This window comes from Eubacterium segne (assembly GCF_014287775.1).
GTDB lineage: Bacteria > Bacillota > Clostridia > Lachnospirales > Lachnospiraceae > Eubacterium_G > Eubacterium_G segne.
Window position 1 is genome coordinate 288,358 of record NZ_JACOOZ010000003.1, and the last position, 52,090, is coordinate 340,447.

General features: G+C 34.4%; 55 protein-coding genes (1 of these 55 cut by a window edge). 4 read left to right on the forward strand and 51 right to left on the reverse strand.

The annotated features are described in order from the left end of the window. The 8 genes from H8S00_RS06020 to H8S00_RS06055 all read right to left on the reverse strand — a co-directional run. Window positions 1-2,502 carry the 5' portion of a cation-translocating P-type ATPase gene (locus H8S00_RS06020; protein WP_118588487.1) on the reverse strand. It extends 120 nt beyond the left edge of the window, so only the first 2,502 of its 2,622 coding nucleotides appear in the window; the start codon lies at window positions 2,500-2,502; its stop codon lies off the left edge, out of view. A gap of 248 nt (window positions 2,503-2,750) precedes the next feature. Next, entirely contained in the window at window positions 2,751-3,647 is an 897-nt protein-coding gene (locus H8S00_RS06025; protein WP_158576770.1) for an aldose 1-epimerase family protein, read from the reverse strand. Between the two features lie 199 nt (window positions 3,648-3,846). Beyond that, complete coding sequence (locus H8S00_RS06030; protein ID WP_118588485.1) at window positions 3,847-5,136, reverse strand: aspartate aminotransferase type Ic; 1,290 nt, start codon at window positions 5,134-5,136, stop codon at window positions 3,847-3,849. Window positions 5,137-5,162: 26 nt separating this feature from the next. Beyond that, window positions 5,163-5,693, reverse strand: a complete 531-nt coding sequence (gene pgsA / locus H8S00_RS06035) for a CDP-diacylglycerol--glycerol-3-phosphate 3-phosphatidyltransferase (protein ID WP_021953218.1) — start codon at window positions 5,691-5,693, stop codon at window positions 5,163-5,165. 15 nt (window positions 5,694-5,708) lie between these two features. Then, complete coding sequence (rimO, locus tag H8S00_RS06040; RefSeq protein WP_118588484.1) at window positions 5,709-7,037, reverse strand: 30S ribosomal protein S12 methylthiotransferase RimO; 1,329 nt, start codon at window positions 7,035-7,037, stop codon at window positions 5,709-5,711. Window positions 7,038-7,093: 56 nt separating this feature from the next. Then, the gene (gene rpoZ, locus H8S00_RS06045) at window positions 7,094-7,339 is read right to left on the reverse strand and encodes a DNA-directed RNA polymerase subunit omega (RefSeq protein ID WP_021953220.1); all 246 of its coding nucleotides are present in this window, start codon (window positions 7,337-7,339) and stop codon (window positions 7,094-7,096) included. 1 nt (window position 7,340) lies between these two features. Then, entirely contained in the window at window positions 7,341-7,967 is a 627-nt protein-coding gene (gene gmk / locus H8S00_RS06050) for a guanylate kinase (RefSeq protein WP_021953221.1), read from the reverse strand. Between the two features lie 11 nt (window positions 7,968-7,978). Beyond that, window positions 7,979-8,857 carry a YicC/YloC family endoribonuclease gene (locus H8S00_RS06055; protein ID WP_021953222.1) on the reverse strand — a complete coding sequence of 293 codons (879 nt, stop codon included), beginning with the start codon at window positions 8,855-8,857 and terminating at the stop codon, window positions 7,979-7,981. 159 nt (window positions 8,858-9,016) lie between these two features. Here H8S00_RS06055 and H8S00_RS06060 point away from each other — a divergent pair, with 159 nt between their 5' ends. Then, on the forward strand, window positions 9,017-10,759 hold the full coding sequence (locus H8S00_RS06060) for an Rqc2 family fibronectin-binding protein (RefSeq protein ID WP_118588483.1): 1,743 nt from the start codon (window positions 9,017-9,019) through the stop codon (window positions 10,757-10,759). Window positions 10,760-10,850: 91 nt separating this feature from the next. Here the strand turns inward: H8S00_RS06060 and glgA are convergent, their stop codons facing one another. The 21 genes from glgA to H8S00_RS06165 form a co-directional block, all read right to left on the reverse strand. After that, the gene (glgA, locus tag H8S00_RS06065; protein WP_021953224.1) at window positions 10,851-12,293 is read right to left on the reverse strand and encodes a glycogen synthase GlgA; all 1,443 of its coding nucleotides are present in this window, start codon (window positions 12,291-12,293) and stop codon (window positions 10,851-10,853) included. Window positions 12,294-12,363: 70 nt separating this feature from the next. Beyond that, complete coding sequence (gene spo0A / locus H8S00_RS06070; RefSeq protein ID WP_243052971.1) at window positions 12,364-13,227, reverse strand: sporulation transcription factor Spo0A; 864 nt, start codon at window positions 13,225-13,227, stop codon at window positions 12,364-12,366. Window positions 13,228-13,446: 219 nt separating this feature from the next. Next, window positions 13,447-14,208, reverse strand: coding sequence for an FHA domain-containing protein (locus tag H8S00_RS06075; protein ID WP_118588481.1), 762 nt, complete (start codon window positions 14,206-14,208; stop codon window positions 13,447-13,449). 178 nt (window positions 14,209-14,386) lie between these two features. Continuing rightward, window positions 14,387-15,526 (reverse strand): Fic family protein, encoded by a 1,140-nt coding sequence (locus H8S00_RS06080; protein ID WP_118588480.1) that lies wholly within the window; start codon window positions 15,524-15,526, stop codon window positions 14,387-14,389. 183 nt (window positions 15,527-15,709) lie between these two features. Continuing rightward, a complete protein-coding gene (spoIVB, locus tag H8S00_RS06085) occupies window positions 15,710-16,930 on the reverse strand; it encodes a SpoIVB peptidase (protein WP_158576769.1) in 1,221 nt (406 codons plus the stop codon). Between the two features lie 150 nt (window positions 16,931-17,080). Continuing rightward, complete coding sequence (gene recN, locus H8S00_RS06090; protein ID WP_118588478.1) at window positions 17,081-18,769, reverse strand: DNA repair protein RecN; 1,689 nt, start codon at window positions 18,767-18,769, stop codon at window positions 17,081-17,083. Between the two features lie 37 nt (window positions 18,770-18,806). Beyond that, a complete protein-coding gene (locus tag H8S00_RS06095; protein WP_021953230.1) occupies window positions 18,807-19,253 on the reverse strand; it encodes an arginine repressor in 447 nt (148 codons plus the stop codon). A gap of 12 nt (window positions 19,254-19,265) precedes the next feature. Beyond that, complete coding sequence (locus tag H8S00_RS06100) at window positions 19,266-20,120, reverse strand: NAD(+)/NADH kinase (RefSeq protein ID WP_021953231.1); 855 nt, start codon at window positions 20,118-20,120, stop codon at window positions 19,266-19,268. A gap of 11 nt (window positions 20,121-20,131) precedes the next feature. Then, complete coding sequence (locus H8S00_RS06105; RefSeq protein ID WP_118588476.1) at window positions 20,132-20,941, reverse strand: TlyA family RNA methyltransferase; 810 nt, start codon at window positions 20,939-20,941, stop codon at window positions 20,132-20,134. Beyond that, complete coding sequence (gene dxs / locus H8S00_RS06110) at window positions 20,938-22,800, reverse strand: 1-deoxy-D-xylulose-5-phosphate synthase (protein WP_118588475.1); 1,863 nt, start codon at window positions 22,798-22,800, stop codon at window positions 20,938-20,940. Before dxs ends, H8S00_RS06105 begins: the two co-directional genes overlap by 4 nt. A 19-nt stretch (window positions 22,801-22,819) precedes the next feature. Next, entirely contained in the window at window positions 22,820-23,710 is an 891-nt protein-coding gene (locus tag H8S00_RS06115) for a polyprenyl synthetase family protein (protein WP_021953234.1), read from the reverse strand. Beyond that, window positions 23,703-23,906, reverse strand: coding sequence for an exodeoxyribonuclease VII small subunit (xseB, locus tag H8S00_RS06120; RefSeq protein ID WP_021953235.1), 204 nt, complete (start codon window positions 23,904-23,906; stop codon window positions 23,703-23,705). Before xseB ends, H8S00_RS06115 begins: the two co-directional genes overlap by 8 nt. A 2-nt stretch (window positions 23,907-23,908) precedes the next feature. Beyond that, the gene (gene xseA, locus H8S00_RS06125) at window positions 23,909-25,117 is read right to left on the reverse strand and encodes an exodeoxyribonuclease VII large subunit (protein ID WP_021953236.1); all 1,209 of its coding nucleotides are present in this window, start codon (window positions 25,115-25,117) and stop codon (window positions 23,909-23,911) included. Window positions 25,118-25,133: 16 nt separating this feature from the next. After that, window positions 25,134-25,559, reverse strand: a complete 426-nt coding sequence (gene nusB / locus H8S00_RS06130) for a transcription antitermination factor NusB (RefSeq protein ID WP_118588474.1) — start codon at window positions 25,557-25,559, stop codon at window positions 25,134-25,136. Window positions 25,560-25,649: 90 nt separating this feature from the next. Further along, window positions 25,650-26,021: an Asp23/Gls24 family envelope stress response protein gene (locus tag H8S00_RS06135; protein WP_021953238.1), complete on the reverse strand. Its 372-nt coding sequence runs from the start codon at window positions 26,019-26,021 to the stop codon at window positions 25,650-25,652. Window positions 26,022-26,115: 94 nt separating this feature from the next. Beyond that, on the reverse strand, window positions 26,116-28,383 hold the full coding sequence (locus H8S00_RS06140) for an ABC transporter permease (RefSeq protein WP_118588473.1): 2,268 nt from the start codon (window positions 28,381-28,383) through the stop codon (window positions 26,116-26,118). Window positions 28,384-28,396: 13 nt separating this feature from the next. Beyond that, complete coding sequence (locus H8S00_RS06145; RefSeq protein ID WP_118588472.1) at window positions 28,397-29,095, reverse strand: ABC transporter ATP-binding protein; 699 nt, start codon at window positions 29,093-29,095, stop codon at window positions 28,397-28,399. A gap of 95 nt (window positions 29,096-29,190) precedes the next feature. Then, window positions 29,191-29,337, reverse strand: coding sequence for a FeoB-associated Cys-rich membrane protein (locus tag H8S00_RS06150; RefSeq protein WP_021953241.1), 147 nt, complete (start codon window positions 29,335-29,337; stop codon window positions 29,191-29,193). A gap of 104 nt (window positions 29,338-29,441) precedes the next feature. Then, window positions 29,442-31,823, reverse strand: coding sequence for a ferrous iron transporter B (gene feoB / locus H8S00_RS06155; protein ID WP_118588471.1), 2,382 nt, complete (start codon window positions 31,821-31,823; stop codon window positions 29,442-29,444). Window positions 31,824-31,910: 87 nt separating this feature from the next. Further along, window positions 31,911-32,132 carry a FeoA family protein gene (locus H8S00_RS06160; RefSeq protein WP_021953243.1) on the reverse strand — a complete coding sequence of 74 codons (222 nt, stop codon included), beginning with the start codon at window positions 32,130-32,132 and terminating at the stop codon, window positions 31,911-31,913. Window positions 32,133-32,154: 22 nt separating this feature from the next. After that, window positions 32,155-32,367, reverse strand: coding sequence for a FeoA family protein (locus H8S00_RS06165; RefSeq protein ID WP_021953244.1), 213 nt, complete (start codon window positions 32,365-32,367; stop codon window positions 32,155-32,157). A gap of 229 nt (window positions 32,368-32,596) precedes the next feature. On the opposite strand from H8S00_RS06165, the gene H8S00_RS06170 reads away from it, so the two are divergent. Beyond that, a complete protein-coding gene (locus H8S00_RS06170) occupies window positions 32,597-32,968 on the forward strand; it encodes a metal-dependent transcriptional regulator (protein WP_118588470.1) in 372 nt (123 codons plus the stop codon). Window positions 32,969-33,011: 43 nt separating this feature from the next. On the opposite strand, the gene H8S00_RS06175 is transcribed toward H8S00_RS06170, so the two are convergent. From H8S00_RS06175 to H8S00_RS06210, 8 genes are read right to left on the reverse strand one after another with little or no spacing between them, the layout of a single operon-like run. Next, window positions 33,012-33,656, reverse strand: coding sequence for a SpoIIIAH-like family protein (locus H8S00_RS06175; RefSeq protein WP_021953246.1), 645 nt, complete (start codon window positions 33,654-33,656; stop codon window positions 33,012-33,014). A 16-nt stretch (window positions 33,657-33,672) separates the two neighbouring features. Further along, window positions 33,673-34,224 carry a SpoIIIAG-related protein gene (locus H8S00_RS06180; RefSeq protein WP_147365726.1) on the reverse strand — a complete coding sequence of 184 codons (552 nt, stop codon included), beginning with the start codon at window positions 34,222-34,224 and terminating at the stop codon, window positions 33,673-33,675. Beyond that, window positions 34,190-34,513 carry a stage III sporulation protein AF gene (locus H8S00_RS06185; RefSeq protein ID WP_118588468.1) on the reverse strand — a complete coding sequence of 108 codons (324 nt, stop codon included), beginning with the start codon at window positions 34,511-34,513 and terminating at the stop codon, window positions 34,190-34,192. The genes H8S00_RS06180 and H8S00_RS06185 overlap by 35 nt, the downstream gene beginning before the upstream one ends. A 1-nt stretch (window position 34,514) precedes the next feature. Then, complete coding sequence (locus H8S00_RS06190; RefSeq protein ID WP_158576768.1) at window positions 34,515-35,654, reverse strand: stage III sporulation protein AE; 1,140 nt, start codon at window positions 35,652-35,654, stop codon at window positions 34,515-34,517. A gap of 18 nt (window positions 35,655-35,672) precedes the next feature. After that, the gene (locus H8S00_RS06195) at window positions 35,673-36,053 is read right to left on the reverse strand and encodes a stage III sporulation AC/AD family protein (protein WP_118588466.1); all 381 of its coding nucleotides are present in this window, start codon (window positions 36,051-36,053) and stop codon (window positions 35,673-35,675) included. Window positions 36,054-36,064: 11 nt separating this feature from the next. Continuing rightward, on the reverse strand, window positions 36,065-36,259 hold the full coding sequence (gene spoIIIAC, locus H8S00_RS06200; RefSeq protein ID WP_021953251.1) for a stage III sporulation protein AC: 195 nt from the start codon (window positions 36,257-36,259) through the stop codon (window positions 36,065-36,067). A 21-nt stretch (window positions 36,260-36,280) separates the two neighbouring features. After that, window positions 36,281-36,793 (reverse strand): stage III sporulation protein AB, encoded by a 513-nt coding sequence (locus tag H8S00_RS06205; protein ID WP_118588465.1) that lies wholly within the window; start codon window positions 36,791-36,793, stop codon window positions 36,281-36,283. Beyond that, window positions 36,784-37,644 carry an ATPase, T2SS/T4P/T4SS family gene (locus H8S00_RS06210; RefSeq protein WP_366459505.1) on the reverse strand — a complete coding sequence of 287 codons (861 nt, stop codon included), beginning with the start codon at window positions 37,642-37,644 and terminating at the stop codon, window positions 36,784-36,786. Before H8S00_RS06210 ends, H8S00_RS06205 begins: the two co-directional genes overlap by 10 nt. A gap of 96 nt (window positions 37,645-37,740) precedes the next feature. Here H8S00_RS06210 and H8S00_RS06215 point away from each other — a divergent pair, with 96 nt between their 5' ends. After that, window positions 37,741-39,063: a polysaccharide deacetylase family protein gene (locus H8S00_RS06215; protein ID WP_118588463.1), complete on the forward strand. Its 1,323-nt coding sequence runs from the start codon at window positions 37,741-37,743 to the stop codon at window positions 39,061-39,063. Between the two features lie 63 nt (window positions 39,064-39,126). On the opposite strand, the gene H8S00_RS06220 is transcribed toward H8S00_RS06215, so the two are convergent. The 8 genes from H8S00_RS06220 to H8S00_RS06255 all read right to left on the reverse strand — a co-directional run bounded on the left by H8S00_RS06220 (window position 39,127) and on the right by H8S00_RS06255 (window position 45,545). Continuing rightward, window positions 39,127-39,879 carry an amino acid ABC transporter ATP-binding protein gene (locus tag H8S00_RS06220; RefSeq protein ID WP_021953255.1) on the reverse strand — a complete coding sequence of 251 codons (753 nt, stop codon included), beginning with the start codon at window positions 39,877-39,879 and terminating at the stop codon, window positions 39,127-39,129. Then, on the reverse strand, window positions 39,866-40,636 hold the full coding sequence (locus H8S00_RS06225; RefSeq protein WP_243052967.1) for an amino acid ABC transporter permease: 771 nt from the start codon (window positions 40,634-40,636) through the stop codon (window positions 39,866-39,868). The genes H8S00_RS06220 and H8S00_RS06225 overlap by 14 nt, the downstream gene beginning before the upstream one ends. A gap of 56 nt (window positions 40,637-40,692) precedes the next feature. Further along, window positions 40,693-41,478, reverse strand: coding sequence for a transporter substrate-binding domain-containing protein (locus tag H8S00_RS06230; RefSeq protein WP_021953257.1), 786 nt, complete (start codon window positions 41,476-41,478; stop codon window positions 40,693-40,695). Window positions 41,479-41,599: 121 nt separating this feature from the next. Then, complete coding sequence (locus H8S00_RS06235) at window positions 41,600-42,577, reverse strand: helix-turn-helix transcriptional regulator (RefSeq protein ID WP_118588462.1); 978 nt, start codon at window positions 42,575-42,577, stop codon at window positions 41,600-41,602. A 130-nt stretch (window positions 42,578-42,707) separates the two neighbouring features. Then, window positions 42,708-43,187, reverse strand: a complete 480-nt coding sequence (gene rlmH / locus H8S00_RS06240; RefSeq protein ID WP_021953259.1) for a 23S rRNA (pseudouridine(1915)-N(3))-methyltransferase RlmH — start codon at window positions 43,185-43,187, stop codon at window positions 42,708-42,710. An 11-nt stretch (window positions 43,188-43,198) separates the two neighbouring features. After that, window positions 43,199-43,984, reverse strand: a complete 786-nt coding sequence (locus H8S00_RS06245) for an amino acid ABC transporter ATP-binding protein (RefSeq protein WP_021953260.1) — start codon at window positions 43,982-43,984, stop codon at window positions 43,199-43,201. Window positions 43,985-43,998: 14 nt separating this feature from the next. Then, window positions 43,999-44,652: an amino acid ABC transporter permease gene (locus H8S00_RS06250; protein WP_021953261.1), complete on the reverse strand. Its 654-nt coding sequence runs from the start codon at window positions 44,650-44,652 to the stop codon at window positions 43,999-44,001. An 89-nt stretch (window positions 44,653-44,741) separates the two neighbouring features. Next, on the reverse strand, window positions 44,742-45,545 hold the full coding sequence (locus tag H8S00_RS06255; RefSeq protein WP_118588461.1) for a transporter substrate-binding domain-containing protein: 804 nt from the start codon (window positions 45,543-45,545) through the stop codon (window positions 44,742-44,744). A gap of 180 nt (window positions 45,546-45,725) precedes the next feature. Between H8S00_RS06255 and H8S00_RS06260 the strand changes: the two genes are divergently transcribed. Then, window positions 45,726-46,316, forward strand: coding sequence for a hypothetical protein (locus H8S00_RS06260; protein WP_118588460.1), 591 nt, complete (start codon window positions 45,726-45,728; stop codon window positions 46,314-46,316). 59 nt (window positions 46,317-46,375) lie between these two features. On the opposite strand, the gene H8S00_RS06265 is transcribed toward H8S00_RS06260, so the two are convergent. The 6 genes from H8S00_RS06265 to H8S00_RS06290 form a co-directional block, all read right to left on the reverse strand. Beyond that, window positions 46,376-47,113 carry an HAD family hydrolase gene (locus tag H8S00_RS06265; RefSeq protein WP_118588459.1) on the reverse strand — a complete coding sequence of 246 codons (738 nt, stop codon included), beginning with the start codon at window positions 47,111-47,113 and terminating at the stop codon, window positions 46,376-46,378. Between the two features lie 17 nt (window positions 47,114-47,130). Next, entirely contained in the window at window positions 47,131-47,859 is a 729-nt protein-coding gene (locus H8S00_RS06270) for a YebC/PmpR family DNA-binding transcriptional regulator (RefSeq protein WP_021953265.1), read from the reverse strand. A gap of 110 nt (window positions 47,860-47,969) precedes the next feature. Continuing rightward, the gene (locus tag H8S00_RS06275; RefSeq protein ID WP_118588458.1) at window positions 47,970-48,317 is read right to left on the reverse strand and encodes a type II toxin-antitoxin system PemK/MazF family toxin; all 348 of its coding nucleotides are present in this window, start codon (window positions 48,315-48,317) and stop codon (window positions 47,970-47,972) included. 97 nt (window positions 48,318-48,414) lie between these two features. Next, window positions 48,415-49,599, reverse strand: a complete 1,185-nt coding sequence (gene alr / locus H8S00_RS06280) for an alanine racemase (RefSeq protein ID WP_021953267.1) — start codon at window positions 49,597-49,599, stop codon at window positions 48,415-48,417. Between the two features lie 14 nt (window positions 49,600-49,613). After that, window positions 49,614-51,098: an NAD(P)H-hydrate dehydratase gene (locus H8S00_RS06285; RefSeq protein WP_186840277.1), complete on the reverse strand. Its 1,485-nt coding sequence runs from the start codon at window positions 51,096-51,098 to the stop codon at window positions 49,614-49,616. A 10-nt stretch (window positions 51,099-51,108) separates the two neighbouring features. Then, window positions 51,109-51,747, reverse strand: a complete 639-nt coding sequence (locus tag H8S00_RS06290; protein WP_021953269.1) for a redox-sensing transcriptional repressor Rex — start codon at window positions 51,745-51,747, stop codon at window positions 51,109-51,111. Between the last annotated feature and the right edge of the window lie 343 nt (window positions 51,748-52,090).

The window sequence follows — 52,090 nt, forward strand, 5'->3', positions numbered from 1 at the left end:
CAAGCCACTAAGAGGTGTTATAACAATAACTCCACCAATAAAGATAAGTCCTGCCACAAATGCCATTACGCTAAACTTATTTGACAATAATTTTATCTTTGATATTGGTTTATCATTTCTGCAATTAAAGCAGTGGAACAATCTTGCTATGGTTAATGTTAAAAATGCCATTGTTGTGGCAAATCCACTACTTACATTTAAACCTATATAATAAGAAATCACTGTTGCAATTGCAACTAAACCACCTTGAATCAGGATTTTTTGTATAAAATCTTTTGTTAAAAGCCCCTCTTTATGATTTCTAGGAGGCATTCTAAGCAATGATTTATCTGACGGTTCCATTCCAATGGCAATTGCCGGAAGGGAATCTGTCAGCAAGTTCATAAACAAAAGGTGTACCGGCGTAAATGGTGCCGGAAGCCCTAATAAAACTGTATAAAGAACAGTAAGGATTCCTGCCATGTTACCGGATAAAAGAAATATAATGGCATTTTTAATGTTTCTAAATACATTTCTTCCATTAGAAACTGCCTTAATAATAGTTGCAAAATTATCATCTGCCAAAATCATGGTTGCAGCATCTTTAGAAACCTCTGTCCCTGTTATTCCCATGGCTATGCCTACATCCGCCTTTTTAAGTGCCGGTGCGTCATTTACCCCATCACCGGTCATAGCTGTAATATGTCCTCTGTTTTGCCATGCCTTAACTATTCTTATTTTATTTTCCGGAGAAACTCTGGCATACACCGAAATATTTTCAACGTTTTCATTAAGCCACTCATCATCTTTTTTATCCAGCATAAGACCTGTAATAGCCATATCCCCTTCCCGGTATATTCCTGCTTCCTTAGCAATGGCTACAGCTGTCGTTTTGTGGTCTCCTGTAATCATGACTGTTTTTATGCCTGCACTTTTAGCATCCATAACCGCAGGAATCGTTTCCTCCCTGAGAGGATCTGCCATAGCAACTAATCCAATAAATGTATAGTCACATTCCTCCTCTAATCCTAACTTATGGTTAGTTTCCTTGTATGCAAAAGCAAGAACCCTTAGTCCATTTTCTGAAAACTTTTCGTATGCCTTAACAATTTGCTCCTTCTCGTTAATTGTCATATCAACCACTTTATTTTCATGTTTTACCCGGATACATTTTTCTATAAGTAAGTCCGGTGCCCCTTTAGTAAGAATGGTCTCCCTTCCATGCAGCTTACATTTGACACTCATCATTTTTCTGTCTGAATCAAAAGGAATTTCCCCCATTCTGTTAATCCATTTTCTAATGAAATCTGTATCCAGCTTCTTCTGCTGATTTAAATTAACGTTATCTGCCATTTCCATTAATGAGTACTCAGTAGGATCACCAATGTATTTCCCATTAGACAAAATAGCATCATTGGCAATAACAGCATCATATATAAGATATCTGTGTACATCCTTAGTTAAATCAATTTCTTCCGGCTTTATATTCCTTCCAGCTGTGAAAATTTCTTTTACAGTCATTTTGTTTTTAGTAAGGGTTCCTGTTTTATCTGAACATACAACAGAAACACATCCAAGGCTTTCCACTGCTTTTAAATCCTTTATTATGGCATTTTCCCTTGCCATTTTACTTGTTCCAATTGCCTGAACAATGGTAACTATAGACCCTAATGCCTCAGGTATTGCAGCCACAGCCAGTGCCACCGCAAACATCAGTGCATCCAGCGGATTAGTTCCACGGTACAAATATAATGCAAACACAATGGCACTTATAATCATAATGGCAATGGCAAGGCCTTTACTAAATTTATCAAGATTTTGCTGTAATGGTGTTTTATTGTCCCCTACGGCATTTATCATTCCTGCTATTTTTCCTAGTTCCGTATCCATTCCCACAGCAGTAACTACCATTTCTCCACGTCCATAAACTACTAAGCTTCCGGTATATACCATATTTTTTCTGTCAGCCAATGCCACTTCTTCGTTAATAATTCTATTGTTCTTTTCTACCTCTGAGGCTTCCCCTGTAAGAGAACTTTCATTAACCTTTAATGAATAACTTTCCAAAATCCTGCCATCTGCCCCAATGACGTCTCCGGCTTCCACCAAAATCACATCTCCCACAACGATTTCCGAAGATTTAATTTCAAGTTTTTGTCCGTCTCTTTTCACCTTAACCATTGGGGATGATAGCTCCTTAAGGCTTTCCAATGATTTCTCGGCTTTTACATATTGTACAGTACCTAATATAGCATTCATAATAAGAACAACTATTATAACAATTGTACTTTCAACGCTTCCTGAAACAGCTGAAATAATAGCTGCAACTACCAATATGGCTACTAACAAATCAGCAAATTGTTCCACAAAAATTCTAAATATGCTTTTCTTATGTGCCTCCTCTAAAATGTTTTCTCCATATTTTTCTTTTCTGCTTTCCACATCTTTACCAGCCAGTCCCTGTTGAGAAACTCCTAATTCCTTTAGAACTTCTTCTTTTCCCATTCTCCAAAACTCTTTCATATAGACCTCCTCAAATACTTAATAAGTATTTTTATGCGAAAAAAGAACGAGACCTTTATCGCACAAAAATAACGGCGATAAAAGTCTCGTTCTTTTAGAATGTTCTAACTGCACTTCCCGGTTTTAAAAAAACGTGATGACGACAAGTGCACCAACTTACGTTGTGAACTACTCCCTAATATCTTCTAATAGACTAACACATATATTAACCTTATGCAAGTATAACACAATTTTATTTTTTTCAGATATTATTTATGAAACTCTATTCCATAAGATATATTTTTTTCATTATTAGCTGATAATTTGCACTCTCCAGCCTTGTCCTTTAATTCTCCGGTAAAGCCATCGTTATCTGTTCTGCCATACCACGGCTCAATACAAACAAAATCAGCCTCTCCCTTTGACCATATACCTACATATGGAAAACCTGCACAATAAAGTGAAATAAATGGTGTTCTGTCAGGTTTTAATATCCTCACCGTATGTAACTGACTGTTTTCAAAAATCAGTGCATCCTTATCAAACATATTTCTTGCAATATGACATGCATTTTTGTTTAATACAAGAGGATGTGATTCATCCGGATATGCTAAACCATTGCTTTGATTTATAAGAATGTAATGGGCAAATGCCTTTTCAGGAAATTCCAGATAATAATCCTCTCTGCTACATCTGTTATCTCTTGGAATGGCAAATCCCGGGTGTCCTCCAATAGAATAATACATATCATCGGTGCCATTATTCTTAACTTCCCATTCCACCTCTACCATTCTTGGATTGTCTGCTGAAAATCTGTGAGTAACTGTTAATTCAAAATCAAATGGATAGATTTTAAGACTTTCTTCATCAGCCTTTAAACAATGGGAAATACTGTTTTCTGTTTCAGCTACAAGTTCAAATTTCCTATCCCTTGCAAATCCATGCTGTGTTTTCATCTCGTATTCTTTTCCATTATATCTATAAACTCCATTATTTACCTTTCCTACAAAAGGAAATAAAATTGGTGCATGTCTGTTCCATACGTCAGGATTTGCACACCATATACGCTCCTCATTATTTTCCTTGTCATACACACTTACAAGTTCTGCCCCTTTATCTTCTATAGTTACTTTTAAATAGTCATTTTCAATTATGTGTTCTGCCATTTTAAAACCTCTCTTCATAGTATTTACGTTATAATCTGTTCATATTATACAATAATATAATAAAAATTTTAACCCAAATTTAATTATTTATTTGCATTTGTTATAGGGAAATTTATTTTTATGCATTTTCTAAAGAAAACAAAAAGCCATATCTGCACTAAAATACAGTTATGGCTCTTCTATATATTTTATAATTAATTTATGCTTCAAGCATTTTTTCAATTGTGGCAATCTTTGTACAAACTATAAGGATCTTGCTTGCCTTAACTAAATCTTCAGGTGTTGCATAGGATGGTGCAATTCTTATATTGCTGTCCTTTGGATCCTTTCCATATGGGTACGTTGCTCCTGCTCCTGTAAGAATCATACCTGCATCCTTACACATTGAAACAACCTTCTTTGCACAGCCTTCCATTACATCTAATGAAATAAAGTAACCGCCCTGTGGTTTTGTCCATGCGGCAATTTCCGCATCCTTTAATTCCTTGTCAAGCATTGATAATACAGCATCAAACTTTGGTCTTAAAAGAGCTGCGTGTTTCATCATGTGTGCTTTTACACCATCAAAATCCTTAAAAAACTTAACATGTCTTAACTGATTAATTTTGTCATATCCAATAGTCTGAATGCCCATCTGTTTCTTAATAAAAGCAATATTTGCCTTTGATGTAGCCATTGCTGCCACACCTGAACCCGGGAATGAAACCTTTGATGTTGAAGCAAACTCATATACCATATCAGGATTTCCTGCTTTTTCACATTCTTCCAATATATTTAATATTTTTTCCTGTTTGCTTTCATCTTCATATAAATGATGAATTGCATAAGCATTATCCCAGAATATTCTAAAATCCTTTGCTGCCGGCTTAAGGGCCGCAAAACGTCTTACAACTTCATCTGAATAAGCCACTCCTGTTGGGTTTGCGTACTTCGGTACACACCAGATACCTTTTATTGCCTCATCCTCTGATACAAGCTTTTCTACCATATCCATATCAGGACCATCTTCATTCATTGGCACATTAATCATTTCCACGCCAAAAAATTCTGTTATGGAAAAATGTCTGTCATATCCCGGAACAGGACATAACCACTTTACCTTATCTAATTTACACCAAGGTGTTTCACCTAACACACCATGTGTAAATGAACGTGACACGGTATCATACATAATGTTCAAACTTGCATTACCGAAAACTATAACATTTTCCGGTGAAACTTCCATAATATCTGCCATCATCTGTTTTGCTTCAGGTATTCCGTCTAAAAGTCCATAGTTTCTGCAATCAAAACCTACTGTTGTCTTATAGTCTGAATTTCCGTCAAGAACATTCATCATTCCCATGGAAAGATTTAACTGGTCTTCTCCCGGCTTTCCTCTTGACATATCAAGACTAATATCTGATTCAAGAATCTTTGCATATTCTTCCTTTAATTTTACAAGTTCCTCATTTAACTGCTCTTTTGATAAAGTATTGTACCCTGCCATTATTCCTTCTCCTCGCATAAAATAAATTAATTCTTCAGTACATCTATATTTTTAACCACATAATCAATCATTGATATAATTGTAAGTGCAAGGGAAATCCATATAAGAATTTCTCCTATAACATCAAATACTGCATATGGTAAATTTAATATAAGTACTATAATCATCAACATTTGAAATGTTGTTTTAAACTTTCCCCACCAACCGGCTGCAAGGACGATTCCCTGATCAGCAGCCAATGTTCTAAATCCACTGATAAACAATTCCCTGCTAATAATAATTATAACTATCCATGCAGGAATTTTATCCGGTGTAAGACAGATAAGCGCTGAACATACCAATAGCTTATCCGCTAATGGATCCATAAATTTTCCAAAATTAGTAACCAAATTATATTTTCTTGCGATTTTTCCATCAAGAAAATCCGTAAGACTTGCCAATATAAATATTGCCACTGCAATATAATTATTATATGTAATCCCATCTGCAAGTAAAAATATTACAAACACAGGAATACACAAAATTCTAAACACTGTCAATTTATTCGGTAAATTCATATAGCCTCCTAAACTTTACAAAACCAATTCTCCAATCAGGTCATAGTCATTTGTTCCGGTAACCTTTACCTTTACAAAATCTCCTGTCATCAGTTCTTCGTCTGTTACAATAAAAATATTACTGTCAACTCCCGGTATATCCATATATGTTCTTCCCATATATGCATGTTCACCGGATATATGTCCCTCTGTAAGCGCAACAAACTCTCTTCCCACAAGCTTTTCAGACTTTTCAAATACAATTTCCTGTTGTAATTCCATAATTTCATTACGACGGGAGATTTTTACTTCTTCATCTATCTGGTCTTCCATATTAGCCGCCGGAGTATTTTCCTCTGCTGAATATGTAAAAACCCCAAGTCTGTCAAATTCCATTTCATCAACAAATTCCATGGTTATCTGATGGTCTTCCCAGGTTTCTCCCGGAAATCCTGTAATTAGAGTAGTTCTAAGAACAATGTCCGGAATCTTACTTCTAAGCTTTGCAATAATGTCTCTTAACTGTTTATTGTCTGTTCTTCTTCCCATTCTCTTTAAAACATTATCACTGGCATGCTGAATAGGAATATCCAGATAATGGCATATCTTACTTTCTGATGCCATTACATCTATTAACTCATCATATATTTCTTCCGGATAGCAATATAATACTCTGATCCAGTACACTCCCGGAATTTTTGCCAGTTCTTTTAAAAGAACATGTAATGATTTTTTGCCATATAAATCAACACCATACATGGTTGTTTCCTGAGCCACCAAAATAAGTTCTTTTACACCGCTTTCAGCCAGCTCCTTAGCCTCTTTTAAAACGTCTTCCATCTTAACGCTTCGGTAATTTCCCCTTATTTTAGGAATAATACAGTATGTGCAATGTTTGTCACAACCTTCTGCTATTTTTAAATATGCATAACTTCCTGATGTGGATAAATTTCTCGGTGCATTTTCCCCTGCATGAATATCAATATTCTTAAGACAAAAAACCTTTTCCTTTTCCTTAAAGAAATCATTAAGTGCATCTGCAATGCTGTCTATTGCCGTTGTTCCTATGCATATGTCAATTTCAGGGATTTCTTCCTTAATTTCATAATAATAACGCTGTGCCAGACACCCTGCTAACACTAGTGCCTTGCAATTTCCTTCTTCCTTGTATCTTGCCATTTCAAAAATGGTATTAATGCTTTCTTCCTTTGCATCATTAATAAAGCAACAGCTGTTAATTACTATAATATCAGCTTCTCTTTCATCATCAGTAAACTGATAACCTGCTTTTTCAAGTATTCCCGACATATGCTCAGAATCCACAAGATTCTTATCACATCCTAATGATATAAACAGTACTTTCAAACAAAAAACTCCTTATTTTAAAATAAAGCCTAAGAAAAAGTGTCGTAACCGACACTTTATTCCTCTTCTTCGTCTTCGCCTAAAATTCTGATTTTAGAATTATATAATTCATCTACAGCTATTGATAATGGTTTCTTACCTTCTGCATTGTCAATAAGTGGTGTATCACCTGCTATTAACTGTCTTGCTCTTTTAGATGTAGCCATTACAATTGAATATCTGCTCTGTACTACCGGCTGCTCACCGTCTTCAACCTCACTGTTTGCAACTGCCATTAAATCTGAATATGATGGATGTAACATATTATTCTCCTCTCTTAAAACCTAAAATATCTTTTTTAATCTGTTCAACGAAATCCTTATCTGCTAAATCAGGATTGTCATCATTTCTTATGCCATCTATGTTTTTGGCACATGTTTCAACTTTATCATTAACGACAAAATAGTCGTATTTATCTAAATTATCTGTTTCCTCTGCTGCCTTTGCCAATCTGTCATTTATAACTTCTATGCTTTCTGTATTTCTTCCCACCAGCCTTTTCTTAAGTTCCTTAGCACTTGGTGGAAGAATGTATACCATAACTGCTTCCGGCTTTTTCTCCTTAACCTGCAGGGCACCCTGAGTTTCTATTTCCAGAATAACATCTTTTCCCTGATTAATGTTATCCTCAACAAACTGCCTTGGTGTACCATAATAATGGTCTACATATCCTGCATATTCAAGTAGTGCATCTTCATTTACCATTTTTTCAAACTTGTCGTTAGTAATGAAGTGATAATGAACACCATTTATCTCATTTTCTCTCGGCTGTCTGGTTGTTACTGAAACTGAAAACTCATAATTGTCATAATTATTTTTCAAATATTCCATAACAGTTCCTTTTCCAACTCCCGAAAATCCTGAAACAATAATTAATTTTCCTTTTTTCATGGATGTCACCTCTACTCTATATTCTGAATCTGCTCTCTAACTTTTTCAATTTCTGTTTTAAGTTCAATAGCCATATCTGATATTTCTGCATCAGTTGTTTTTGATAAAGTGGTATTTGCCTCGCGGTTCATTTCCTGGGCAATAAAGTCCAGCCTTCTGCCAACAGCTCCTCCCTGAATCAGGGTATCTTTCATGGTTTTTATATGACTGTCCAATCTTACTAATTCCTCATCAACACAAATCTTGTCTGCAAATATGGTAACTTCCTGAGCAATTCGTGCCTCGTCGATGCTTGCCTCATCTAATAATTCATTAATACGTGTAGTTATTTTTTCCTTATATTCTTCTACAATAACAGGAGACTTTTCAGTAATTTTTTCAACTAATACAATCATGTCATCTAATTTTGAAATCAAATCTTTCTTCAGATGTTCACCTTCCACTCTTCTGGTTTCAACTAACTTTTCAGTTGCCTGATCAATAGCTGAAATAACAAGTGACTGTATTACTTCTTCATCATCCTGACCGCTTTCTACCGTAATAACATCAGGGCTTTTAACTATAAAGCTGGTTTTAATGTCATTATCAATGCCTAAATCCTCACTGATTTGTGCAAAGCAGTCGTAATACTCCCTGGCTAATTCCTTATTGTATCTTATGCTTTCGCTTCCCTCACCGAGGTTTTCATATGTTACAAAAACGTCAATTTTTCCACGCTGCACGTATTTCTTCATTTCGTTACGCACCGCGCTTTCTAAGAAATTAAGCTTTCTTGGTAATTTTATTCCTAATTCTAAATATCTGTGGTTGACAGATTTCATTTCTACCGTAACTTTTCTGTCGCCTTCGGTAACTTCCGACCTGCCAAATCCTGTCATACTTTTTAGCATGTTGCCTCCTAATGAACTATTTGCCCATAATTCACTCTATTATAATTCATAGAAGCCTTACCGTCAAGGTTTGAGTTTCCTTGACTTAACCCTTATTTAATATTAAAATTTAATTTGTTACATTTTAAACAAAATTTTTAACTAATTAAGGAGACCTATATGGCTTTTGATGGAATAACCGTATCTGCTCTTGTTTCGGAATTTAATTCCCGTTTAGCAGAAGGTAGAATATATAAAATTGCCCAGACTGAATCTGATGAGCTTATGATTACATATAAGGCAGGAAAAACCCAGCATAAAATGCTTATTAGTGCTAATGCAAGTCTTCCCCTTGCTTATTTTACTGAAAATAACAAGCAGGCGCCTTTAACTGCGCCTAATTTTTGTATGCTTTTAAGAAAACATATTAATAGCGGAAGGATTTTAAGTATAACCCAGCCGGGACTTGAACGTATTATTGACTTTGAAATTCAGCATTTAGATGAATTAGGGGATGTAAAGGTAAAACATCTTATTGTTGAGCTTATGGGAAAACATAGTAACATAATTTTTACTGACGATAACAATACAATTATTGACAGTATTAAGCATGTAACTTCCGTTATGAGCTCTGTAAGGCAGGTTTTGCCGGGGAAACCTTATTTTATTCCTGAAACCATGGATAAGGCTAATCCTCTTGAAATCACAAGAGAAGATTTCTTTAATATTGTTTTTTCAAAGCCTATGGCATTGTCTAAGGCAATATATACCAGTTTTACCGGAATCAGTCCTACTATTGCCGAAAGCCTGTGTTTTGAAAACAAATTAGATTCTTCAATGCCTGCCAACACTATTGTTCACGGTGACCAGAATCTTATATGGATGAGTTTCTATTCTATGATTAATAAAATTAAAAAGCAGGAATTTTCCCCTGTAATTTACGAAAAGGATGGCAAACCGGAAGAGTTTAGTGCTATCCCTCTTTCAACTTATCCTGACTGCGTTGCAACAAATTATGAAAGTATAAGTGAACTTTTAGAAACCTACTATGCTAAGAAAAATCTTTACACAAGAATGCGGCAAAAGTCAGTTGACCTACGAAAAATAGTAACTAACGCCCTTGAAAGGGAAAACAAAAAATATAATCTTCAGTTGCACCAGTTAAAGGATACTGAAAAAAAAGACAAATATAAGGTTTATGGAGAGCTTCTTACCACATATGGCTATTCAATTACTCCCGGAACTAAAGTTTTTGAAACCACGGATTTTTATACCGGAAAGCCTGTTAAAATTACTCTTGACACTACTATGTCACCAATTGACAATGCCAAGAAGTTTTTTGAAAAATACACTAAATTAAAGAGAACTTATGAAGCCCTTAGTGAAATAATAAAGGAGACCAAAGCCTCCATAACCTATTTAGAATCCATTGACGTTTCCCTTGATATTGCTGACAGCGAAGAGGATTTAAAGGCAATTTCTAAGGAATTAAGGCAAACCGGTTATATTAAACATAGCTCTAAGGATAAAAACAAAAAAGACAGGGATAAAAGCAAGCCCCTTCATTTTATATCCTCTGACGGATTTGATATGTATGTGGGAAAAAACAACATCCAAAACGAAGAGCTCACTTTTAAGATTGCCACGGGAAATGACTGGTGGTTTCACAGCAAAACCTTCCCCGGCTCTCATGTTATAGTCAAATGCAATAACAAAGAGCTTCCTGATAATACTTTTGAGGAAGCTGCAAGACTTGCAGCCTTTTACTCAAAGGGTTCTAATCAGGATAAGGTTGAGATAGATTACATTCAGAAAAAACACATAAAGAAGGTTGCCGGTGCCATGCCCGGTTTTGTAATTTATCATACTAATTTTTCCATGACTATTGCCCCTGATATTTCAGGCATTAAAGAAGTCAAATAAATTTATTTGTAATTTAAAAGACAGGTATCTGATTTCATTAAAGAAATTTCTACCTGTCTTTTTATACTTTTTACGATTTTAATGTCAGCTATTATCCTAACAAATCATTATATAACTGCTGGTATTTTTCAGCTGATGCCTTCCATGAGAAATCAGCCTTCATAGCCCTTTCAACCATCTTGTTCCAATCACGTTTTTTATCATAAAATACATGTTCTGCGTATCTTACCGTACCCATCATCTCATGAGCATTATAATTGCTAAATGAGAATCCTGTACCTGTATTTTCGTATTCATTGTAAGGCTGTACCGTATCTTTTAATCCACCGGTTTCGCGGACTATCGGAAGTGTACCATATCTTAAACTCATAAGCTGACTAAGTCCACACGGTTCAAAGAGAGATGGCATAAGAAATGCATCACATGCGGCGTAAATCTTATGAGATAACTCCTCTGAATAGAAAATATTGGCAGATACGTCTTTTCCATATTTCCAGTCAAAATGTCTGAACATATTTTCGTATCTTTCTTCCCCTGTTCCTAAAATTACAAACTGAACTGCATCCTGACACAACTCATCCATAACGCATGCTATAAGATCAAGTCCCTTCTGATCCGTAAGTCTGCTTACAAGTCCTATCATCATTTTCTTTGGATTAACCTCTAATCCCAATTCCTTCTGCAGTGCTGTTTTATTTTTAACCTTTTCTTTTCTAAAATTCTCTACTGAGAAATTTTTGGCAATAAGGTTGTCTGTAGCCGGGTCATATTCCTTGTAATCAATTCCGTTTACAATTCCTCTTAAGCAGTTTGACCTTGCCCTCATAAGTCCATCTAAGCCTTCCCCATAAAACGGTGTTTTTATTTCCTGAGCATATGTATCACTAACTGTTGTTACCATATCAGCATAAACAATTCCACCCTTTAAGTAATTTCCATTATCATAATCCTTTAACTTATCAGATGTGAAATAATAATCTGATAGTCCTGCAATATCCTTTATGGTATCTATATCCCATACACCCTGGAATTTAAGGTTATGTATTGTCATAATCGACTTAATTCCACGATAGAAATCGCCATATGCGAAACTGTCATGTAAATATACAGGAATAAGTCCTGTCTGCCAGTCATGACAATGTATAACGTCAGGTCTGAAATCAATTACCGGAAGTGCTGACAACACAGCCCTTGAGAAAAATGCAAATTTTTCAAGGTCATATCTCACATCACTGTATGGCTTGTCTCCTGCAAAATAATATTCATTGTCAATGAAGTAATATTTAACCCCCTCATATTCCATTTCCATTATTCCAACATACTGTCTTCTCCAGCAAAGGTCCATATAAAAATGATTTAAATAAGTCATTTTATCCTTCCACTTCTGGTTCATACACATATATTTAGGAATAATAACTCTAACATCGTATTCTTTTTTGTCAAAACATTTTGGTAGTGAACCTACAACATCTGCAAGACCACCGGTCTTAATAAAAGGTGCACATTCTGATGCAACGAATAAAATTTTCTTCATAGTTTTACCTCCGGTTCATATTTTTCTTAAGTATATAATACTAAAAATGTCTGATAAATAAAAGGTATTTTTATCTGCATTTGTATTCTAACCTGATTTTGTCTGCAATTAATGCAATAAATTCTGAATTGGTAGGCTTACCCTTTTCCGCATTAATGGTGTAGCCAAACAATTCATCAATGGTGTCCATTCTTCCCCTGTTCCACGCAACTTCAATAGCATGTCTTATAGCTCTTTCCACTCTGCTTGATGTGGTCTGAAACTTCTTTGCAATGGTTGGATAAAGAATCTTTGTAATGGAATTAAGCATTTCCGGGTCATTAACCGACATAATAATTGCCTCTCTTAAATACTGATAGCCCTTAATATGAGCCGGAACTCCCACATCATGTATGATGTTTGTAACGTCCCCTTCAATATTTCTTTCCATAAACTGCTTTTTATCCTCATATGGAGCAATAAGCTTTTTATTTTCAGGTATTTTTCTGTTATATGAGCTTACGCTTTTTATTCTGTCAACAATCATATCCATTTCAAAGGGCTTTAACATATAGTAACCTGCCCCCATGCCAAAGGCATCCTGAATTACTGTCTCATTGCTTATGGCTGATGCAATTATGAAAAAAGGCAATTTAATCATACTGCCATCATTATGTATTTTGTTCATCAGTGACAGTCCGTCCATCTTTGGCATAATCAAATCAAGTATAACAACATCAGGGTTATTCTTCTTTATCATATCATATGCTTCTTCCCCATTAGTTGCCTTGCCAACTACCTCAATTTCACTGTCATCTGATAATTTATCACAAATATTGCTTATTATCTTCTCATTATCATCTACTATGGCTACGTTAATTTTCTCATTTTTTCTGCCATAATTTGTATTAATCACTCTATTTATACTGCTATTTCCCGTATTACTGATCATCATCTATCCTCCTGTTTGTCAAAATACAGTACTGTTTGAATTCTTTTGACAAAGAAGATTATAGATTGTATTTTGTTCCAGTTCAACTTAAAGAAATCGCATAAAAACCCATAATTCGACAAAGGGGTTTACATATAATTTTTTATGTAACATAAAAAGATTAAATACATCAATAAATCGCCAATTTAAAGTCGATTTTTTTACTGAAATGTCGATAAAAAATTAATTAATATAAACAATCATTTTTTCCTTATCTGACAATTCAATAACGTAACCATCTCTTAATTCGTAATACACTTTTGGCTTTAACAAAGTACCATTAACCCTTGTTCCATTAGTGGATGCATAGTCAGCCACCCTGTATTTTCCGTCTTTATATGAAATAACCACGTGTATTTTTGATATATAAGTCTCCGGTATTACAATATTGGCATTTTCTCTTCCAATGGTAAAAGGACTTTTGTTTATAACGTATTTTTTATTATTGTAAATAACCATTGCCTCCGGCTGCTGTGCCACCGGACGTCTTACAGGTTCTTCCTCTTTTTTATAATGTCTTGTAATGGTTTTTTTGCTTAAATCCTTTTTCTTTTTTAATTCTAAATGCGCCTCAGTAAAAGGATTTAACACCATTCCATCCAATCCCTCACAATCATTCATAAATGTATAGGCATCCATTGCTGCCATTCTTATAAGTGAAAATGTATTCATATAGTCCTCCGGTATCTGTTCATAAGAAGTAAATACCGGAAGAAGTCTTGCACGATTTCCATCTTTAACAATGTCAGGAGTCATTGATACCCCTTCCATTACCTCATCATATATTTCACAACCATCAAAGCCTGCCCTTACTGCCATAATTATTTCGGCATTTTGAAGCATATTCACAATATCCTTCCTTTTTACTTTCTTTTCAGGCTTCTTGTTGTATTTTTTTATCATGTCCTCTATTTCATAAGCCAGTTGAATATTATTTCTTCCCATAAATAATTCCTTTCTGCTATTTATTTTTCTATGGTATCACAGGTTAAACAAACTCTTTTATTGATTATACTACATTTTTTGCAAGTTTGGGTATTTTTCTATGCATAGGACAAAACCGTCAAACAATTTATATTTAAATGCCTTCCAATCAACAAATATCATTATCTTTTCCTACTTCTTACGTATCCTTCCTCAATATTCCTAAATACTCCTCATAGACAAACACTCTATTTCTCGCAGCATTGGTGGTCTCCTGCAAAATACCAAGTTCGACGAGCTTCTTTACTGCCGTAGCTACTGTATTATAACTAATACCTAATTTCTTAGCAGTTCTCTTAATATCAATAATCGGATATTGCTCGATATAATCAAACACAGCCCTTAAATTATCTTTACTTCTAGTGGTTTTCGGAAGCTTTTCTATGTTAGTTTCATGCAATACAGAAAGCTGACGAATTGTTTCTAAAGAATCAGATGCTGCTTTACTCACTGATTCCAAAAAGAATCTTATCCATTGTTCAAAGTTTCCACTTCTTCTAACTTCACTAATTCGGTCATAATATTCTACCTGGTTTTTTTTCAAAAAATATGATATATAAATGACTGGTTTTGCAAGCAATCCCTGTTCCATCAGATAAAGAAGTATTAAAAGTCTTCCGATTCTTCCATTGCCGTCCAAAAATGGATGTATTGTCTCAAACTGATAGTGAATCAATGCTACCCGAATCAATGAATCATAATCCGTATTCTCATTAACATATTTTTCTAAATCATCCATGGCTTCTTGCATATCATCTACATTTGGAGGAATATATCTTGCATCTTTTAATGAGCAGTTGGCTGGCCCAATCCAGTTTTGAGAATGTCTAAACTCTCCCGGCGTCTTATCCTGTCCACGAACATTTTCCATTAATACTTCATGTATTTCTCTTATTAATCTGCAACATAAAGGTAATTCTTCCAGACGCTTTAATGCATACTGTGTTGCTTTCACATAATTAATGACATCTGAAACATCCAGATTTGCATTTGTTTCCACTTCCGGATCTAGCACATCATCAAGAGTGCACTGTGTTCCTTCTATTTGTGAGGAAATTAATGCTTCTTTTCTAACATACATTAATATAAACAAATCCGCATTTGAAATTAACTGTGATGCAGTATCTAGTTTTACAAGTTGTTTATTGGCATCTACTAAAAGTCTTACCATTTCCTCATCCATTTTAATTTTTGGCATTGGCGGTAATGGATTTGGTTTAAAAGATTGATAAGTAGCCTCTCCTGTTAAATTGTCAACATACGTTCCTGCTCGACTCATAAAATTTCACCTCTTTTTGAAATAATTATACTGATTATACCTCTTTTATTTCAAAAAATCACCGTGTTTTTGAAATAGATCTATTATTTTTTGTGCCTTATTTCAAAAAATCTTTTTTTGCAACTGCTATAACTGCTTTTGCTCTCATGTATTCCCCATAACCTATTAGAAAGACTTTTGTGGTTAATTGTAATCCAACATATTTTCTATAAATATTCCGTACCCTTTAGTTGGATCATTAACAAAAACATGGGTTACAGCCCCAATAATGTGCCCATTTTGAATAATGGGAGAGCCGCTCATTCCCTGAACTATCCCATTGGTCTTTTTTAAAAGTTCTTGGTCAGTAACTTTAATAACCATATTTTTTTCCTTATTGTTTACATTTATTTCCTCAATTTCTATATCATAATATTCAACATTTCCATTAGTAATAAACTGTATTTTTGCATCTCCTTTTTCTATTTCATCGTGGAATGCCACTTCCATTTTTTTCAGATTATATTTTGAAACTATGTCACTGTTGATTGTTCCTGACAAGCCGCAAAATCTGTTATCCTCTATATTTCCCAATACATTATTTTCATTGTAAAGTATTGTTCCGCAAAGTCCTCCCGGTTTGCCTTTTTCACCTTTTTTTACTCCCCATATATTGGCATTATATATGGTTCCATTATGGGATGATAACAGTTTGCCCGTGTCTATGTCACTGATTCCATGACCTAATGCCCTGTACTTTCCGTCATCTGTTACATATGTTATGGTTCCAATTCCCTGAGAATCGTCTCTTACCCATATTCCCAGCATATATTCACCGTCACTGTTTCTTTCAGGTTTAATTTTCACAGTTCTTATTCCCGTTTCATTTCTTACTGTAAGTAACACTTCTTTATTGCCGTTTTCATTTATCAAATATGATAACTGTGCCTTATTACTTACACTTATGTCATTAAATTTTACAATGTACTCCCCTTCATTTACTTTGTTTTTTGCAGGAGATATTTTATCCCCTGTTCCTGTATCAATGTCACCGGTTCCGATTATCATTACCCCCTGGGTTTTCAAATATAATCCTACAGGAAGTCCCACAGGATAGGCATATTCTTTATCCACTACCTTTACATTGGTATTTTTTAAATCAAAAATACCGAACAGCTTATATTTGCCCTTATAATTTCCCTTTTCACCGGAATATATATCATTTTCCCCTGATAATTTCACAGTATTTTCCCCTGTAACATCCAGCGAAACAGGCATTGAAAACTGATATTTTGTAACTTTGTTTGTTCCCACAAATATTGTATCCGGCAGGTTATTTTTTACATATAATGCTCCTGAAACAAGTATTACAATAAGTGCCGCCAATATTGATGCAATAATGCATTTTTTATATATTTTCATCATATTCATCCCTCCTGATATTATTCCCTTATTTTTCTATCATAATCACCTATGTGTTCCATCCCCTTTTTCTTAAAAATACCAAAAAAAGAAGGAAAACATAATCTTTAACCGATTAATGTTCTCCTTCTTAATATTCCAAAAAACTCAACTTTAAACCAAGTTACTTTTTGTTCTGTCTGCCATATCTTTCATTTCAATTGCGTGGGCAATTGCGGCATCTGTCATAGTTCCGTCACCATTAATTCTGACAATTTCTTTTATTGATTCTTCTCTAGTTAATTTCACAATATTTGTAGCTGTGGAATTATCTTCCATGTCTTTTTTTATAAGATAATGACTATCTGCCATTGCTGCTATCTGAGACAAATGTGATATACATATAACCTGATGATTTGCGCTTATTTTTGCAAGTTTTTCAGCCACCATGCTGGCTGTTTTGCCACTTATACCTGTGTCAATTTCATCAAAAATCAAAGTTTCAATTTCATCCTCTCCTGCAAGAAGAGATTTAATTGCAAGCATTATTCTTGATAATTCACCGCCGGATGCCACCTTAGCAAGAGGTCTTACAGGCTCACCGGGATTAGTGGATATCATAAATTCCACATTATCAAATCCTTTATCTGTTATCTTATCCTTTTTTGTAATATTTATCTTAAAATCAACAGATAAGAAATTCAAATCCTTAAGTGCATCAGTTATGCTATTTTGTAACTCTTTTGCAGCTGTTTTTCTGATCTTTGAGGCTCTTTCCGACAGCACCTGAAGCTTCTCCCGGCTTTCTGTTATTAATCCTTTAATTTGGTCAATTTTTTCACTATAATTATTTAATTCATCAAGATATGACTGTTTCTTATCCTGATACTGCAAAATATCATCTATGGTCTTCCCATATTTTAATTTTAAATGGTTTATGGTATCAAGCCGCTCACTTATTCTGCTTACTTCCCTTGGGTCATATTCTAATTCACCGGTATAATCAGAAATCTCTGCCGACAAATCCCTACAAACGGAATCTATATCAAACAAAGTCTCCTTAAATCCGTTTATTTTTTCGTCAAAATTACTTATGGAGCTTATTTCCTGTGTTGCCTTAGATATTAACTCACCTGCTGACTGCATACTGTCATAACCTATAAGTCCATACACAGATGACAGGGTTTCCACTATATTTTCGCTATTGGACAACTTCTTATACTGCTCTTCAAGCTCCTCATCCTCACCGGGAATAAGATTGGCATTTTCTATTTCATTTACTTCATACATAGAAAACTCAATCTCCCTCATCCTTTGTGCCTCATCTATATTATAGGATGACAGCCGGGACTTAAGTTCAGTATAATTACCATATTCAGCAGATAATCCCTTTAAAATATCCGCCATTTCCTTTTTAGCATATTTATCAAGAATATTTAAATGATTAGAAACATATAATAATGACTGGTGTTCATGCTGACCGTGAATGTCAACTAACATTCCCATTACTTTTTTTAAAACATTAACATTAACTGTCTCACCATTTATTTTTGACACGCTTCTGCTTTCTGATATTTTTCTTGAAACAGTAATAATATTTCCCTCTTCCATAAAAATATCCATCTGCTTAAGCTTAGAAGCACAAACTTCATCTACCTGAAATGTCAGTTCCACTAAGGCAAACTGTGCTCCTGTACGGATAATATCCTTAGATACTTTATTTCCCAGGGCAATATTAACAGAGCCTAAAAGTAATGACTTTCCGGCTCCCGTTTCACCTGTAAGCACAATCAGACCTTTGCTAAAATCTACATCAGCTTCTTTAATTAATGCAAGATTCTTTACATGTAAATTAATTAACATATTTTCTCCTTCTGTGCTCATCTCCCGTTTTTAATATTTAAATAGCCTCTTCTATACGTGCTTTTACTACCGGTGCATCTTCCTTTGTTTTAATGATACACATAATTGTGTCATCTCCTGCTATACAGCCAACAACATTTTCAATACTCATGGCATCTACAGCTGCACCAACTGCCATTGCCATACCTGAAACAGTCTTTATAACAAGAATGTTCTCAGCTATTTCCATTTTTAAAATGCCGTCACTTAATACTCTTAAATACTTTCCGTAAATGCCACCTAATGCACTTACTGCAATGGAGTATTTCTGTCCACCATCCGGTGAAACTGATTTGGTAAGGTTAAGCTCTCTAATATCTCTTGATATTGTAGCCTGTGTTACCGTAAATCCTTCCTTTTCCAATAATGCTGCTAACTCATCCTGAGTTTCAACATTTCTTTCAGTTATTAATTCAATTATTTTACGTTGTCTCTTTGTCTTCACTTTTACCTTTTCCTATCTTAATTTATCTTTTACTGCCTGTAGGAAACTGCTTTCATCAAGTTTTGCAATTTCCGTAGTTTCATCAGCAACACTGATTCTTATTATATCACCGGATACTATATTGTAAATGCCGTCACCGTCAAAAGCAACAGTTCTTCTTTCTTCATTTGGTGTTCTGCTTTCACCTATTACAACCTCAATTTCATCATTTTTTGAAAAAATGATGCTTCTGTTAGTTAAAGTATGAGGGCAAATAGGGGTCAGCATAATCAAATGAGAATCCGGTCTTGCCAAAGGTCCTCCTGCTGAAAGATTATAAGCCGTAGACCCTGTTGGAGTGGACAATATAATACCGTCCGCCTCAAAATTGCCAAGAAGCTGTCCATTTACGAATACTTCATATCTTGTGATTGCCATATCAGCTGCTCTATGTATAACGATGTCATTTAAAACCGTAGATTCATATATGACATTATTATCCCTTATTATTTCACCCTTTAACATCATCCTGGATTCCACATTAAATCTGTCATCCATTAATCTGTCAATGGCTGATTCTACATTTTCCGGAGAGATTTCCGCTAAAAAACCAAGAGTTCCTTTATTCACTCCCACAAATACCACATCAAGCTTCATCAAATCCTTTGCAGTATGTAAAAGAGTTCCGTCTCCACCTATACTTATAACACACTCTGTGTCTTTTGGAAACTCATTTGCATCAAGAACCCTGAAATCTCCCGTTGTAATGTCCACATTATCTGCTAAATAGCATTTACCACCTTTTAGCTTAATGTATTCAGAAGTTTTTTTCGCTAAATTCAATTCTTTATCTTTATAGCTGTTTGATACAATGCAAAAATTCTTCAAATTAAACACCTCTATTTATCAAGTTCCATATGTGAACACTCCACTACTTCACTTGGATTTACATTATTTTCCTGAAAATCTTCCCCTTCTTTTAATTTTTGTAAGTACAGTAAATATTCAATATTTCCCTCCGGTCCCTTTACCGGCGAAAAATCTAAATTAATAATTCCAAATCCTATGCTTTTTGCATATTCAATTACCATTTCTATAACCTGTGTATGTACTTTTTTATCTCTTACAACACCTTTTTTCCCAACGTTTTCCCTGCCTGCCTCAAACTGTGGTTTAATGAGACACACTATCTGTCCGTTTTCACTTAGCAGTTCTCTGACAGGAAGTAAAACTTTAGTTAATGATATAAATGATACATCAATGGACGCAAATTCAATTACGTCATCAATGTCATCCTGTGTAACATACCTTATGTTAGTTCTATCCATGCATACAACTCTGTCATCCTGAACTAATTTCCATGCAAGCTGTCCATGTCCCACATCCACAGAATATACCTTTACTGCTCCATTTTGTAACATACAGTCTGTAAATCCTCCTGTGGAGGCACCAACATCCATACATATTTTGTTGTCAACACACACACCGAATTTGTCCATTGCCTTTTCTAACTTAAGACCGCCACGGCTTACATATTTAAGAGTTTTACCTCTTACCTCTATATTTACCTTTTCATCAAAAGAAGTTCCTGCTTTATCTTCCCTTACGTTATCCACAAAGACAATACCACTCATTATTATTGCCTTAGCCTTTTCCCTTGAAGGTGCAAGACCTCTTTTCACCAGTAATACATCTAGTCTTTCTTTCATTTCAGTAAACCCATTACCTTTTCATATATTTTTTTATCACTTATTCCTAATCTGTCTCTTAATTCTTCCACTGAGCCCTGTTCAACAAATTTATCCTCTATTGCCATAACTGAAACTTTAGTGTTTAAGTTATTTTCCTGAGCATAAGCTTCAACACTTTCACCAAATCCGCCTTTTTTAATAGCTTCCTCAACTACAATTATGTTTTTATGGTTCTTAGCAAGATTTTCAATCATACCATAATCCACAGGCTTTATAAATCTTGCATTTACAAAGGTTACATTTATGCCATTATTTTCAAGGCTGCTTACTGCTTTTTGTGTTTCCTCAACCATATTTCCCACAGCGATTATGGCAATGTCTCTACCTTGCTTTATAATTTCACTTTTGCCATATTCAAATTTATAATTATCATTATGACTTATATAGGCACTGCCTCTTGCAAATCTGACTGCCACAGGAGCGTCAAAATCCATTGCAAACTCCAGTGCTTCTTCTAATTCCCTTTTATCCTTAGGTGCTATCATTGTAAGGTTAGGAATTGCCGACATAAAAGATATATCAAAAATTCCCTGATGGGTTTCCCCATCTCTTCCTACAAGTCCTGCCCTGTCCACTATAAATGTAACAGGAAGTTTTTGAAGACATACATCATGTAATATTTCATCATATGCTCTCTGATAAAAAGAAGAATATATGGAAATTACAGGCTTATAACCTGATGCTGCCAGTCCCGCTGCAAAGGTTACTCCATGTTCTTCCGCTATTCCCACATCAAAGAAACGCTTTGGATATTTCTTTGCAAACAAATCAAGTCCTGTTCCGTCTCTCATTGCTGCAGTAATTGCAACTATCTTCTTATTTTTTGAAGCCAGTTCTACAAGTTTTTTTGAAAAAACATCTGTGTATGTCATAGTCTTCTTATGCACCGTTTCTAATCCGGTTTCAATATGAAAACTGTTAATTCCATGATATTTTGACGGATTTTTCTCTGCAAAGGTATATCCTTTTCCCTTTTTGGTTTTAACGTGTATAACTATGGGATGCTCAATTTTAAGGGCATCATTGAAAATATCTATCATTCCGTTAATATCATGACCGTTTACAGGTCCGATATAGGTTATACCTATATCATCAAACAATCCGCCATGGATAATAAGATTTTTAAGATTATCCTTTGTTTTTTTTACACTTTTAACCAGTTTCTGACCTATTCCCGGAATTTTGCTTAATGAATGCTCCACATCAATTTTAAAATCATTATAATGTTCACCAACCCTGAACTTATTTAAATAATTTGACATGCTTCCTACATTTTCAGAAATGGACATATCATTGTCATTTAAAATAATAACGAAATTCTTGTTTAATGAAGCCACATTATTTAAAGCCTCTAACGCCAGCCCTCCTGTAAGGGCTCCGTCACCAATTACAGCTACAACCCTGTTGTCATTGCCATTTAAACTGTTAGCTACCGCCATTCCAAGAGCTGCGGAAATAGATGTTGAGCTGTGACCTGTGTCAAAGCTGTCACATTCACATTCATTTCTCTTAGGGAAACCACTTAACCCGTCAAGCTGTCTTAAAGTATCAAACTGATTTTTTCTTCCTGTTAAGATTTTGTGGGTATAAGACTGATGTCCCACATCCCACACAATTTTATCTTCCGGTAAATTAAGTACCGCATGAAGTGCAATAGTAAGGTCTACCGTTCCTAAATTAGAAGCTAAATGCCCTCCGGTTTTGCTGACAGAAGAAATAAGAAATTCCCTTATTTCCTGCGCTAACTTAGGATAATCACTTCTGGATATTTTTTTTATATCATTTGGTTTATTAATATTATCTAATATTTTACCCATTGTTTTCTCACTAAAAAATTTATTTATCTCTATCTATAAGCTTTACAAATAAAAACTTCAAGAATGCATCATCTTTATTTAAACTCTCTAATAATTCAATGGCATCCCTTGAATATCTCTTAACATGCTCCTTAGAGATATTTACACCAAGTAAAGAAACATATGTAGTTTTGTGATTTTTTTCGTCGCTTAAAACTGCCTTTCCTAACTGATTAGTATCTCCCGTTACATCCAGAATATCGTCCTGTATCTGGAAAGCCACACCTATGCTTTTAGCAATCTTTTCTACTATATCTATTTCTTCCGCTTTTGCTCCTGCAAGTATGGCTCCTGCCATCATTGAACCTTCAATAAGAGCTGCTGTTTTTAAATTATGAATATAATTAATGGTATCAATGGACATTTCTTTTCCTTCATTTTCAACGTCTACCGTCTGTCCTCCCACCATTCCATATATTCCTGCTTTTCTGGCAATAGTCTGCATGGCTCTTATGGCACGTTTTGGATACTTGCTGTTCATTACTGCATCAGACATTATTTCATAAGCATAATTAAGCAATGCATCTCCTGCAAGTATTGCCATATTTTCACCGAATTTAGCGTGAGTTGTAAGCTTACCTCTTCTGTATTTATCATTATCCATTGCCGGTAAATCATCATGTACTAACGAATATGTGTGTATCATTTCTATGGCAGCCATAAAAGGATATGCCTCCTCTTCCTCGCCTCCAAATAATTTAAGTGTCTCTAATAATACAAGGGGACGCAAACGTTTTCCCCCGGCTTTTACACTATAATTCATTGCATCAATTACTGTCTGCTGTAATCCTTCTTCAGTAGGACAAAAACTATATATAATGTCTGTTACCTTATCGATTTTGTTATTATATAATATCTGTAATTTATCCATTTATATTACCTTCTTCTATTATTTTAATCTGCTTTTCCATGGAATCTAATTTTTCATTACATTCCTTAATAAGCGTTAACCCCTGATTGTAAAGTTCAAAGGAACGGTCAAGGGTAACGTCTTCTTTTTGCATCTCTGCAATAATACTTTCTATTTCATTAAAACTCTCTTCTACAGATTTTTTATTTTCACTCATGGCTACTCCTTACTTTCCTGAAAAACTTCCACTACCTTTGCTTTAATTGTGCCATCTTTAATAATAAGTGACATTTCATCATCTGCTTTTACCTGACTCACAGAGGTAAGTGGTTTCTTATTGCCATCTGTTACATATGCAAAGCCTTTTGATATTTTATTAAGTGGTGACATTCCATTTAGTCTCTCTGCATAAATCTGAAGCTTATGTTTTCTATCATTTAATACATCATTTAATTCTTTGGATAACTTAGTCATTAACTCATCACTGTACTGTCTCCTACTTTGAAGCTGATTAACAGGACTAAATAAATTAACTGACGTTTCATAGGACTTAAGACTTTTTCTGTATATTTTTAATTTATTGTCTATTGACGAAAAAAGCAGTCTGCTATAATTTAGCTGTTTTTCCATAAATTCACTGTAATCAAACACTGCCAGTTCCGCCGCCGCAGATGGTGTAGGTGCCCTCATATCAGCTACAAAATCAGCTATTGTAAAGTCAGTTTCATGACCTACTGCAGATATAACAGGCGTATCGCAGTCAAAAATTGCCTTAGCTACAATTTCCTCATTAAACGCCCACAAATCCTCTATGCTTCCACCACCTCTGCCAACTATAATAACGTCTAAATCCATGGAATCTAAACATCTTATGGCATTAACAATATCCACTGCCGCTCCCTGTCCCTGAACAAGACACGGATATAAATACAACTGTACAAAAGGATTTCTTCTTTTTGAGATGTTTATAATATCCTGTATTGCAGCCCCTGTACTTGCAGTACAGATACCTACTTTAGTTGCATACTTTGGAATAGGCTTTTTGTACATTTTATCAAAAAGACCCATTTCCTCTAACTGGGTTTTCAGTTGTTCAAATCTCTGGTACAAAAGACCTGTGCCCTCTAAAATAATCTGCTTTGCGTATAACTGATATTTTCCGTCTCTTTCGTATACACTAACACTTCCAAGAGCAATTACTTTCTGTCCCTCTTCAAGTTTAAACTTCAACCCTTTTCTGTTTCCGGCAAACATAACTGCAGATATGACACCGGTACTGTCTTTTAATGTAAAATAAATATGTCCTGATGTATGATATTTGCAATTACTTATTTCACCTTTTATATATATGTTATTTAATGCAAAATCAGCATTAAACATATTTTTAATATAAGCATTCACCTGACCTACGGAATATACAGATGCCATTGCCTTCTCCTAAATTCTAATATAATTTCGCCAATATTCCATTTACAAAGGAAGAAGATTCTTCTCCGCCATATTTTTTAGCTAAATTAATTGCCTGATCTATGGCAACCTTCTGAGGGACTTCTTCATCCATTTTCATTTCATAATATGCTAAACGAAGTATGGTAAGATCAACCTTTGACATACGTTCCGTACTCCAGCCTACAGCTACTTCATTAATTTTTTTGTCTATTTCTTCTATGTTTTTCTCTATATCAATTACTCTGGCAGTTATATATTCCCTGTCTGCCTCTTTTGCTATAATGGGGTCTTCTTTATTTTCGTTTATATCATTTTGATTTTCAATAAGCATATCTAACTGTTTTGCCACTTCATTAGCCTCATGGAAATCATTACTAAACAGCAATAAGAAAGTACACTCTCTGGATTTTTCCCTTTTCATAATTATATCCTTTCAAAAACATGTCAATTATAAGCCTTACGGCTTCTACTGCAAAAAGGGTGCCTCTAAGGCACCCTTTAAAAGTCCTGATTAATTCGATAAAACATTAGAAATATTTACATTTACTCCGGCAACTTCCATGCCTGTCATATTTTCAACTGTAGTTTTAACTTTATCCTGTACCTTGTTTGAAATTTTAACAATGTTTTCATTCATTCTGAGAACAATTGATAAATCAATAACTACTGTATTTTCGTCCACTTTAACTCTAACGCCTTTTGAAAGCTTTTTCATTCCTAATCTTGCCACAATCTCTGCCGTAATGTTTCCTGCCATAGCAAGCACTCCGTCCACTTCCATAGCCGCCATAGCTGAAATAACAGCTAAGACATCGTCACTAATGTGTACTTCTCCTAATTCCGAATTATCATTTATTATATATGTGTTTCTTTCAGCTTCCATGTATACCTCCTGGATATTAAAGTCATTCTATCCTTGTAAGTATACCATTAAACCTTTTTTTTTACAACTACCGTAAAGAATGAGTCATGAATTTTTATTCAACATTTTTTAATGCCTCATCCATAGGTACCTTCTTTATCTTTCTAAACTGCAATATAGCAACTAAACCATATGATACAATTCCCAGAACAAACATTTCCACATACACCTTTGGAGCAATGTATAACGAAAGCCATCCTGTATAATCTTTCATCATTTCAAAATAAATAACTTCAATTATTTCCTTTGAAATAATGATGCTTAATAAAATAGATATTACTACAACCCAGGTTGTTGCCATTAAATATAACCTGGCAATTTCTCCATTGTTATATCCCAATATTTTTACCATGGAAATGGAGTTTGTATTCTTTTCAATAATAAGTTTAGTAAGCAAATATATTAAAATTACAAATAGCACAACTGCAAAAATATTTATAAGATAGAATATTTGTCCCATGGAAACATTAAGCTGTCTTGATGTTTTGGTTAAATCATCCTCTGTAATACAGGAAGCAACATCTTTTTCCTTAATATTTAACTCCTTATTTGAAAAATATCCAGTGTAATAATCATCATCTTTATCAAATACCTTGCAGAATTCCTTATTGGACATAAATATTACCAGACCTGCCGGATATTCCACTGTACCCTTTATTTTGAATTTGTACTTTTTACTGCCATACTTCTCTTTTAAGGTAATGGTATCCCCTGCATTTACTCTATACTTCTGGCTAAAAGTATTAGAAACATAATATCCGTCACTTACATCATCTTTTAAATATTTGCTGTTATTTTCAATTCCATAAATACTTATATCCTCTTTCAGGCTGTATTTGCTAAATTCAAGACTGTTTAAACAATACTTTTCCGCCTCATCATCTTTTACATCCACCGGATTTTTAAGAACATACTGATAATTTGCCATCATATTGTCTACTATTTCATCCTGGTATTTTTCCAAAAGAGGATGCATCATAAGACCAAACATAAGCAAAATATTTGCAAAAGCGATACCTACAAATAAAGTAATATAGCTTACCTTATTTTGGAATATGATTCTTAATCTGAATCTGCTCATAAACTTAAATGCCGGAAGTTTAAAGGCTTTTTTGTTTTTCTTTTTGCTTAAATTCCTTCTGATAAATTTAAGAGGACTAAGTTTGAGCTTCTTATAAAGAGATATAAAATTAACCACCAGCATAATTATAAGAGGTACAACTGTTGTTAAAATAAATGCTTTTCCATTCCAGATAGTAACATATGTAGGCAGTGAATAGCTTCCGTAATACATACTTGCAGCAACATATTTAAAGGCTGTATATCCTAATATATTACCTATAACAGCTGCAACTAAAGACACCATTATTGGCAGGAATATATAATGCCTTATTAATTCTGTCCTTGTATAGCCTGATGCCCTAAGAGTTCCTATTACCGCTGCTTCCCTGGTTATAGTGTGATTAATTGTTACGGCAAAAACAAATGCCATTATTACAATAAGTATGTACAAAAGCACCAGCATCATTGACTGATCCCCGCCAATATCGTCCCCTGTAAACTGAATTGCATTGTTCTGATATCTTGGAATATATATTTCCACATTATTCTGAACCATATATACGTCTTCAACCATTTTTTCAAGGAATTTGTCAGACATTTTCTTTTCTTTTGTTTCATTTACCGGCTCATTACGGTACTTCCATACATAGCTGTAACTAATATTATGGTCAAATGCTTCAAAAACATCATCTTTAACTATGGCCACACCAAACAAAACCGCATCAAACATCAAATCATTATTATCTGAATACAATGCACTAAAATCTGACAATGCCACTAAACCTGAAACTTTAAATTTCTTATCTCCTACCCTGATTTTGTCCCCTACTTTAACCTTGTTGTTGTCAGCATACATTCTGTCAATTGTGATTTCATTGTCATTTTCAGGCATTTCGCCTTTCATAAGGCAGATTTTATTTACTTCTTTTCTGTCTTTAAACACTCTTAAAGTGCTGTCATTTTTGCCATCCATGTTACTGTCTGTATCAATATCCTTATAGAAATTTTCATACAAAGTAACATTTTCTTTTTCTATTTCCTTTATAAGGTCATTGTCTGCCTTTTTATCAAGAACAAAATGTCCGTCCTCAATATTATACTTTTCAAAGCTTTCATCGTAGGCGGTTTTCATGCTGCCTGCGGCAACTAAAAAGCCTGATATAAAGCCAATGGTAAGGGTCATAAAAAGAAAAATAACAAGATACTTGCTAAAATCTTCTTTAAGTTCTCTAAATATTCTTTTTCTCAATGGATTCTTCATTTAAGCCACCACCTTACCAGTCCAAATCACTTGCTGATACTTTATTTTTATTTTCAAAGCTGTCTCTGATTTTTCCGTCCTTTAATTTAATAACCTTATCTGCCATGTTCTTTATTGCATCATTGTGGGTAACCATAATAACGGTATTCCCATATTTTTTATTTACATTTTCAATTAACTTAAGGATTTCTTTTGATGTATTGTAATCTAACGCTCCTGTAGGTTCATCACAAAGAAGAATGTCCGGATTTTTTACTATTGCCCTTCCTATTGCTGTTCTTTGCTGCTGGCCTCCTGATAACTGGTTAGGAAGCTTATGTCTGTGTTCATAAAGTCCTAAAGTTTTTAACAAATCATCAATTTCTAAAGGATTATCGCTAAGATAAGCTCCTACTTCTATATTTTCCTTAACGTTTAAGTTAGGAATAAGATTGTACATCTGAAATACATATCCTAAATGTTTTCTTCTGTAATAAGTTAATTCCTTTTCTTTCATGTCAGCTGTTTTTTCACCGTTAATACTTATATATCCACTGTCGGCACTGTCAATTCCGCCTATTATATTAAGTAATGTGGATTTTCCTGAGCCTGATGGTCCCAGCAATACGCACATTTCACCTTTTTCCACTCCAAAGCTTATCCCTTTTAAAACATCTACTTTGTAATCACCACTTCCAAAACTTTTCTTTAATTCATTTATTTCTAAAAACATATACCTACCTTATCCTTTTTTTAATCAAAAAATCCCTCTGTAGACGACCCATAAGGTCTTCTACAGAAGGATTCTTAGGTCATCTTAGTTTCACTTTAATGACATCCCTTACACTTTTTACAATCTCCACCACACTGAAGAGATTTACCGTTTTTCTTATCCTTTACCATGCTTCTTATAACAAAAAATATTATAACTGCAAGTATAAGTAACACAATAGCTGTTCCTATCGTTCCATTCATAAAATCCTCCTTTGTAATAATGGAGTCCGGCAAAAACTAATGCCCAGTTAATTTTTGCCGGTCAGCATAATCAAAATAGCTTACTTAATTTATTTCAATTTTTATTAGTTGTTTTCCTTTGAAGGTCTGAATAACAGATATAAAAATCCGATTACTACTAAGATAGCAATAATTGTAAATATTCCAAATCCTGTTTCTCCTACAATAAGTCCACCAATCTGGTAAATAACCAAAGCTGTAAGATATGCGAAACATGTCATATATCCAATTGCAATCCAGAACCATTTTGAGTTATTCATTTCTCTCTTAATAGCACCCATAGCTGCGAAACATGGTGCACATAAAAGGTTGAATGCTAAGAATGCGTATCCTGCTACAGGTAACATTCCCTCGAAGTCTAATACTCCGAATACACCTACAACTTCTTCTTTTGCAACAAGTCCCATGATTGTAGCAACTGTTGCTGTTGCATCATTAAATCCTAATGGTGCAAATATCCATTTTACAACGTTACCGATTGAACCAAGTACGCTGTCTGCAAGTTCCATATCTGAACTATATCCAAATCCACTTCCTGTATTTCCGAAGTGTGAGCCAAGCCATACAACGATAGATGAAAGAAGGATGATTGTTCCTGCTTTCTTAATGAATGACCAGCCTCTTTCCCACATGCTTCTTAATACAGTACCAACTGTCGGCCAGTGGTATGCAGGAAGTTCCATAACGAATGGTGCAGGTTCTCCGGCAAAAAGTTTTGTTTTCTTTAAGATAATACCTGATGTAATAATTGCAAACATCCCAAGGAAGTATGCACTAGGTGCAACCCACCATGCTCCGTTAAATAAAGCTGCAGCAATTAACGCTATAATCGGAAGCTTTGCTCCACAAGGTATAAATGTTGTTGTCATAAGAGACATTTTTCTATCTCTGTCATTTTCAATTGTACGTGTAGCCATAAGTCCCGGAACACCACATCCTGTACCAATTAAGATAGGGATGAATGCTTTTCCTGATAATCCGAACTTTCTGAAAATTCTATCCATGATAAATGCTACTCTAGACATATATCCACAACTTTCAAGGAAAGCAAGGAATATGAAAAGTACAAGCATCTGAGGTACGAATCCAAGTACTGCACCTACACCGGCAATTATACCATCAATAATAAGTCCTGTTAAGAAGTCATTACAGTGAATAGCTTCTAACCCATTGCCAACTAATACAGGAATACCAGGAACCCATACTCCATATTCTGATGTATCAGGGCCTGTAAATTCTCCTTCTTCATCAATGGCATCTCCAAGAGCTTCGTCCATGTTAAGACCTTTTTCATCAAAAGCGTCATTATATGAACCGTAAGCTTCTTCGAAAGCACCAAAGTCCTTGTCAGCAATAGCATCTTTTACTTCTTCTGCACCGGCAACGTTTTCTTTTACAGCCTTTTCAGCAATCTGCTCAAGCTCTGTAGAGAACACGTTTTCATCTGCCCATTTATCCAAATCTTCCTCGTACTGTGCAGTTCCTATTCCAAACAAATGGAATCCGTCACCGAACACACCGTCATTAGTCCAGTCTGTAGCCCATGTACCAACTGTTGTAACTGATATGTAATAAACAATACACATAACAACGGCAAAAATCGGTAATGCCAATATACGGTTTGTTACGATTCTATCAATCTTATCTGATGCTGTAAGTTTATCAGATTTTGCCTTTGTTACACAATCTTTTATAATTGATGAAATATAAACATATCTTTCGTTTGTAATAATACTTTCTGTATCATCGTCAAAAGCTTTTTCTAACTTATCAATCTGCTTTGACACATCCGGAACAGTCCTCATTATTTCCCTGATTTTTTCATCTCTCTCTAAAAGCTTAATTGCAAAGAATCTTTTCTGTTCTTCCGGAATATCTGCTGAAAGTAATCCCTTAGTTTCATCAATAACTTCTTCAACTTCATTGGCAAACTTATGAACAACTGTATTCTTCTTTTTGCTTTCTGCAAGTTTTACGGCTTTATTTGCCAAATCCCTAATTCCTGTTCCTTTAAGAGCTGAAATTTCAACAACTTCACAGCCTAACTTTTCGCTTAACTTGTTAATATGTATTTTATCCCCTCTTTTTTCAAGAACGTCTAACATATTAACTGCCATAATTACAGGAATACCAAGTTCCATAATCTGAGTTGACAAATATAAGTTTCTTTCAATATTTGTACCATCAACTATATTAATAATAGCATCAGGTCTTTCATTAATAAGATAATTTCTTGCCACAACCTCTTCCAAAGTGTATGGTGACAATGAATAAATACCAGGTAAATCCATAAGAGCCACATCTTTATGACCTTTAAGCTTACCTTCCTTCTTTTCTACTGTAACGCCAGGCCAGTTTCCAACAAACTGATTAGAACCGGTTAATGCGTTAAATAATGTTGTTTTTCCGCTGTTAGGGTTTCCGGCTAACGCAACTTTAATTGACATATTTACTTCCTTTCTAAATAACAAGAATTATTTTGTTTGTTGATTCTACTTTTTGTTAGCATTTGCTAACCTATGGAGCAAAAAAAATTACTCTACCTCAATCATTTCGGCATCAGCCTTTCTAAGAGATAACTCATAACCTCTTACAGTAACTTCTACCGGGTCACCTAACGGTGCAACTTTTCTTACATAAATATCTACACCCTTCGTGATTCCCATATCCATAATTCTTCTCTTTACAGGTCCGTCGCCGGTAAGTTTCTTAACCGTGACTGTCTGCCCGCAGGCAACTTCTCTCAGCGTTTTCATAAAGCACCTCTCTCCTTTTTAGTTAGATCATTATTTTATTAGCCATATCTTTTCCTATGGCAACTCTGGAATCTTTAACATTGACAATAACATTTCCACCGATTTGTGATATAACCGTAACTTCACCGCCAACTACAAATCCCAAACTTTCTAGGAACTTTTTGGTCTCAGCTTTTCCGGATACTCTTTTTACTATATTAACTTCTCCCTCTTTAGCCATCGTCAAAGGCATCATATCACCCTCTCTTTACTCAAAACGCAATTGTACATCTTTGTTTCGCTAATTAGTATAAACTAACTGATATTAGATGTCAATAATGTTTTTTAGTATTTTCTAATTTTTGTTATGTGTAGCAATCTTTTGTTTCTTTTAATATACCAATTGGTTAATTTAGCCAAATTGAATTTATTTATATAACGTGGTATAATTACAGTAAATATTCGTTTTAAGGAGTTTTTCATATATGAAAAGTAATGAATCTGCAGAAAACTATTTAGAGACAATACTGGTTTTGAGTAAAAAGCTCCCGGTTGTTCGTTCCGTTGATATTGCCAACGAACTGGGATTTAAAAAATCAAGTGTCAGTATTGCCATGAAGAATTTGCGTGAAAAAAATCATATAACTGTAACAGATTCAGGTTTTATCTATTTAACTGATGAAGGAAAGGCTATTGCGGAAATGATTTACGAGCGCCATCAGCTTATATCAACATGTCTTGTAAAGCTGGGAGTTCCGGAAGGCATTGCCGTACAGGATGCCTGTCGTATTGAACATGTTATTAGCAAAGAAAGTTTTGAAGCAATAAAGAACCATTTAAAAAATAACACAAAATAAATAAGGTGCTGCCATAAGCGGCACCTTATTTATTTTTGTGCTTTTATTTCGTTCCTGTAGGAGTAATCGTTATATTATCCACACTAACTCCCGCTTTTCTTTTTATCACATCCTCTATCTGTGCTCTCTTTGCATCATCTACTTCCTTTTCGCTTATTATTACATCAGCCTGTTTATCACTAATTGTTACCACAATATCATCAAATCCCTTTGCTTTAAGTAATGTCTCAATGGTATTTTCCTTTTCATTTAATTCCGTAAGTTTCACCATTGATTTTACGGCTTTCTTTTTTTCACCTTCACTTATATCGTTATTATTAATCACTTCTAACAATGTTTCTTTATTTTTGGATCTTATCTGCTCTCTGTTTAATCTTGCCTGTGCCATGTATGAAGCCAAATTAGTGCCATTAGTAAGTACTGCTGCCCCCGGTTCTTTAGTTGTTTCTTCCCCTGCACTTTCTTTTGTTTCCTTATTATTAGCGTCTTCCCCATCTAAGCTTTCAATATCATTATCTCCCGTTAAAAGATTGTCACCGTCATAAACAGATTCATATGTAGTTCCATTTACCTTTGCAGCCTCTTTTTTCTTATCTGCATTATCCGCATAATTCAAGTATCCGGCAACTGCAATTAATACTGCAAGAAATGTTACGATAAACTGATTTTTCTTAAAAATCTTTTTCATGTTACCCCCTTAATATTTAATCAATTTCTACTACAGATATTTTATGCAGGGGAACATCAAACAATGCAGACAACATCTTTATTATCTCCTCCTTTTTTGAAGAATCCCCTATACCTGATGCCATAATGGCTATTCCTTCCACTTCCGGATACATTTCCTTTATCACATAAGGACTTTCTCCATTATCATTTTCCAAAATAACCGTCTTTTTCTTTTGACTGTTGCTTTTTTCCTCATCACTCCCTTTTTTAGATTGAGATGCTTCATCCTCACTGTCTTCCTTTACCACCTTTTCATTTCCGGACTTTAAAGTAACCATAACGGAAACCTTTGAAACTCCCTTTATGCCTTCAATCATATTAGAGATTTTTTCTTCCATTATTTTTCCATAGTCATCTTCAGGGCTTGCACCAATATATTCCGTCTCCCTTATTTTAGTCTGTCCTTCACTCCTTCCATTTTCAAAATATGATGCTCCTATAAGCATTATTCCTGCCAGCACTAAAAGTATCAGTTTTTCTTTACCTATTTTTTTAATTTCCATTATTTTTTTCAGATTCATCTTCATACTTTTCACTTATCCTTTCAAATAAATCCTCCCTGAATTTGTTCACACTGTTTTCTAAATTACTGTTTTTATCTATTTTTACATGGCTATATTCACTTATGATTTTATCTACATTAATGTTGTTTTTTTTGTATTTTACAATAGGATTAAATATAAGCATTAGAAGCAAAAATCCTGCAAAAAGTTTTATATATTTCTTACTGCTTTTTTCCGGAAATATATTTAATATAAGTGTTGTAACAATCATAAAAATACTAATATTTCTTATATATCCATAAACAAATTCCATACTACTCCTTTCCCGTCACTATGCATATTATGGCAATGCTTATAATAAACAACATTGAAGCCCCGATAATCACTTTGGCAAGCATCTTTATTCCCATAACTACACAACTTATACTATTAATCATTCTTTTATCTGCTACAGGCTGTACAACTGCCTGGGCTATCTGCATTGATATGGAATATAACTGAATTTTAATAAAAGGCACTCCGCAAAGCATAATAATCACAATTATGGCAAAACCTCCTATGGTATTTTTTATTAAATTAACAGAGCCTAACAATATACCGCATACTGCATCTGAGCCATCTCCTACCACCGGCAGTGCTCCTACTACCTTTCTAATGGCATTGTTTTTCACTCCGTCTACTGCCGGAAGTATCAGTGCCTGAATAATATTAAGACCAACAACTATACCTACGACGGTTTTATTAATAAAAGCTATGGCGTTTTTCAGCAAATCCGAAGTTTTGGATAAAAAATCCTCTTTTGATATATTATTTATAAGATTAATTGTTACATAAACCTTTATCATTGGAACAAGAACCCTTAAAAATATAAATTGTGCCACACTTATAATAACTAATGTAAGCTGATAAAATCCTGCCGCAGCCACCTGACCTGTTATTGCCACAGACAGGAAATACGCCGGTACAATGCCACACAAAAACTCCAGCAGAAGCCTTACAAAATCAGTGGCAATCAGGCAAAAATTTTCAAATAAAGTCATAAGCATTGTAGTAACAATTAAATAGCATATGTAAAATCCTGTGGAAGATATTCCGTCATTTGAAAACACATTGGCAAAATTAGTAAAAAAAGCAGATAAAATTACAATTAAAAGCAAATTTCCAAGGGCTTTTTCAACCATTGTAAAATCCCCAACTGTTTTCTGATATACCACATTAGAGCATTCCTTTATTACATCTAAAACATTTCCACTCATAATCTCATCTAAAATATGCCTGAAATTTAAATCCCGATACCCGTTTTTCTCCAAAGTTTTTATACTGTCATTTATTTCAAAATCGTCAATTGACATGTACTCTTCATTTTTGTTTAAATCAGATGCCTTTATTGTAACGGTATTTATTCCCCAAATACATATTGCCAGCACAATAGCCATGTAAACATATTTTCTCATACTTAATTCTCCCATACTTTATGTTAAAAGGGATGTAACTGCATATATCAGTTCCGTAAACACCGGCAGACTTACTACTAAAACCGTAAGTTTTCCAAATATCTGTACCTGATTTGCCACTGCTAAATAACCGCAATCCTTGGCAATATCAGAGGATATTTCCGATACAAAGGTGATACCGGTTATTTTTAGTAAAATTTTAATGTAATCTTTACTTATTGAAGTCATTCCTGAAAGCCTGTCCACTATTTCAATAATATCGGAAATTCGCAGCAGGGAATATCCAAAAATAAATATGCACACCACCACTGAAATCATAATTCCATATTCAGGCTTAATTGTTTTAAACCACACCGCCAGAATTACCCCGACAATTCCTATCACACCTATTGTAAGCATCTTTTTCCTTCTTATAACTCAAATAATTTCTGTATTGTTTTAAACAAATCATATATATAAGGTACAATCCACATAAGAACTAATATTAATCCCGCCAAACTTGTAAGAAATGCCTGTTCCTCCCTGCCACTGTGTTTTAATATCTGCCCTATAACCGACACGATTATCCCCACAGCAGCAATTTTAAAAATCAATCCTATTTCCATACTTTCTTCACCTTTCATTTGTTATAAAAATAAAATGGCAAGAAATGCCCCTGCAGCTATTCCGGTAGTTCTGTATAACCGGCATTTCTCTGTTTTACCTTTTTTTAATTCCCCTATATTGTCATCAATACATTCCATGGCATGATCAATATTTTTTATTTGTGTTTCTTTGTCTGTCATACCTATTGTATTTCCCAAATCTTCAATAATTGCTATATCCTCTTTTGACAGTTTACTGTCTGCTACAAAACTTTTTTCTATATTAAACTGCCATGCCTCTTTCAATGTGCCTACATTATCTTTTATCACACCTTCAAAAAATCCCGTCATTATATTATCTGAAATCCCTGTTAATTTTTTCATGGATTCATATATTCCTCCATTGTTATACTTAATTTCCCCTTCCAGTAAAAACAGCATTTTCTTAATCTGCTCTAACTGACTGATACGGGCGTTATAATCCCTTCCCATACCAAATCCTATTCCACCGCAACCTGAAAATATTAATAAACATCCAAATATTTTCAACAACATATGTACTCTCCTATTCTTTTTATAATTACTTTTCTTTCAAACATATTTACCATATCTTGTCCAAACTTTTTTGTAACATCTTCCACATCCCTGCCGTGAGCTGTAGCTATAACCTTTACTCCGCTTACACCGGCTGATTCTATGGCTTCTATATCCTCTTTTTTTCCTATTTCATCTAAGGCAATTATTTTAGGTGCCATTGAACGGATTGCCATTAATATCCCATCCTTTTTGGTGCAGTTACTTAATATATCTGTACGAATACCTAAATCTATGGTAGGCACTCCCATGTACATTCCTGATATTTCATTTCTCTCATCAATAACACATATGCTTGTCCCCGGTGTTTCATTACTGATTTTTTTAATATAATCCCTTAGTAATGTTGTTTTCCCCAATCCCGGTGGAGAGATTATAAGGATGTTCTCAATTTTTTCATTGCTTTTTGTTTTTTCATATAACATTTCTCCGTAATTTTCAATTTGTCTGCATACACGAATATTTAAAAATTTTATATTTTTTATTGCCTTTATCCGGTTATTTTCCTTCACTATTACACCGCCAAATCCAATACGATGACCTCCCGGCACAGACAAAAATCCCTCTTTTATATTGTCTTCAAAAGCATATGCTGAATAATCCGTGGCTATGTTAAATGTATCTGAAATATCATCCTCTGATATTATTACATCTCTAAAAACTTCCTCTGAATTTACCTTATTTATAATCAAAGGGCTGTTTACTCTCATTCTAATCTCCGTTATTTTGTTATATTCCGGGCACCTCTTCACTTTTTCCTTAATTTTTAAATTAAAATACTCATATAGCTCTCTCATTTTTATTCTCCTCATGAAAATATATGATTAATTAAATTTATTATTCTATTTACTTTTAAATTTTTGTACTGTAGAATTAAATTAACAAAACAAAAGAAAGAGGGAATACTTATGAAGAAAAAATCAAATTCACGTAAGATAGTAATTTCTGCATTAGCAGTTGTTTTGGTTACTGCCTTGGGATTTAGCATTGCCTTTGCCAATTCCAAGCCGTCTCATGCCGTGGAGTCTTCCTCCACTATAGAAACTACTGCTTCTGATGTTGTAGAAACTTCTACTACACCGGAAATTAATCTTATTAAAAAAATCACTCTTAATCACTCTTCTTTAACTCTTACTAAAGGAAAGAAAAGTGTATTAAAAGCCAAGGTAACATATGATGGGGATTCTTTTGATACTAACGAGGATTACGTCTGGAGCAGCAAAAATAAGTCTGTTGCCACTATTTCCAAAAACGGCAAAGTGGTAGCTGTTAAAGCAGGCAAAACATATATAATATGCAGTAGTCAAAGCGGAAATGTTAAGGTTCGCTGTAAAATCACAGTAAGGAATCCATATAATCCTGTAAAGACCATTAAGCTTGACAAAGACCAGATGCGTCTTAACAAAAAGGATAAGCGTGTACTCAAACCAATTATTACATACGGTGACAAAAAGAAGAAAAAGTATGCTCACGAGGAACTTATCTGGAGAAGTTCAAATAATAAGGTTGCCACTGTAAACAAAAATGGTAAGGTAACAGGAAAGTCTAATGGTACAGCATATATAAAAGCTACTTCTAAATACACTAACAAGAGTGTTAAATGCAAAGTATTTGTTCAAAATACCAAATATATTGCCATTACCTTTGACGATGGTCCGGGAGAATATACCAACACTCTTCTTGATGCCTTAGAAAAGTATCATAGCAAAGCCACATTCTTTGTTCTTGGAAACCGTGCCGCAGCATATAGCAGTCAGTTAAAACGGGAAAACAACTTGGGAATGGAAATTGGAAGTCACACATACAGTCATAAGAATTTAAAAGCTATTCCTAAAAAAGAAGTTATTAGCGAAATTAATAACACTAAAAAAGCCGTAAAAGATGTTATTGGTGTTGAACCTAGTTTACTTCGTCCGCCATATGGAAACTATAATGCTACAGTAAGCAAACATGCAGGTGTTCCAATGATTTACTGGTCTGTGGATACTGAAGACTGGAAATACAAAAATGCCTCATATGTTAAGAGAACCGTACTCAATTTTGCATCAGACGGACAGATAGTATTGTTACACGACATTCATCAGACAACTGTTCAGGGATTTATTAAAGCCTTACCATCTCTTAGAAAACAGGGCTATGAATTAGTAACTGTAAGTGAGTTATATGCCATTAAAGGCAAGACCCTTAAAAAAGGTGTAATGTATTATGGTCCATATAGAGACAATAATTAAATTATAGTTTAGGCAATAAAAAATAGAGCATTCCAAAATTGATGCTCTATTTTTTATTGGGTTTTATATTACCTTTGACAGGAAAGATTGTGTTCTTTCACTTCTTGGATGTTCAAATACCATTTCCGGAGTTCCCTCCTCAATGATTTTGCCTTCATCCATAAAAATCACTCTTGATGCAACTTCTCTGGCAAAACCCATTTCGTGAGTAACAACCACCATTGTCATTCCCTGTCTTGCCAAATCCTTCATAACATTAAGAACTTCTCCTACCATTTCAGGGTCAAGGGCTGATGTAGGTTCATCAAACAACATAACCTCAGGCTCCATACACAACGCTCTGGCTATAGCCACACGCTGCTTCTGACCACCTGATAACTGCGAAGGATAAGCTTCAGCTCTGTTTTCAAGATTAACTCTTTTCAAAAGCTCCATTGCAGTATTTTTTGCTTCCTCTTTGTCCTTTTTAAGAAGCTTAGTAGGTGCAATAGTCATATTCTTTAAAACACTCATATGAGGGAATAAATTAAAATGCTGGAATACCATTCCTACTTTCATACGATAATTGTTAATATTAGTTTTGCTATCTGTAATATCCTCACCATCGTATGTAATTTTTCCTTCAGTTGGTATTTCAAGTAAATTTAAAGTACGAAGCATAGTAGATTTTCCTGAACCTGACGGTCCTATTATAACTACCACTTCTCCTTTTTTTATTTCAAGACTTACGTCATCTAAAGCCTTGATTTCACCATTTTTATAATATTTCTTTATGTTTTCTGCCTTAATCAGAGGCTTAAAACTATCGTTCTGCATTTCTCAGCCTCCTTTCCAGCTTTCCTAAAAGCCATGTAAAGAACATTACCATAACCAGATAAATAACGGCAATGAAAATAAGTGGGAAATACGGATTATAAGTAGCCGCTCTTACCGAGTCACCTGCTCTTGTAAGATCCATAAGACCTATATAACCACACACAGCAGTTTCCTTTAATAATACAATAAACTCATTTCCAAGAGTTGGAATAACATTCTTAAATGCCTGTGGAACAATAATATAAATCATTGTCTGGGCATAATTGAAACCAAGGCTTCGTCCTGCTTCGTTTTGTCCAATATCAATAGACATAATTCCACTTCTGAAAATTTCTGCCACATAGGCACCTGAGTTAATACCAAATGCCAAAGCAGCAATTGGAATCTGAGCATTGGAGCTTTGGAATACAATAAAGTAAATTATAAGAATCTGAACAACAACCGGCGTTCCTCTTATAACTGTAAGATAAACTTTACATATAAAATTAAGTATTGCTAAAATAATCTTTCCAAATCCCATCCTCATTTCGTCATACTGTCTGGTATAAGTTGTCCTTACTATGGCAATTAACGCTCCTATTGCCACACCTAACAGTAATGCGAAAAAAGTAATTATAAGTGTGTTTTCTAATCCGGTTAAATATAACTTCCAATAATTTTTTGAAAAAAAGCAGGTATCAAACTGTTCCTTTATATCTGCTATACTAAGTGAACTTAACCATTTAATATTCCACATACCATTAAATAATATCTGCATTGTAACCTCTTATCTTAAAAAGGCTGCCCTGCTACAGGCAGCCGAATTTTTTATAATTATTTTGCTTTGATATACTTATCAAGAATCTTCTGGATAGTACCTTCAGCCTTTAATTCATTAAGTGCGCCATTTATTTTATCTTTTAATTCTGTATTATCTTTTGCAACAGCAATTGCGTAATCTTCTGTTACATATTCTGTATCAAGAATCTTAAGACCCTTATTAGCCTTTACAAATTCCTTTGCAGGCTGATTATCAATTACTACACAATCAATCTTTCCACTAACTAAAGCCTGAACTGCATCAGCACCTTTGTTAAACTGCTGAACCTTACCAAATCCCTTGTCCTGAATATCTGATGTACAGTAAATATCACCTGTTGTACCAAGCTGAACACCGATTGTGTTATCAGCACCCTTAGTTGTTAAGTCCTTAACATCTGTAATTTTTGAATCTTCTCTTACAATAACAACCTGAACACCTGTAGCATATGAATCTGTAAAATCTACATTTTTCTTTCTTTCATCTGTTACTGTCATTCCGGCAGCACCTATAGCATCTTTTCCTGATGTAATAGCCGGAATAATTGAATCAAAGTTCATATTATCAACCTTTAATTCCATGCCTAACTTATCTGCAATTGCCTGAGCAATATCAACATCGATACCAACTACATCTTCACCTTCAACATACTCATATGGTGGAAACTCTGCGTTAGTTGCCATTGAAAGAACCTGCTTTCCGTCCCCGCCACTTTTTGAATCTGATGACTTGCTTCCACATGCGCTGAAAACAGCAGTTGCCATAACAAGTACCATTACTAATGAAATAATCTTTTTCATTTTTTTGTTCTCCTTATTAAATATATTTTATCTAATGCATAAAATTTTGCCTTTACAATTATATCTGATAATAGTCATTATTTCAATTAAAAAAATTAAATTTAGTAAATATTGAAGAATATTAATCATAATTGTTACCCATTGCGGTAATTTCTGCTTTCATTTCCTGTACAAATGCCTCCGGCTCTAGCACTTTAACCCATGCCCCCTGACTAAGAAGAAACATCTTTATTCCGTCTCCATAAACATTCGCACTTATTGTATATTTTCCATTTTCACATTTTACAATTTCAGATTCAGGTATTTTATCTAATACTGCCTGAACTGATGGCCCGGTAAATTCAAATTTAACGTACCTCTTTATTCCCTGTCCCGGCCACATATATTGAATCTTGTTTTTAAGCTCCCCTTCATCAAATCTTTCATTATATTCAATATGAAAACCTGTTCGGTGCTTTATGTAACTGACTATTCTGTCCATTCTGTAAAATCTGTTAACTTCTAAGCCATTTGCACCGTGTGCAGCAATAAGATAAAAATAATACTCGCTAAATACAATAGCCAACGGTTTTACCTTTCTTGTTATTTTACTTCTATCCATTTTATAGTATTCAATGGTAATCTCCTTCTGTTCCCTTATACAGTTTGAAATTCCCCATACATTATCTAACACATTATCACAGTCTGATTGTACCGGTATGTAATGATATAACTCTTTAGACGTAAGCTCATTGGTCATTTTCTTATCTTTAGCCGACATAAATGTTTCCATTTTATTTATAATAAGCTTCATTTGATTTTCATTAAAACAACGGCTGGCAATAAGTACCTTTATTACGGCTAACAATTCTTTGCTTAAAAGAAAGTTATCCATTTCTAAATAATACGCTCTTTCCTGATATGAATACATTATTTCACACCCAAAAGACTTTCCTTCATTGTCGCATAAAAAATTCTTTAGTTCATTAATATCCCTTGTTATACTTTTAGTTGATACCTGATACTCCATGGATAATTTCTTTACGGAAACGTATTCACCACAAACTAATCTCATAAATATATCCAAAACTCTGTATTTCTTATGAATCGAATTTGACATTTTAACACTCCTTTATGCTATATTATCTTAGATTATAGCACATCATTAAGACATATGTGTGTCCTGTTAAGTCTTTTATTTTAGTTTTTTGAAACATTACTGCAATAAAAAAAGCACTTTCGTGCTTTTTTTATTTATGATATGGCTGATTATTTATTATTCTGTAACTTCTATATATCTGTTCCAGTAAAATAACCCTCATAAGCTGATGAGGAAATGTCATTTTAGAAAAACTAAGTTTGTAATCAGACCTGTCTGAAACTTTTTTGTGTAATCCCAAAGACCCACCAATAACAAATACTATATGACTTTTCCCATTAATTCCTAACCTGTTAATTTTGTCTGCCAGTTCAAGAGAATCTAACTGCTTTCCATTAATTTCCAAGGTTATAACATAGGCGTCATCAGGTATTTTAGCTAATATCCGGTTTCCTTCTTTTTCTTTTACCATATCAGCTTCTGTTTCTGAACAGTTTTCCACTGTTTTTTCATCCGCCACCTGTACCACCTCTGCCTTGCAGTATCTGGAAAGCCGCTTTAAATATTCATTCACTGCCTCTGTATAAAATTTTTCCTTAATTTTACCAACAGTTAATATTATTATTTTCATATAAACTCCTGCTAGTTTTGACTAAATCTTGATAAGAACTGTCTTGTTCTCTCTTCCTGTGGATTTTCAATTACCTGCTTTGCATCACCCTGCTCCACAATCACTCCACCGTCCATAAATATAACAGTATCTGCCACATCTCTGGCAAAAGCCATTTCATGGGTAACAATAACCATTGTTGTCTTCTCTTCAGCCAGGGATTTTATAACCTTAAGCACTTCTCCCGTAAGTTCAGGATCAAGTGCCGATGTAGGCTCGTCAAAACAAAGAATATCCGGTTTAAGTGCCAAAGCCCTGGCAATGGCTACACGCTGTTGCTGTCCTCCCGAAAGCTGGTGTGGATAATGATTAACCCTGTCTGCTAATCCCATTCTTGCCAACAATTCTTTTCCATGTTCTTCTATTTTGTTATAAATTTCTTTTTTATTCTGCTTAAAGTCAGGCAAATCCTTTGCCAGCATTTTTTCTGCTAATGTAACATTTTCCAATGCTGTATACTGTGGAAAAAGATTAAAAGACTGAAATACCATTCCAAAATGAAGTCTTTTGTCTCTTAAATCCTTATCTTTTTTGCTTTTTATCTGACTTGCATCAAACAAAATTTCATCATTTACTGCAATGGTCCCACCGTTTGGTATTTCAAGAAAATTAAGACATCTTAAAAGAGTTGTCTTACCTGAGCCTGAAGAACCTATAATTGCCAAAGTCTGTCCTTCCTCTAAATCAAAACTTATATTTTTTAAAACATCGGTGCTACCGAAATGTTTCTCTATATTTTTAACTTCTAACATTGCCATTTCAATACACCTCCTTATTTAAAATAATCTAATTTCTTTTCTATGTAATTAAACAAAATGGTAAGAATACCTACGAATATCAGATAAAATACCCCTGTGTAGAACAGTGGCCATATAATACCCTCTGATTTCATAAAGTTTTCCCCCATTACCGTTAATTCCTGTACAGATATAATTCTTGCTAAAGATGTATCCTTAACCAATGTAATTATTTCATTTGACATTGGTGGCACTATTCTCTTAATCATCTGAAGTAATGTGATTTTAAAGAATATTTGGAATTTAGTCATTCCTAGAACCTGTCCTGCCTCCCTTTGTCCTGCGGGAACGCCTTCTATACCACCTCTGAATATAACTGAAAAATAGCAGGCGTAATTAATGGTAAAGGCAACTACTGTTGCAATAACCCTGCTCCATGAATCCCCTGTCCACACATAATATCCTATTAATCCCGGGCCATAGAATATTATAATAATCTGAAGCATAAGAGGGGTTCCACGGATAATCCATACAAACACGTCAACAAGATATTTTAAAGGTTTAAATCTGCTCATTGAGCCAAAGGCAATAATAAGTCCCAGTGGCAATGAAAATATTAACGTTAATATAAATATTTCTACTGATATTCCAAGTCCGCTAAGTAACTCTTCCGTAACGCTTAAAAACATAAAGTTTCTCCTTAATCCTTTTACCGTTTTAAGGCAGAGAGCAAACAACCCTCTGCCTTAAAATAATTTTTCTAAATTTTATTATACCTTTATTTTGATGAAACTACAACTACCTGTGCATTATTGCAGTAAGCATTTGTACATTCCATAGAATTTTTAACTTCATTTGTCAATGTCATACCATTCCAAACAACGTCAATTTTCTTTGAATCAAGTTCCATTGTTTTTGTATCCCAGTTAATTACTACAAATTTAATCTTAACACCCAACTTTTCAGCAAGTTTCTTTGCTAAATCTGCATCAAAGCCAATCCAGTTTCCGTCTTCATCTTTGTAATCCATTGGTTCAAATTCTGTAATACCAACAACTAATGTTCCTTTATCTTTAATGTACTTAACATCATCGCCTTCAACATATTCACCTGCTTTAGCCTGCTCTACTAAGGTATCACTTACCTTATATGTATCAGCTATGGTCTTCATTTCTCCTGAAGCATATATTTCACTGAAGAAATTATTAATGTATGCTGCAAGATCTGAACCCTTTCTGCATCCTACACCATATTCTTCTGTAGTAAGCTTATCTGTGTATTTAAGGTCAGGATAACTTGTTCCTTCACCAATCATAGCACCTGCCATAAGTAAATCAATAATGGCAGCATCAGATGTTCCTGAATTTACTTCCATTAAAGCCTTTGCCTGTGACTGTACAGGGTTTGTGCTCCATCCCTTTGACTTAGCAGCTTCTTCACCGGCTGAGCCCTGTTCTACTGCATATACCATACTTGAAGCATCCTTCTTGTCACCTGTTTTCTTTTCGCTGCTTCCGCAACCTGATAAACATAATGTTGCACACATTGCAACTGAAAGTAATAAAGCAATTCTTTTTTTCATTGTATTCTCCTTTTTAATGTTATAATTCATTAACACTTTAATTAATTAAACAAGAGAACTATATCATAATAAAATATTAAAGTCAATTTTATATTTTTATTTTTGTAATTCATTTACTTGTTATAATATCTTACTTGTTATATAATTAAACTAATTATTTTACAAGGAGAGATATTGATTATGGAAAAAAGCAACATTGAAGATAAAATTTCTGTTGATAATCAGCCTGTGGATGATATTCCTGAAGCTTCCACTGACTTCAACGAAGAATTATCAGATTTTTCAGAAAATAAGGTTCATTCCTTTGTTCGCTTATCTGACAAATATGATGATATTATGTCATCTTCATATACTTTGATTTTAGTAGGTATTGTGGGAATTATTTTTATGATTTTAGTTTGGATGAAGATTATTCCCCTTCCTATCAGTTCAGAAACATCATGGCTGTTTAATTCAGTTATGGGTGGGGTTTTCATTATTTTTATAATTGCAGGGATTGTTTCATTTATGCATGCAAAGCAGGTCAGAATAGAAGCTGATGCTGAAGATAAGCTTATTGAAGAGCTTCTTTCATGGGCAGATGAAAATATTCATGCTGAGGATATTGATGAAGATCTTGATACTACCCAGCCTATGGAATTACTTTATTTTAACCGTGCAGATAAAATCAGGGATTTATTAATGTACCAATTTGAAAACGCCGACGAAGCCCTTATATATGAATATACGGAGCAGATATATCAGAAGCTTTATGAAAATAATGAAGATTAATTAAATATTTGCAAAGAAAAAGGAGTTACGATGTAACTCCTTTTCTTTTGGTTATCTCTTTAATTAAGATTTGGAAGATTGGAAATATATTCTTTAAATAAATTCCAATTTCCTTTTTTAATATCAAATGTATCTTCATTAAACTGATTTTCCACATATCCTTCAATTAGAAACACATCTATTCCAATATTTCTTGCAACCATGTCTTCATGTACATCATTGCCAACCATTAAGCAGTCCTCTGAATCCTTGTCTAACATTTTTAACAGAAACTTATAATACTCAATATTAGGCTTTGCAAAACATGAATTTTCATATGTAGTTATGTAAGAAAAATCCTCCGGATTAAGACCTGCCCAGCCTAATCTTTCATATACGGCAATTTCCGGAAAAACAGGATTTGTTGCCACTACCAGCTGATATCCTTTTTCCTTTAGTATGTCTATACACTCTGCCACTGTATCTATAGGGTGAGTAACATATCTTGCCACAGCGAAATCATCCTTATAGAACTTAATAATTTCCTTCTCCAGTTTTCTTTTAACTTTAGACTCCATTTTTCCATTACCATCTGTCATAAAGTTTTCAAATGCTTTCCAGAAACATTCCTCATTAGTAATAAGACCGTCATTTTGTACCACGGCCTTCTCACCCACCCATAATGCCGCAATAATCTTTTTAGCATCATAGCCTGCTGTTTCAAGTCTATTCTTTAACAGCAAAATATATGTATCTGTAAATTCCTTCATATCCATTGGAAGCAATGTTCCGTCTAAATCAAAAAGTACTGTATTCATCCCTTATCCTATTAAAATTATTCGTCCCAGTTATGATAAACCTGCTGAACATCTTCATCTTCATCAAGTCTGTCAATAATAATATTCATCTTCTTAATGGCGTCTTCATCTGATAATTCTACATAATTCTGCGGAATCATTGTTACTTCTGCCTCTGCCATTTTAATTCCTTCTTTTTCCAATGCTTCTCTTACATTGCTAAATTCCTCAGGTGAAGTAATGATTTCATAGCTATCCTCTTCGTCTGCAAAATCTTCTGCTCCTGCATCAACTGATATCATCATAAGTTCATCTGGATCCATGTCGCATTCTTCCTTATCAATTATAATCTGACCTTTTTCATCAAACATATATGATACACAGCCCTGTGCTCCAACATTTCCGCCACCCTTTGTAAAGCAGTTTCTTACGTTTGCAGCTGTTCTGTTTCTGTTGTCTGTAAGAGCATCGACAATAATGGCAATACCATTTGGTCCATATCCCTCGTATCTCACTGTTTCGTAGTTAATTGCAGCTGCATTACCGGCAGCCTTCTTAATACCTCTTTCAATGGTATCATTAGGCATGTTGTTGGCCTTTGCCTTTGCTATAACATCTCTTAACTTGCTATTATTATTAGGATCTGCTCCACCTTCTTTTACGGCTACTGCAATTTCCTTTCCTATAATTGTAAACATCTTGCCCTTTGCAGCATCATTTTTTTCTTTTTTATGCTTAATATTGGCAAATTTTGAATGTCCTGACATAATTACCCTCTCTTCCGTAATTTTTTATTTATTTTAATCTATTCGCATAATCCAATAGAAATTTTAACATTTTCTAAATTAATAGTCAACTTTCCCTATGCCGCTTTTGTTTATGTATCAAGCTCTAAACTAATTAGCAAAGCGGAATCCACTGTTTTTAATATTTCATTGTCCAGATGGCACACCTTATCCTTTAACCTTTTCTTATCAATAGTTCTTAATTGTTCAAGAAGTATAACCGAATCCTTTACAATGTCACAGTTTTCTTTATTTATTTTTACATGGGTAGGCAGTTTTGCCTTCGTCATACGGGAAGTTATGGCTGCCACAATCACCGTGGGACTATGCCTGTTTCCGGTGTCATTTTGAATTATTAAAACAGGTCTGACTCCTCCCTGTTCAGACCCGATTACCGGTCTTAGGTCGGCATAGAAAATATCCCCTCTTCTTATTACCATTTTTTCACACTCCAAATCATCTAATGTCTTACTAGTTATAGTATTCCACATTTTGGAATGTGTATTCAAAAGATTATTTTAAATTTAATCCCCGGCCTTACAAATCTATTTCATAATCATCTGTGAAGTAGTCTTTCGTGCCAATTACCTTACCGTTTTTTAAATACACCCTTGGAACCCTTTTACCTAAATCACATACAAATTCATAATTAAAAGTTCCTGCAAGTTCCGCTAAATCATCTATTTTAATTTCCTCGCTTCCATCAGTTCCTGCTAATGTAACCAAATCTCCTACTTTTACGTCCATTCCCGTAACATCTACCATAAACTGATCCATGCACACGCGCCCTACAATATTAGCGCGTTTTCCATTAATAAGAACATAGCCTTTATTGCTTAAATTACGTGGATATCCGTCTCCGTATCCTAAAGGAATAGTAGCTATTTTCATATCATCCTTTGCAATATAGGTCTGACCGTAGCTTATTCCCCGTCCTTTTTCGATATTTTTAACGTAAACAACGTGGCTGTAAATTGCCATGGCAGGATACAATTTCATATTGTCCTTATCCATTTCATCTGATGGATACAAGCCATACATTGAAATTCCGGCTCTTGACAGACTAAGGGATGTTTTTTTCATTTCCATCATTGCCGCACTGTTAGCACACTGATGTATAGGAATTTTAACCCCTTTTTCTTCCACCAGATTAACAAAGTTTAAAAATTCTTCAAACTGCTTATCTGCAAAGGATTTGTCTTTATAATCCGCCTTGGCAAAATGGGTAAATATTGACTCAATTTTTATATTTGGCAGCTTACTGATTTCCACAATTTCCTCTGCAGCTTCATTAGACGGTATGTATCCTATTCTGCTCATACCTGTATCTACAGCAATATTTATTTTTAATACTTTGTTAAGATTAACTGCATGTTGTGACATAACCTTTGCCATATCCAATGTAAACACGGGAGGTAACATATCTTCTTCTATCACCATATCGTAAGTACATTCCTGAGTATATCCCAGTATAAAAATTGGCTTATCTATGCCATGTCTTCTAAGGTTATGGCCCTCGTAAGCCGTAGCTACGGCATATCCGTAACATATATCATCTAAATCCTTAGCAATAGGTACTGCCCCATGTCCGTAACCATCTGTTTTTATTACTGCAACTATTCCTGTATTTTCATTTAATCTTTCCTTCATAATCTCTACATTTTTATGAATCATATCTAAGTCAACTGTTGCATAACCTCTAAAATACTTGTCAATTTCCATAATTTCACTTCCTGTTAATCTGTAATTACACTTTTTATTTCTTCAATAATATCTGTAGCCATAAGACCTGTTTTTGATACTTTATGGGCTGCCATATCACCTGCTAATCCGTGAACGTAAGGTCCCATTACCGCTGCCTTTTCAAAATCACAGCCTATACCTATAAGGGCTGATATTATACCTGTAAGGGCATCACCACTTCCTGCCGTTGCCATTCCATTATTTCCCGAAAGATTAATGTAAATCTGTCCGTCAGTTGCAATAACGGTTCTTGCATCCTTTAAAACCACATTGGCACCGTACCTGTAATTAAGCTCTTTGGCATAATAAATAAGGTTTTCTGCAATTTCCTTAACAGGTTTATTTATAAGTCTGCTCATTTCTCCTAAATGAGGAGTTAAAATTAATTTCTTATGAAAGTTCTTTTTAACCCTTTCATCTGCAGCAATATTGTTTATTCCGTCAGCATCAATAACTGCCGGGATTTTTGACTCAATTACCTGCTCCACAATCATCTGCTGTATGGTTCCTATTCCTATTCCCGGCCCCACAGCCACAACGTCACACCAGTTTAAGCATGCTTCAAAGGCTTTTTTGTTAAATTTTTCTGTGTTGTATGTATTAATCATAGCCTCAGGAATTAATTTTGCAATAATATCCCTGTTATTTTCGTGGGTAAAAATTCTTACAAGTCCTGCTCCTGCCCTAAAGGCAGCCTTAGCACACAAAACAGCGGCTCCTGAAATATCCCTGCTGCCTGCCACTATCAGGATTTTTCCAAATGTTCCTTTATTAGAATAATTAGCTCTCTTTGGAATCATTTTCAAATCATCCACACCGGCATATTCTAATATTTCCGAAGCCTCATTGTAAGACTGTACCGGATAACCAATGTCTGACACCTCTACCTGTCCGCAGTAATCAGCTCCCGGATATAATACCGTGCCTATTTTGTGACAACCGAAAGTTACAGTATAATTGGCTTTTATGGCACATCCCATAACTTCACCGGTATCTCCGTTGATTCCTGATGGAATATCAACGGCATAAATAATATTTTTCATTTTATTTATTTCCGAAATAAGCTGTTCGTATGTACCTGTAATGTCCCTTGATAAACCTATTCCAAATAAAGCATCAACTACCACATCGGCATCTATAACACTAGATACCACAGGAACTCCTATTTTTTCCACAATACTTAACTGGGTTTTAAATTCCTCTGTTGCCCTTTCCTTATCTCCTATAACAAAAATACAGATGTTATATCCTAAAAGATACAACATCCTGCCTATAGCAACACCATCTGCCCCATTGTTACCAATGCCTGCAATAACCTGTATTGTTATATTATTTTTTTGTTTTCTTTCATTTTTGTCAATTAAATCAGCTACACTTTTTGCTGCTCTTTCCATCAAAACCAATGATGGTATTCCAATCTCATTTATCGTATAGCTGTCTATTTTCTTCATATCCGTGCCTTTAACGATATTCTCCATGAGTATGCTCCTATTTGTTTAAACTATTGTTTTTTTCTGAAATTCTATATGTAAGCTTCATAAGGCTCTCTGACAGATGGACATTTTCAACAATAATGTCTCCCGAAACTCCTAAATCCGTATGGGCAAAATTCCAAAATGCCTTTATGCCACACTCTACCAGTTTCTCAGCTATTTTCTGTGCCGGTTCCTTAGGTAATGTAAGTGCCACAATTTCCACATTATTTTCCTTAACATAATCGTATAAGTATTTAATGTCCAAAACCTTACCGCCTGCTGTGTCTTTACCTATCAGTTCAGGATTCTTATCAAATAACGCAGTAATCTCAAATCCCCTGTTTCTGAAATTGCCATAATTGGCAATTGCCTGACCTAAATTTCCTGCACCTACAATAACCATTTTATGTGTTACGTTAAGTCCTAAAAGCTTTCCGATTTCTTCATATAAATACTGAACATTATAGCCGTATCCCTGCTGTCCGAATCCGCCAAAATTGTTTAAATCCTGTCTTATCTGGGATGCTGTAACATTCATTCTTTTACTTAACTCTTTTGAAGATATACGCTCAATATTTTCCTGTCTTAGTTCATCTAAATATCTATAATAACGAGGCAGCCTTGAAACAACTGCTTTTGATATTTTATTCATGCTAACTCCTCATTCTTTTTTCTCTAATGTTTAATTATAAGTACATAGGGAAACATTGTCAAATATTTATCATTCTTTTATTTTTGGGATTTTCTCATAATTTCAGCCTATATTAAAGTTAATGGGATTGCTGACTTGTAAAAGTAAATTCCGTGTGAAAGACTAAATTCCACACCCTGTTAAAAATTGACCTAAATTTAAAAGTTTTTGGTTGAATAAAGGGGAATAAGTGTTAAAATTTAAGTACATTTTTCTTTAAATCTGAAAATCAGGGCATAGAAAACAGACCTCTGGAATTCTTGTGTGAAAGATTAAATTCCACAGGTCGGTGTGAGAAATGTGA

Coding starts and splice junctions, on each gene's coding strand:
- H8S00_RS06055 (WP_021953222.1), bottom strand. CDS start 8,857: ATGCTAAAAAGTATGACAGGATTTGGCAGGTCGGAAGTTACCGAAGGC.
- H8S00_RS06255 (WP_118588461.1), bottom strand. CDS start 45,545: ATGAAAAAAAGAATTGCTTTATTACTTTCAGTTGCAATGTGTGCAACA.
- H8S00_RS06220 (WP_021953255.1), bottom strand. CDS start 39,879: ATGCAGAACGATAGTTTTAAGCCTCTGATTAAGGCAGAAAACATAAAG.
- H8S00_RS06205 (WP_118588465.1), bottom strand. CDS start 36,793: ATGTTGTTGAAAATATTTGGATGTTTATTAATATTTTCAGGTTGCGGT.
- H8S00_RS06140 (WP_118588473.1), bottom strand. CDS start 28,383: ATGAAGAATCCATTGAGAAAAAGAATATTTAGAGAACTTAAAGAAGAT.
- spoIIIAC (WP_021953251.1), bottom strand. CDS start 36,259: ATGGAAATAGGATTGATTTTTAAAATTGCTGCTGTGGGGATAATCGTG.
- H8S00_RS06165 (WP_021953244.1), bottom strand. CDS start 32,367: ATGATGCCTTTGACGATGGCTAAAGAGGGAGAAGTTAATATAGTAAAA.
- H8S00_RS06215 (WP_118588463.1), top strand. CDS start 37,741: ATGAAGAAAAAATCAAATTCACGTAAGATAGTAATTTCTGCATTAGCA.
- H8S00_RS06170 (WP_118588470.1), top strand. CDS start 32,597: ATGAAAAGTAATGAATCTGCAGAAAACTATTTAGAGACAATACTGGTT.
- spo0A (WP_243052971.1), bottom strand. CDS start 13,227: ATGATGATCAGTAATACGGGAAATAGCAGTATAAATAGAGTGATTAAT.
- gmk (WP_021953221.1), bottom strand. CDS start 7,967: ATGAAAAAAGGAAAATTAATTATTGTTTCAGGATTTTCGGGAGTTGGA.
- H8S00_RS06030 (WP_118588485.1), bottom strand. CDS start 5,136: ATGGCAGGGTACAATACTTTATCAAAAGAGCAGTTAAATGAGGAACTT.
- H8S00_RS06195 (WP_118588466.1), bottom strand. CDS start 36,053: ATGCTTACAATAGGTGTGATAGGAATTGTCGGGGTAATTCTGGCGGTG.
- H8S00_RS06265 (WP_118588459.1), bottom strand. CDS start 47,113: ATGAATACAGTACTTTTTGATTTAGACGGAACATTGCTTCCAATGGAT.
- pgsA (WP_021953218.1), bottom strand. CDS start 5,693: ATGAATTTACCGAATAAATTGACAGTGTTTAGAATTTTGTGTATTCCT.
- H8S00_RS06105 (WP_118588476.1), bottom strand. CDS start 20,941: ATGAAAGAAAGACTAGATGTATTACTGGTGAAAAGAGGTCTTGCACCT.
- dxs (WP_118588475.1), bottom strand. CDS start 22,800: ATGGGTAAAATATTAGATAATATTAATAAACCAAATGATATAAAAAAA.
- H8S00_RS06225 (WP_243052967.1), bottom strand. CDS start 40,636: ATGCAGATATTATTTAATGGTATGTGGAATATTAAATGGTTAAGTTCA.
- H8S00_RS06180 (WP_147365726.1), bottom strand. CDS start 34,224: ATGAAGATGAATCTGAAAAAAATAATGGAAATTAAAAAAATAGGTAAA.
- H8S00_RS06075 (WP_118588481.1), bottom strand. CDS start 14,208: ATGGGAAGAAATAATATTCAACTGGCTTATGAAATAGAGGACATGATA.
- xseA (WP_021953236.1), bottom strand. CDS start 25,117: ATGGCATCTGTATATTCCGTAGGTCAGGTGAATGCTTATATTAAAAAT.
- H8S00_RS06185 (WP_118588468.1), bottom strand. CDS start 34,513: ATGGAATTTGTTTATGGATATATAAGAAATATTAGTATTTTTATGATT.
- H8S00_RS06150 (WP_021953241.1), bottom strand. CDS start 29,337: ATGAATGGAACGATAGGAACAGCTATTGTGTTACTTATACTTGCAGTT.
- H8S00_RS06060 (WP_118588483.1), top strand. CDS start 9,017: ATGGCTTTTGATGGAATAACCGTATCTGCTCTTGTTTCGGAATTTAAT.
- H8S00_RS06245 (WP_021953260.1), bottom strand. CDS start 43,984: ATGGCAATGTTAGAAGTTAAAAATATAGAGAAACATTTCGGTAGCACC.
- H8S00_RS06025 (WP_158576770.1), bottom strand. CDS start 3,647: ATGGCAGAACACATAATTGAAAATGACTATTTAAAAGTAACTATAGAA.
- H8S00_RS06115 (WP_021953234.1), bottom strand. CDS start 23,710: ATGGATAAATTACAGATATTATATAATAACAAAATCGATAAGGTAACA.
- H8S00_RS06080 (WP_118588480.1), bottom strand. CDS start 15,526: ATGAGTCGAGCAGGAACGTATGTTGACAATTTAACAGGAGAGGCTACT.
- H8S00_RS06290 (WP_021953269.1), bottom strand. CDS start 51,747: ATGAATAAAATATCAAAAGCAGTTGTTTCAAGGCTGCCTCGTTATTAT.
- feoB (WP_118588471.1), bottom strand. CDS start 31,823: ATGTCAATTAAAGTTGCGTTAGCCGGAAACCCTAACAGCGGAAAAACA.
- spoIVB (WP_158576769.1), bottom strand. CDS start 16,930: ATGATGAAAATATATAAAAAATGCATTATTGCATCAATATTGGCGGCA.
- H8S00_RS06160 (WP_021953243.1), bottom strand. CDS start 32,132: ATGAAAACGCTGAGAGAAGTTGCCTGCGGGCAGACAGTCACGGTTAAG.
- H8S00_RS06210 (WP_366459505.1), bottom strand. CDS start 37,644: ATGAGGAGAATAAAAATGAGAGAGCTATATGAGTATTTTAATTTAAAA.
- H8S00_RS06260 (WP_118588460.1), top strand. CDS start 45,726: ATGGAAAAAAGCAACATTGAAGATAAAATTTCTGTTGATAATCAGCCT.
- H8S00_RS06190 (WP_158576768.1), bottom strand. CDS start 35,654: ATGAGAAAATATGTTTACATGGCTATTGTGCTGGCAATATGTATTTGG.
- H8S00_RS06230 (WP_021953257.1), bottom strand. CDS start 41,478: ATGAAAAAGATTATTTCATTAGTAATGGTACTTGTTATGGCAACTGCT.
- xseB (WP_021953235.1), bottom strand. CDS start 23,906: ATGAGTGAAAATAAAAAATCTGTAGAAGAGAGTTTTAATGAAATAGAA.
- rpoZ (WP_021953220.1), bottom strand. CDS start 7,339: ATGTTACATCCATCATATTCAGATTTAATGGCAGTTGCAAACAGTGAG.
- nusB (WP_118588474.1), bottom strand. CDS start 25,559: ATGAAAAGGGAAAAATCCAGAGAGTGTACTTTCTTATTGCTGTTTAGT.
- H8S00_RS06145 (WP_118588472.1), bottom strand. CDS start 29,095: ATGTTTTTAGAAATAAATGAATTAAAGAAAAGTTTTGGAAGTGGTGAT.
- H8S00_RS06175 (WP_021953246.1), bottom strand. CDS start 33,656: ATGAAAAAGATTTTTAAGAAAAATCAGTTTATCGTAACATTTCTTGCA.
- H8S00_RS06235 (WP_118588462.1), bottom strand. CDS start 42,577: ATGTCAAATTCGATTCATAAGAAATACAGAGTTTTGGATATATTTATG.
- H8S00_RS06135 (WP_021953238.1), bottom strand. CDS start 26,021: ATGGAAGCTGAAAGAAACACATATATAATAAATGATAATTCGGAATTA.
- H8S00_RS06285 (WP_186840277.1), bottom strand. CDS start 51,098: ATGGAGAATATCGTTAAAGGCACGGATATGAAGAAAATAGACAGCTAT.
- glgA (WP_021953224.1), bottom strand. CDS start 12,293: ATGAAGAAAATTTTATTCGTTGCATCAGAATGTGCACCTTTTATTAAG.
- H8S00_RS06275 (WP_118588458.1), bottom strand. CDS start 48,317: ATGGTAATAAGAAGAGGGGATATTTTCTATGCCGACCTAAGACCGGTA.
- recN (WP_118588478.1), bottom strand. CDS start 18,769: ATGTTAATTAATTTACATGTAAAGAATCTTGCATTAATTAAAGAAGCT.
- rlmH (WP_021953259.1), bottom strand. CDS start 43,187: ATGAAAATAATAATATTAACTGTTGGTAAAATTAAGGAAAAATTTTAT.
- alr (WP_021953267.1), bottom strand. CDS start 49,599: ATGGAAATTGACAAGTATTTTAGAGGTTATGCAACAGTTGACTTAGAT.
- H8S00_RS06250 (WP_021953261.1), bottom strand. CDS start 44,652: ATGTTTTTAAGCGTTACGGAAGAGTTACTTAGCGGACTTGGAATATCA.
- H8S00_RS06270 (WP_021953265.1), bottom strand. CDS start 47,859: ATGTCAGGACATTCAAAATTTGCCAATATTAAGCATAAAAAAGAAAAA.